Source organism: Acrocarpospora pleiomorpha (genome assembly GCF_009687885.1).
GTDB classification, from domain to species: domain Bacteria; phylum Actinomycetota; class Actinomycetes; order Streptosporangiales; family Streptosporangiaceae; genus Acrocarpospora; species Acrocarpospora pleiomorpha.
On sequence record NZ_BLAF01000036.1, the window covers coordinates 57,672 to 114,688 of the forward strand.

The window sequence follows — 57,017 nt, forward strand, 5'->3', positions numbered from 1 at the left end:
ATCGCCGGCAGGTTCATCGGGACCGGGAGCACCAGCGGCGAATCCGACCCCAGTGACGTGTCGAACAACGCCATCCCCTGCTCGGGGGTGATCAGCAGGAGCCCCGTGGTGGTCATCCGCTGCACGTCTGCCTGCGTCATGCCCCCGGTCATCCCGGTGGCCTCCGCCCACAGCCCCCACGCCAGGGACAGGCCCGGCAGTCCTTGGGCCCTGCGGGTAGCCATCAGCGCGTCCAGCCACACGTTGGCCGCCGCGTAGTTGCCCTGACCGGCGTTGCCCATCACCCCGGCCAGTGAGGAGAACACGACGAAGTCGGCCAGATCAAGATCTGCGGTGAGTTCGTGCAGGTTCCAGGCGGCGTCCACCTTCGGCCGCAGCACCGCGTCCAGCCGCTCCGGCGTCAGCGACGTGATGGTCCCGTCCGCCAGCACCCCCGCCGTATGGATCACCGCGGTCAGCGGATGCTCGGCGCCGATCCCGGCCAGCAGACCGGCCGTCGCTTCCCGGTCGGCCACATCGCAGGCGGCGATGGTCACCTGCGCGCCTCGCGCGGTCAGTTCCCGCGCCAGCTCGCGTGCGCCGGCCGCTTCCAGGCCCCTCCTGCTGACCAGCAGCAGGTGCCGTACGCCGTGCTCGGCCACCAGATGCCGGGCCAGTTCCGCACCCAGAACGCCGGTCCCACCGGTGATCAGCACGGTGCCGTCCGGGTTCCAGCGCCGGGGCATGGTCAGGACGATTTTGCCGGTGTGGCGGGCCTGGCTCATGAACCGGAACGCCTCACGACCCCGGCGCACATCCCACGCCGTCACCGGCAACGGCCGCAGCTCACCGGCCGCGAACAACCCCGCCAGCTCGGTCAGGATCTCGTGCAACCGCTCCTGTCCGGCGTCTGTCACGTCGAACCACTGATAGACCAGTTCGGGGAACTGGTCCTGCTGGCGGATGTCCAGCTTGCCCAGCTCGATGAACCGGCCGCCCGGGCGCAGCAACCGCGCGGAAGCGTCGATGAAGTCGCCGGTCAGCGAGTTCAGGACCACATCGATCCCCCGCCCGCTGAACCGCTCCTCGAACTCCAAAGTCCGCGAGGAGGCGATGTGATCATCCGGGATGCCCAGCGAGCGCAGCGCGTCCCACTTGGCCGGGCTGGCCGTGGCGAACACCTCCACCCCCAGGCGCTGAGCCAGCTGAATCGCCGCCATACCGGTGCCTCCGGCACCCGCGTGCACCAGCAGCGACTCGCCCGGCCGCAACCCGGCCAGATCCATCAGCCCGTAATAGGACGTCAGGAACGCCACCGGAATCGTCGCCGCCTGCTCGAAGGAGACCCCGTCGGGGATCTTCACCAGAGCCGTGGCCTCGGCGACGACCATCGGGCCGAAGGCGCCCTCGGCCAGACCCATCACCCGGTCGCCCGCGCGCAGATCCTCCACCTCGGAGCCGACCTCCAGCACCACGCCGGCGGCCTCGCTGCCCATCAGGCTGACCATGTCCTGGAACCAGCCCAGCGCGTTCAACCCGTCCAGCAGGTCCCGGAAGTTGATTCCCGCGGCGTGCACCGCGACGCGCACCTGCCTGGCCCCCAGCGGTTCCGCCACCTTCGGGAAGGGAAGCAGCTCCAGCGCGTCCAGGCTGCCCTTGGCCTGACTGCCCAGCCGCCACGGCACCCCTGCCGGAGGCACCAAACCCGCCCCCGACACCAGCGACGCCAACCGCGACACCCGCGCCTCACCCGCACGCACCACCGCCTGCGACTCGTCCGAGGACAGAACCGCGAGCAGCACGTCGCGCAAAGCCGCGAGCGAGGACTCCTCACCATCCACATCGACCAGGACGAACCGGCCCGGATTCTCCGACTGCGCACTGCGGACAAGACCCCACACCGCCGCGGCCGCCAGATCGGCGACCGCCTCACCCTCACCCGCCGACACCGCATTCCGCGTCACGAACACCAACCGCGAATCGCCGAACCGCTCCTCGGCCAGCCAGCCCTGCAGGAGGCTCAGCACGTCAGCGGTCGCCTCATGCGCCGCCGCCACCGCGTCCGCCATCGGCTCGGTGACGACCTCGACCAGCACCGCTTCCGGCACCGGACCTGCCTCGGCCAGCGCCGGCAGATCACGATGAAGAGCGACCGAACCCCACGTCCCCGCAAGACCCAGCACGTCCGGCTCAGATCCGGCGAACCCGGCCACCGCCATCGACACCGGAACGGCTTCGGGGACCTCCGGCAGCGGAGTCCAGTCCAACCGGAACAGCCCGTCCCGCGTCGCCGGTGCCCCACCCGCGGCGACCTGATCAGGTGAGAACGCACGGAGCACCAGCGAGCTCACGGACAGCACCGGCTCTCCGGCGGCGTCCACCGCGCTCAGCGACACCGTGTCTTCGCCCACCTTGGCCAGCCGGACGCGCAACAGCGCCGCTCCGGTGGCGTACAGGCTCACCTCCTGCCAGGAGAACGGCAACCGCGTACCCGCCGCGACGTCCAGCCCGGCGAAGGTCGACGCGTGCAACGCCGCGTCCAGCAAAGCCGGATGCACCCCGAACGCACCCGCGTCCGACTGCGCCTGCTCGGGCAGTGCGACCTCGGCGAACACCTCGCCGCCCGCGCCCCACCAGGCCGCCCGCAACCCCTGGAACACCGGGCCGTAGACGAGCGAACTCTCGGCCATCCGCTCGTAGAAGCCGTCCAGCTCGATCGCGGTCGCGCCGGCCGGCGGCCACACCGCCGCATCGAACGGCACGGCCGGGGAGGCGGCGGTCGTCCGGGGTCCGGTGGCCAGCGTGCCGGTGGCGTGCCGTACCCACTTCACCTCGTCGTCCGCGTCGGCGGGCCGGGCGTAGATGTTCACGCTTCGCCTGCCGGTCTCCTCTGGCGGACCCACCGCGATCTGGACCGCGACCGCGTCGTTCTCGCCCAGCACCAGCGGCGCGACCAGGGTCAGCTCCTCGACCACGTCGCAGCCGACCTGGTCACCCGCCCGGACCGCCAGCTCAAGGAATCCGGTGCCGGGGAAGAACACCATCCCCGCCACCAGGTGATCGGCCAGCCAAGGATGCGACTTCACCGACAGGCGGCCGGTCAGCAGCACGCCGTCCGAGTCGGCCAGACTCACAGCGGCACCCAGCAGCGGGTGCCTGGTCGCGGACAGGCCCAGAACACGGGCGTCACCGCTCTGCTGGGCGGCGCTCGGCCAGAACCGCTGGTGCTGGAAGGCATAGGTCGGCAGATCGACCCGGCGACCGCCCGGCAGCAGTGCCCGCCAGTCCACCGTCACGCCGCGTACGAACAGCTCGGCGGCCGAGACCAGCACCCGGTCCAGCCCGCCCTCCTCCCGGCGCAAAGTTCCGGCGATCACCGCGTCCACCGCGGCCTCGTCCACGCATTCGCCGATGCCGATCGTCAGCACCGGATGCGGGCTCACCTCCACGAACACGCGGTGGCGCTGCTCCAGCAGTTCCCCGATCGCCGGGGCGAAGTCGACCGTGTTGCGCAGGTTGTCACACCAGTAGGCCGCGTCGAGTTCCGGCCCCTTCAGCCACTGGCCGGTCACGGTCGACAGCATCGGCACCCGCGCCGGCTGCGGCACCACCCCGGTCAGGACCTGGGCCAGTTCCGCACCGATCAGATCGACCTGAGCCGAATGCGACGCATAGTCCACCGCGATACGGCGAACCCGCACCCCCTCACCCGACCATCGCTCCACCAAGTCTTCAACGGCCCGCAGTTCACCGGCCACCACCACCGAGCGAGGGCCGTTGATCGCCGCGACCGACACCCGCCCATCCCAGACGGCCAGCCGCTCACGCACCTGCTCGACCGGCAACGCCACCGACGCCATCGCGCCAAGCCCAGCCAACCGCTCCCCAATCAGACGGCTGCGCAACGCCACCACCCGGGCACCGTCATCCAACGACAGACCACCCGCCACCACCGCAGCCGCGATCTCACCCTGCGAGTGACCGACCACCGCGCCGGGACGGACCCCCAGCGACTCCCACACCGCCGCCAGCGACACCATCACCGCGAACGACACCGGCTGGACCACATCCACCCGATCCAGCGAGGGAGCGTCCTCGGCCTGGCGGATCACATCCAGCAGCGACCAGTCCACGAACGGCTCCAACGCCGCCGCGCACTCCGCCATCCGACCGGCGAAGACCGGCGACTCCTCAAGCAGGGCAGCACCCATACCGACCCACTGCGCCCCCTGACCCGGGAACACCCACACCGACTTCCCGACGACATCGGCCACACCCGAAACCACGCCACCAGCCGCAGGCTCACCCGAGGCAACCGCGCCCAAGCCCGCCACCAGCTCGCCGCGATCCCCGCCGACCACCACCGCACGGTGCTCGAACACCGACCGCGACACCACCAGCGAGGACCCCACATCCACCGGGTCCAGATCGCCGGCCTCCACCTGCGCCGCCAGACGACGCGCCTGACCACGCAACGCCTCCGGAGTCTTCGCCGAGACCACCCACGGCACGACACCCGGCGCCCGGTCCTGCGGAGTCTCCTCCCCTTCCGGTGTTTCCGGTGCTTGTTCGAGGATTATGTGCGCGTTGGTGCCGCTGATCCCGAACGAGGACACACCGGCCCGGCGCGGGTGACCGTTCTGCTGCCACTCCACCGGCTCGGTCAGCAGTTCCACCGCACCGGCCGACCAGTCCACGTGCGAGGACGGTTCCGTCACGTGAAGCGTCTTGGGCAGCACACCATGCTGGAGGGCCAGGACCATCTTGATCACACCGGCCACGCCCGCAGCCGCCTGCGTGTGGCCGAGATTCGACTTGATCGACCCAAGAAGCAGCGGCCGGCCCTCCTCCCGATCCTGGCCATAGGTGGCCAGCAGCGCCTGCGCCTCGATCGGGTCGCCCAGCGTCGTCCCCGTACCGTGGCCTTCGACCGCGTCCACCTCGGACGGCGAGAGCCCGGCACCGGCCAGCGCCTGCCGGATCACCCGCTGCTGCGAAGGACCGTTCGGAGCGGTCAACCCGTTGGACGCGCCGTCCTGGTTGATCGCCGAACTACGCATCACCGCCAATACCGGGTGACCGTTGCGCCGCGCGTCCGACAACCGCTCCAGCACCAGCATGCCCACACCCTCGGACCAGCTGGTGCCGTCCGCGGTGTCGGAGAACGCCTTGGACCGGCCGTCGGGCGCCATTCCGCCCTGCGCGCTGAAACCAACGAAGACCATGGGCGACGTCATCACCGTCACACCACCGGCCAGCGCCAGGCTGCACTCGCCCGACCGCAGCGCCTGCGCCGCCATGTGCATCGAGACCAGGGATGACGAGCAGGCGGTGTCCACCGTCACCGCCGGGCCCTCCAACCCCAGCGTGTACGAGAGACGGCCGGACAACACGCTGGCGGCCAGACCGGTGACGCCATGGCCTTGGAGATCCGCCTGAGCGTGTATGACCAGACTCATGTAGTCCTGGCCGTTGGTGCCCACGAACACACCGGTGTGGCTGCCCTTCAGCGAGACCGGGTCGATCCCGGCCCGCTCGATCGCCTCCCAGGACGTCTCCAGCAGCACCCGCTGCTGCGGATCCATCGCCAGCGCCTCACGCGGCGAAATGCCGAAGAACCCGGCGTCGAACTCCGCCGCGTCCGCCAGGAACCCACCCTGGTCGATCGCGCCACCCAGCCCTGCCGACCCCTCCAGATCCCAGCCCCGATCGGCCGGGGACGGCGAGATCGCGTCCTCACCCTCGATCAGTAACCGCCACAAACCCTCAGGAGAACTGACCCCGGCCGGAAAGCGGCACGCCATCGACACGATGGCGATCGGCTCGCGCTTACCCGACTCCACCTCTTCGAGCCGCCGACGGGTCTCGTGCAGATCGGCGGCGATCGACTTGAGGTAGTCAACGAGCTTCAGGTCTTCCGACATGGGCGAAGCCCTCCAGAGTACTCGCGCATGAGCCGCGCGATCACAGATCTTTGAGGCGGCCCAGCTCGCTTTCGATGAAGCCGAGAATGTCCTTGGTACTCGCCGATTCGAGCACTTCGGCGACTGTGATTTCACTAGTCTCCGTGCCGGTCTCGCTCACCGTCGCCAGCAGGTGGCGCAGCCGGGTGACGATGCCGTTTCTCGCGACCTCGTTCAGCGCGTGGCCGGAAAGCGCCGTCTCGAAGCGGTTGAGATCGGCCAGCAAGGACAGTTCCGTGGCCTTGTTCTCCCCGGGCGCGATTTCCGCCAGGAGATGTTCGGCGAGGCTCGCGGGGGTGGGGTAGTCGAAGATGACGGTGGCCTGCAGCCGCAGTCCCGTCACCGCGTTCAGCCGGTTGCGCAGCTCCACCGTGGTGAGGGAATCGAAGCCCAGTTCGCGGAACTCCCGTCCCGGCTGGATCGCCTCTGCCGACTCGTGTGCCAGGACCAGTGCCGCCTGCGTGCGCACCAGCTCCGTCACCAGCCGCACCTGCTCGGCCTCGTCCAGTTCCGCCAGGCGGCGGACCAGCTCTTCCCCTCCGCCCGCGGAGGTGGAGGCCGCGGCGCGGCGGCCGACGCGGACCAAGCCGCGCATCAGGTGCGGGACCTCGCCCATCGCTCGCAGTACCGGCAGGTCCAGCCGCACGGGTACCACCATCGCCCGGGCCGAGGCGGTGGCCGCTTCGAACGCGGCGAGACCGTGCTCGGCCGACAGCGGCGGCATACCCGGGCGGGCGAGCCGCCGCATCTCGGTGCCGCTCAACGTGCCGGTCATGCCGCTGTCCTGAGCCCACGAACCCCAGGCCAGCGACAACCCGGCCAGCCCCCGCGCGCGGCGCAGCTGGGCCAGGGCGTCCAGGAACGCGTTCGCCGCCGCGTAGTTGCCCTGGCCAGGCGCGCCGACGACACCCGCGAGCGCGGAGAAGACCACGAACCCGGCCAGGTCCATGTCCTGGGTGAGCTCGTGCAGGTGCCAGGCCGCGTCCACCTTCGGCCGCAACACGATCTCCAGCCGCTCCGCCGACAGCGACGGAATGGTCCCATCGGCCAGCACACCGGCGGTGTGAATGATCGCGGTCAGCGGATGTCCGGCATCGATCCCGGCCAGCAGGTCCGCGACCTGGTCCCGGTCGGCCAGGTCACAGGTGGCGATCTCGACCTCGGCGCCGTGCGCGATCAGCTCAGCCTGCAGGTCCACCGCGCCCGGAGCATCCAGGCCCCTACGGCTGGCCAGCAACAGGTGCCGAACACCGCGTTCGACCACCACATGCCGGGCGAACAGCGCACCCAGACCACCGGTCCCGCCAGTGATCAACACTGTGCCGTCCGGAGCCCACGGACGGGCACCGTCCGGGGCCGAGTCGATATCGGAAATGTCAGGGCTATCGGGCAGTACCCGCGCCAGCCGCGGCACCAGCATCTCACCCTCGCGCACCGCCACCTGCGGCTCGCCCGACGCCAGGACCCCGGCCAGCACCGGTGCGGAGATCTCGTGCTCGTCCGCATCGACCAGCACGAACTGGTCCGGGTTCTCCGACTGGGCGCTACGGACCAGACCCCACACCGCGGAAGCCGGCAGATCCGCGACCGTCTCACCGTCACCCGCGGCGATCGCACCCCGGGTGAGGAACACCAGCCGCGAATCGGCGAACCGCTCATCGGCCAGCCACTGCTGCACGACCCCCAGCACCTGGGTGGTCAGCATGTGCGCCGAATCCACCGCTCCAGCCGCCGGATCCGAGGCCACCTCCATCACCACCACGGGTGGTACCGCATCCGCCGTGGCCGCTCCCAAGTCGTCCAATCCGAACACCGCCACGTCGCCGGTCTCCCCGGTCTCCGGCGTACCCGCCACGGCCTTCCACTCGACCCCGAACAGCGATTCCCAGCCGATGCCGCGGTCCGACACGGCCAGTTCTCCGGCGGATACCGGCCGCAGCCCCACCGACCGCGCCGACACCACCGGCGCACCCGCCGCGTCCACCGCCGCCAGCTCCACCGAGTCGGCGGCGGTACGGGCCAGCCGGACCCGCAACACCGACGCTCCCCCGGCCTCCAGGGACACCCCGGCCCACGAGAACGGCACCAGGCCACCTTCGGAATCGTCAAGACCAGCGAAGATCACCGCGTGCAGCGCGGCGTCCAGCAGAGCCGGATGCAACCCGAACGCACCCACCTCGGACTGCGCCTGCTCGGGCAGCGCCACCTCGGCGAAGATCTCACCATCGCGCTGCCAGGCCGCCCGCAGCCCCTGGAACACCGGACCGTATTCCAGTCCTTGGTCTGCCAGCTCGTCGTAGAAGCCGTCCAGTTCGACGGCGGTCGCGCCGGTCGGCGGCCAAACCGCCGCATCGAACGACCCTGCTGCCGGAGAACCGGTCGCGAGCGTGCCGGCGGCGTGCCGCACCCACGGCACATCCTCCCCGGCCTGCGCCGAGCGGGCGTAGATGTTCACGCTCCGGTGGCCCGACTCCTCCGGCGCGGCCACCGACACCTGCACCGCGACCGCCTCGCCCTCGCCCAGCACCAGCGGCGCGACCAGCGTCAGCTCCTCGACCACATCGCAGCCGACCTGGTCACCCGCCCGGACCGCCAGCTCAAGGAACCCGGTGCCGGGGAAGACCACCGTCCCGGCCACCGCGTGATCGGCCAGCCACGGATGCGTTCGCAGCGAGATACGTCCCGTCAGCACCATCCCATCGGAGTCGGCCAACCCGACCGCCGCGCTCAGCAGCGGGTGATCCGCGGCGGCCAGACCCGCCGCCGCCACGTTCCCTCCGCCGGAACCGGCGCTGTCGGGCCAGTACCTGCGGTGCTCGAAGGCGTAGGTGGGCAGATCGACCCGGCCTCCCCTCGGGAGCACCGCCCGCCAGTCCACCGGCACCCCGTGGACGTGCAGCCGGGCCAGCGCCGTCATCACCGCCGTGTGCTCGTCTCGATCCTTGCGCAGCACCGGCACGAGCACGTTGTCGAACTCAGCGGCAAGGGTGTCCTGGGCCATCGCGGTCAGGACGCCGTCGGGGCCCAGCTCCAGATAGGCCCGTATGCCCTGAGTCTCCAGCGTGCGGACACCGTCGGCGAAGCGGACCGCGCCACGGACCTGGTCCACCCAGTAGCCCGGCGAGCACACCTGCTCGGTCGTGGCCGCCTGGCCGGTCAGGGTCGACACGATCGGAGTTCGCGGCGGGTTGTAGGCGAGCCTGCTCGCCAGCGTGCGGAAGTCCTCCAGCATCGGGTCCATCAGCGGCGAGTGGAAGGCGTGCGAGACCCGCAGCCGCCGCGTCCTGACGCCCTGGGATTCCAGCGCGGCGACGACCTCAAGCACCGCCTCCTCGACACCGGAGACCACCAGCGAGGCAGGACCGTTGACCGCCGCGACCGACACCTCATCCGAACGCCCGGCCAGCAGCTCAGCGACCTGATCCTCCGACGCCTGGATCGCGACCATCGCCCCACCGGGCGGGAGCGCCTGCATCAACCGCGCCCGGGCCGCCACCAGCGCGCACGCATCGCTCAGTGAGAGCACCCCGGCCACGTGAGCGGCCGTGATCTCCCCGATCGAGTGCCCTGCCAGCACATCCGGCCGGACCCCCCACGATTCGACCAGCCGGAACAGCGCGGTCTCCACCGCGAACAGCGCCGGCTGCGCCCATCCGGTCTGGTCCAGCGCATCGGCTTCGGGCGTGCCCGGCTCGGCGAACAGGACCTCGCGCAACGAACGACCCAGCCCGATCGGCTCAAGCGAAGGCTCCAGCTCGGCGATCACCTCGTCCAACGCCTCCGCGAACACCGGGAACCGGTCATACAACTCCCGGCCCATCCCCGCCCGCTGACTGCCCTGACCGGTGAACAGCACCGCCAGCTGCGGCTCCGCCGCCACCCCGCGCACCACACCCGCACCCGGCAGGTCCTCCGCCAGCGCGCCCAGCCCGGCCAGCAGACCATCACGGTCCCCGGCCAGCACCACCGCACGATGCTCGAACGCCGACCGCGTCGTGGCCAGCGCGAACGCCGCATCGGCCAGCGCCACCTCGCCGCGCTCCCGCACATGCGAGACCAGCCGCCCGGCCTGCGCCCGCAACGCCTGATCCGTCTTGGCCGAGACCAGCACCGGCACCACACCAGCGGGCGGCGCCTGATCCTCCACATCCGGACCGGCCGGAACCTCCGGCCCCTCCTCCAAGATCACATGGGCGTTGGTGCCACTGATCCCGAACGAGGAGACACCCGCCCGGCGCGGACGGCCGGTCCGCGGCCATTCGGCGGGCTCGGTCAGCAGCTCCACCGCGCCCGAGGTCCAGTCCACGTGCGAGGACGGCTCGTCCACGTGCAGGGTCTTGGGCAGCATCCCGTGCCGCATGGCCATGACCATCTTGATCACACCGGCGACACCCGCAGCCGCCTGCGTGTGACCGATGTTGGACTTGATCGCGCCCAACAGCAGCGGGCGGTCCTCCTGCCTGTCCTTGCCGTAGGTCGCCAGCAGGGCCTGGGCCTCGATCGGGTCGCCCAGCGCGGTTCCCGTGCCGTGTGCCTCGACCGCGTCCACCTCGGACGGCGACACTCCGGCGTTGGCCAGCGCCTGCCGGATCACCCGCTGCTGCGAAGGACCGTTCGGCGCGGTCAGGCCGTTGGACGCGCCGTCTTGGTTGATCGCCGAACCACGGACGATCGCCAGGACCTGATGCCCGTTGCGGCGGGCGTCCGACAGCCGCTCCAGGACCACCATGCCCACGCCCTCGGAATAGCTGGTGCCGTCCGCCGTATCGGCGAAGGCCTTGCACCGGCCGTCCTGCGCCAGCCCGCCCTGGGCGCTGAAACCGATGATCCCCAGCGGCGAGGCCATCACCGTCGCGCCACCGGTCAGCGCCAGATCGCACTCGCCCGAGCGCAGCGCCTGCACCCCGAGGTGCATCGCCACCAGCGACGAAGAACACGCGGTGTCCACCGTCACCGCCGGGCCCTCAAGACCCAGCGTGTACGAGAGACGGCCGGACAACACGCTGGCCGACAGACCGGTGACGCCATGGCCTTGGACATCCGCCTGAGCGCCCACGATCAAGCTTGAGTAGTCCTGGCCGTTGGTGCCGACGAACACCCCGGTGGAGCTGCCCTTCAGCGAGACCGGGTCGATCCCGGCCCGCTCGACGGCCTCCCAGACACCTTCCAGCAGCAACCGCTGCTGCGGGTCCATCGCCAGCGCCTCACGCGGCGAGATCCCGAAGAACCCGGCGTCGAACCCGGCCACATCAGGCAAGAACCCGCCCTGATCGGTCGCGCTGCTGCCCCGGCTGTCCGACCCGAACAGCATCTCCATGTCCCAGCCGCGATCGGTGGGGAAGGGGGTGATCGCGTCCTCGCCTTCGGACAGCAGCCGCCACAGCTCTTCCGGCGAGTTCACCTCGCCGGGGAACCGGCAGCTCATGCCCACAATCACGATGGGATCGCCCGCGACTCCCGCCTTCTGCGCGGCCACCACACCCGAGGCCACGGCCTGGTCCTGGCGACCCAGCAACTCCGACACCAGGAATCGGGCCAGCACGGCCGGCGTCGGATAGTCGAACACCAGCGTGGCCGGCAGCCGCAGCCCCGTCGCCGTGTTCAACCGGTTGCGCAACTCCACGGCGGTGAGGGAGTCGAAGCCCAGCTCGCGGAACTCCCGCCGCGCCTGGACCGCGTCCGCCGACGCGTGCCCCAGCACCACCGCGGCCTGAGCGCGCACCAGCTCGACCACCAGCCGCACCTGCTCGTTCTCGCCCAGCCCGGCCAGCCGCCGTACCAGCTCCGCGTCTCCGGCCACCGGGGTGGAGACCGCCGATCGGCGGCCTGCGCGCACCAGGCCCCGCATCAGATGCGGCACCTCAGGGAACGTGCGCAGCACCGACAGATCCAGCCGCACCGGCACCACCGCCGCCTGGCCCGACGTGGCAGCCGACTCGAACGCCGCGAGTCCTTGCTCGGCCGACAGCGGCGGCATGCCCGCCCGCGCTATGCGGCGCAGCTCGATCGCACCGAGGCCGCCGGTCATTCCGGTCTCCTGCGCCCACAAGCTCCAGGCCAGCGACAACCCGGGCAGCCCCTGCGCCCGGCGCAGCTGGACCAGCGAGTCGAGGAACGCGTTCGCCGCCGCGTAGTTGCCCTGCCCGGCGTTGCCCATCACCCCGGCCAGCGAGGAGAACAGCACGAACGCCGCGAGGTCCAGGTCCTGGGTCAGCTCGTGCAGATGCCAGGCGGCGTCCACCTTCGGCCGCAGCACCGCGTCCAGCCGCTCCGGCGTCAGCGAGGGAATCGTGCCGTCATCCAGCACACCGGCGGTGTGAATCACCGCGGTCAGCGGATGCTCGGCCGGCACCTGCTCCAGCAGGGCAGCCACGTGGTCCCGGTCGGCCACATCGCAGGACGCGATCGTGACCTCGACGCCGTGCGCGATCAGCTCGGCCCGCAGCTCCGCCGCACCCGGAGCCTCCAGGCCCCGGCGGCTGACCAGCAGCAGATGCCGTACGTCGCGTTCGGCCACCACATGCCGGGCGAACAGCGCGCCCAGACCACCGGTCCCACCAGTGATCAGCACCGTGCCGTCCGGATCCCACGGCCGTTCGGCCTCGGGGCCGCGCACGACCCGTGCGAGCCGGGCCACCCGCACCTCATCACCGCGCACCGCCACCTGCGGCTCGTCCGACGCCAGCACTCCGGCCAGCAGCGGTACGGAGATCTCCTGATCGTCCACATCGACCAGGACGAACCGGCCCGGATTCTCCGACTGGGCGCTACGGACAAGACCTCGAGCCGCGGCCACCACCGGATCCGGCGCCGCTTCGCCCTCGGTCGCGACCGCGCCCCGAGTAAGGAACCCCAGACGCGAGTCGGCCAACCGCTCATCGGCCAGCCACCGCTGCACCAGATCCAGCACGCGGGTGGTCAGCGCATGCGCCGACTCCACCACTCCTGCGGCCGGATCCGAGACCAGCTCCGTCAACACCACGCCCGGGACCGGACCCGACTCCAGCAGGGCCGAGAGATCCTCGTGGACCGAAAGTCCGCTCGACTCTCCGGCCGGGTTGTCGCCGGCTGCGTTGTCGCCGGCTGCCCGCAACGCCGCTGCGGCGCCCAGCGTGTCCCGGCCGAGCAGCCCCACCGTTGCCGGCGCCCCAGCGGCCTCCGGCGCACCGGCCATGGGGGCCCACTCCACCCGGAACAACGCGTCCCGCCCGGCGTCACGACCATCGAGAGCAAGCTGCTCGGTGGAGATCGGTCGCAGGACCACCGACCGGGCCGACACCACCGGCTCCCCGGCCGCGTCGACCGCGCTCAGTGACACCGCGTCGCCGTCCGCCCTGGCCAGCCGTACCCGCAGCATCGACGCGCCGCCCGCGTGCAGGCACACCTCACCCCAGGAGAACGGTGCCCGGACAGCCTCGGAATCGTCCAGCCCGGTGATCGGCACCACATGCAGGACCGCGTCCAGCAACGCCGGGTGCAACCCGAACGAATCCGCTCCGCCGACGTGCTCCGGCAAGCTCAGCTCGGCGAAGATCTCACCGTCAGCACCCTGCCAGGCCGCCCGCAGACCCTGGAACGCCGGACCGTATGCCAGCCCTCGGGTGGCCAGCTCATCGTAAAGGCCATCCAGTTCGATGGCGGTCGTCCCGGCTGGGGGCCACATCGCCGTATCGAACGGCGCGGATTCCGGAGTACCGGTCGCGAGCGTGCCGGTGGCGTGCAGCACCCACGGCATATCATCGGCCGCGTCCGCCGACCGGGCGTAAACGCTCAGGCTTCGGCGGCCCTGCTCCTGCGTGGCATCGGCCCATACCTGGACAGCGACGGCCTCGCCCTCGCCCAGCGCCAGCGGCGCGACCAGCGTCAGCTCCTCCACCACATCGCAGCCGACCTGGTCACCCGCCCGGACCGCCAGCTCCACGAACACGCTGCCCGGCACCACCGCGGAACCCGCCACCACGTAATCGGCGAGCCACGGCTGGGCGCTCAGCGACAACCTCCCGGTCAGCACCACCCCGTCGGAGTTGGCCAGCGGCATCGCCGCGCCCAGCAGCGGGTGCCTCGTCGCGGACAGGCCCAGAACACGGGCATCACCGCTCTGCTTGGCGTTCGGCCAGAACCGCTGGTGCTGGAAGGCGTAGGTCGGCAGATCGACCCTGCGCCCACCGGTCAGTACCGCCTGCCAGTCCACCGCCACGCCGCGCACGAACAGCTCGGCCGCCGAGACCAGGAGGCGGTCCAGCCCGCCTTCATCCCGGCGCAAGGTCCCAGCGATCACCGCGTCCACCGCGGCCTCGTCCACGCACTCGCCGATGCCGATCGTCAGCACGGGGTGCGGACTCACCTCCACGAACGCCCGGTACCGCTGCTCCAGCAACTGCCCGATCGCCGGGGCGAAGCTGACCGTGTTGCGCAGGTTGTCACACCAGTACGCCGCGTCGAGTTCCGGCCCTTCCAGCCACTGGCCGGTCACCGTCGACAACATCGGCACCCGCACCGCACGCGGAGCCACCTCCGCCAGGACCTGGGCCAGTTCCGCACCGATCAGATCGACCTGAGCCGAATGCGAGGCATAGTCCACGGCGATACGCCGGACCCGCACCTCCTCAGCGGCAAGCCGCTCAACCAGTTCCTCGACCGCGACGACCTCACCGGCCACCACCACCGAACTGGGGCCGTTGATGGCCGCGACCGACACCCGGCCGTCCCAGACGGCCAGCCGTTCACGCACCTGCTCGACCGGCAACGCCACCGACGCCATCGCGCCAAGCCCCGCCAGCCGGTCGGCGATCAGACGGCTGCGCAACGCCACTATCCGGGCACCGTCCTGCAACGAGAGGCCACCCGCGACCACCGCGGCCGCGATCTCGCCCTGAGAGTGGCCGACCACGGCGTCGGGGCGAAGCCCCAGTGACTCCCAGAGCGCCGCCAGCGACACCATCACCGCGAACGACACCGGCTGGACCACATCCACCCGATCCAGCCCCGGAGCGTCCTCGGTCTGCCGGATCACGTCCAGCAGCAACCAGTCCACGAACGGCTCCAGCGCCGCCGCGCACTCCGCCATCCGACCGGCGAAGACCGGCGACTCCTCAAGCAGCCGCCTGCCCATGCCCACCCACTGCGCTCCCTGACCCGGGAACACCCACGCCGACTTGCCATCGACGTCGGTCACTCCCGCGATCACCCGAGCCGCCGACTCACCGGCCTCGACCACGGACAGGCCCGCCAGCAGTTCCTCGCGGTCGTGGCCGACCACCACCGCGCGGTGCTCGAACGCCGACCGCGACACCACCAGCGAGAACGCCGTGTCGACCGGGTCCAGATCGCCGGCCTCCACGTGCGCCGCCAGACGACGGGCCTGGCCACGCAACGACTCCTCGGTCTTCGCCGAAACCACCCACGGCACGACACCCGGCACCTGTTCCACCGGCTCCGAGACAGAAGCCTCCGGCCCCTGCTCCAAGATCACGTGCGCGTTGGTGCCGCTGATCCCGAAGGAGGACACGCCCGCCCGGCGCGGACGACCGTTCTCCTGCCACTCCACCGGCTCGGTCAGCAGCTCCACCGCGCCGGAGGCCCAGTCCACGTGCGACGACGGCGCATCCACGTGCAACGTCTGAGGCAGCACCCCGTGCCGCATCGCCAGGACCATCTTGATCACACCGGCCACACCCGCGGCCGCCTGCGTGTGACCGAGGTTCGACTTCACCGAACCCAGCAGCAGCGGCCGACCCTCCTCCCGATCCTGCCCATAGGTGGCCAGCAGCGCCTGCGCCTCGATCGGGTCACCCAGCGTCGTACCCGTGCCGTGCGCCTCGACCGCGTCCACGTCCGCGGCGGACAATCCCGCGACGGCCAGCGCCCGGCGGATCACCCGCTGCTGCGAAGGACCGTTCGGAGCGGTCAGCCCGTTCGACGCGCCGTCCTGGTTGACGGCGGAGCCACGCACGACCGCGAGCACATGGTGGCCGTTGCGGCGGGCGTCAGACAGCCGCTCCAGCATCACCAGGCCGACGCCCTCGGACCAGCCGGTGCCGTCCGCGGTGTCGGAGAACGCCTTGCACCGCCCATCGCCGGCCAGCCCGCCCTGCGCGCTGAAGTCGATGAACACGCCCGGCGTGGCCATCACGCTCACGCCGCCGGCCAGCGCCAGATCGCATTCGCCCGAGCGCAGCGCCTGCGCCGCCATGTGCATCGCCACCAGCGACGAAGAACACGCGGTGTCCACCGTCACCGCCGGACCCTCAAGACCCAGCGCGTACGCGACACGGCCGGTGAGGATGCTTCCGGCGCTACCGGTGCTGACGAAGGTCATCACATCCGGCGAGAACTCAGCGCTCATCCCGTAGTCGTGGAAGATCGCCCCGGCCCACACACCGGTACGGCTGCCTCGCAGCGAGACCGGGTCGATCCCCGCCCGCTCGATCGCCTCCCATGACGTCTCCAGCAGCACCCGCTGCTGCGGATCCATCGCCAGCGCCTCACGCGGCGAAATACCGAAGAAGCCAGGATCGAATTCGGCCGCGTCCACGAGGAACCCGCCCTGGAAGCCCAGCTCGCCCTGCACCTGCCAGCCCCGGTCCCTGGGCACCGGGGAGATGGTGTCCCGGCCGTCGGCGACCAGCCGCCACAGATCCTCCGGAGAGCTCACCCCGCCGGGGAAACGGCAGGCCATCGAGACGATGGCGATCTGGTCGTCCGCCACCGCGGTGGCGACCACCGGCAGAATCGCGTCGCCGTGCAGGCCGAGCAGTTCACTGAGCAGGTACTCGCCGAGTGCGGTGGGGGTGGGGTAGTCGAAGACGAGGGTGGAGGGCAGGCGCAGCCCGGTGGCGTCGTTGAGCCGGTTGCGCAGTTCGAGCGCGGTCAGCGAGTCGAAGCCCAGCTCACGGAACTCCCGCCGGACATCCACCCCCTCCACGGAGGAATGCCCGAGGACTGCGGCGGCCTGCGCCCGGACCAGGTCGACCAGCAGCTGGATCCGCTGCGGGTGGGCCAGAGCGGCCAGCTGCCGGGACAGCGCCTCGCCCGCGCCACCGCCTCCGGCCGCCGACAGCGCGGCGGCCGTACGGCGAGTGCCCCGGACCAGCCCGCGCAGCAACGGCGGCACCAGCTGAGCGGGCATCGCCGACAGGTTCATCCGCACCGGGACCACGAGCGGTGAATCCGAGCCGATGGCCGCGTCGAACAGCGCCAGCCCCTGCTCGGTGCTGATCGGTGGAATCCCGGCGGTGGCCATCCGCTGCACGCTGGCCTGCGACATGCCCCCGGTCATCCCGGTGGCCTGCGCCCACAGTCCCCAGGTGAGCGACAGCCCCGGCAGCCCCTGTACCCGGCGCTGCGCCATCAGCCCGTCCAGCCAGGCGTTGGCCGCCGCGTAGTTGCCCTGCCCCGCGTTGCCTATCAGCCCGGCCAGCGAGGAGAACACCACGAACTCGGCCAGGTCCAGGCCCTGGGTCAGCTCGTGCAGGTGCCAGGCCGCATCGACCTTCGGCCGCAGCACCGCATCCACTCGCTCCGGTGTCAGCGAGGCGATCGTCCCGTCATCCACGATTCCAGCCGCGTGAATCACCGCTGTCAGCGGATGCTCGGCGTCGATCCCGGCCAGCAGGCCGGCCACCGCGTCCCGGTCGGCCATGTCGCAGGCGCTGACGGTGACCCGGGCGCCCTGATCGCTCAGCTCCTGGTGAAGCTCTGTCACACCGGGGGCGTCGGGGCCTCGGCGGCTGGCCAGCAGCAGATGCCGCACCCCGTGCTCGGCCACCAGGTGCCGGGCCACCTCCGCACCCAGGCCACTGGTGCCGCCGGTGACCAGCACGGTGCCTTCCGGGTTCCACCGGCGTGGCATGGTCAGCACGATCTTGCCGGTGTGCCGGGCCTGGCTCATGTACCGGAACGCCTCACGGCCCCGGCGCACATCCCACGCCGTGAACGGCAACGGCCGCAACTCACCGGCCGCGATCAGCTCCATCACCTCGGCCAGGATCTGCTGCAGCCGCTCGGCGCCGGCGTCCAGCATATCGAACCAGTGGTACGTCAGCCCGGGGAACTGCGCCTGGTCGCGGATGTCCAGCTTGCCCATCTCGATGAACCGGCCGCCCGGACGGAGCAGTCGCGCCGAGGCGTCGATGGGCTCCCCGGTCAGCGAGTTGAGCACCACATCGATCCCCCGCTCACCGCGGACCGCGCGGAACTGCTCCTCGAACTCCAAGGTCCGCGACGAGGCGATGTGATCGTCTGGGATGCCCATCGAACGCAGCACGTCCCACTTGGCCGGGCTGGCCGTGGCATACACCTCGACCCCCAGCCGCTGGGCCAGCTGGATGGCCGCCATGCCCACACCGCCCGTACCGGCGTGCACCAGCAGCGACTCGCCCGGCCGCAACCCGGCCAGATCCATCAGCCCGTAGTAGGCGGTCAGGAACGTCACCGGAATCGTCGCCGCCTGCTCGAAGGAAACCCCGTCAGGGATCTTGGACAGGACCGGGGAGCTGGTGACCACCGGGCCGAACGCGCCCTCGGTCAGACAGGCCACCCGGTCCCCCGGGCGCAGGTCCTCCACTTCGGAGCCGACCTCCAGCACCACGCCGGCGGCCTCGCCGCCCATCAGGCCGACCTTGTCCTGGAACCAGCCCAGCGCGTGCAGCGCGTCCAGCAGGTCACGGAAGTTGACTCCGGCCGCGTGCACCGCCACCCGCACCTGCCCGGCCGCCAACGGCTCAGCCGTTCCCGTTCCCGGGTAGGTGATGAGTTCCAGCGCGTCCAGGCTGCCCTTGGCCCTGCTCCCCAGCCGCCAGTCCGTACCGGACGGAGGCAGCAGACCCGCGCCCGACGCCAGCGACGCCAGTCGCGGCGCCCGCACCGCGCCGTCGCGCACCGCCACCTGCGGCTCGCCGGAAGCCAGCACCCCGCCCAGCAGCCCGCTCAGCGCACCGAGCCGCACCGACTCCTCGTCCACGTCGACCAGCACGAACCGGCCGGGGTTCTCCGCCTGCGCGCTGCGCACCATCCCCCAGACCGCGGAAGCCGCCAGATCGGTGGCCTCCTCGCCCTCGTCCGTCGCGACCGCACCCCGGGTGAGGAACACCAGTCGCGACTCGGCGAACCGCTCCTCGGCCAGCCAGCTCTGCAACAGGCCCAGCACCTCACGGGTCACCTGATGCGCCGAGTCCACCGCGTCCACACCCGGCGTGGTCTCGATCCCGGCCAGCACCACACCTGGCACCGGCCCCGCCTCGGCCAGGGCCGGCAGATCACGGTGAACCGCGACCGACTCCCACGTTGCCGCGAGGCCCAGCGCGTCCGGCTCGGACGCCGCGAAGCCGACCACAGCCGCCGGCACCGGATCGGCCACCGGGACATCGGAGAGCGCGGTCCATTCCAGCCGGAACAGCCCGTCGCGCTCCGCCGCCTGGACATCACCCGCAGCGGCGATCTGGCCGGGCGAGAACGGGCGCAGCACCAGCGAGCGCGCCGACAGCACCGGCTCCCCCGCGGCGTCCACCGCCGTCAGCGTGGCCGAGTCGGCGGCGGTCCGGCTCAGCCGCACGCGCAGCATCGCCGCCCCGGTGGCGTGCAGGCTCACCTCACTCCACGAGAACGGCAGCCGGCCGCCTTCGGAATCGTCAAGACCGGCGAAGGTCACCGCGTGCAACGCCGCGTCCAGCAGCGCCGGATGCACCCCGAACGAACCCGCGCTCGACTGCGCCTGCTCGGGCAGGACGACCTCGCCGAACACCGCACCGTCGGCACCGCGCCAGGCCGCCCGCAGCCCCTGGAACACCGGGCCGTACTCGAACCCGCCCGAAGCCAGTCCCTCGTACAGCCCGTCCAGCTCGAGCTCGGTCGCCCCCTGCGGAGGCCAGACCGCCGCGTCGAACGGCACGGCAGTGGACGCGCCGGTCGCGAGCGTGCCGGTGGCGTGCCGCGTCCACGGCACATCGTCGGCGGCTTGCGCCGACCGGGCGTAGACGCTCACGCTCCGATGGCCGGTCTCCTGGGCGGCGCCCACCCACACCTGCACCGCGACGGCATCGGTCTCGGTCAGCACCAGCGGCGCGGTCAGGGTCAGCTCCTCCACCAGATCACATCCGACCTGGTCACCCGCACGGATCGCCAGTTCCAGGAATCCGGTACCCGGGAAGATCACCGTGCCGGCCACCGCGTGATCGGCCAGCCACGGATGCGACGAGAGCGACAGACGGCCGGTCAGCAGCACCCCGTCGGAGTCGGCCAGACCCACGGCGGCGCCCAGCAGCGGATGATCCGTCACCGCCAGCCCCGCCGCAGCCACATTCCCCACCCGGGAAGCCGCCCCCGCGGGCCAGTACCGCTCGTGCTGGAAGGCATAGGTCGGCAGGTCGACCCGGCGCCCGCGCGGGAGCACCGCCTGCCAGTCCACCGGTACGCCGTGCACGTGCAGCTGAGCCAGCGCCTCGATGGCGGCCTCGCGCTCGTCCCGGTCCCGGCGCAGCACCGGCACCAGCACGCTATCGATCTCAGCGGCAAGGGTGTCCTGTGCCATCGCGGTCAGGACGCCGTCGGGGCCCAGCTCCAGATACGCCCGTACGCCCTGAGTCTCCAGCGTGCGGACGCCGTCGGCGAAGCGGACCGCGCCACGGACCTGATCCACCCAGTAATCCGGCGAGCACACCTGCTCGGCCGTGGCCGCCTGCCCGGTCAGGGTGGACACGATCGGAGTTCGCGGCGGGTTGTAGGTGAGCCTGCTCGCCAGCGTGCGGAAGTCCTCCAGCATCGGGTCCATCAGGGGCGAGTGGAACGCGTGCGACACCCGCAGCCGCTTGGTGCGCACCCCGCGCTTCGCCAGCGCGGCGGCGACCTCAAGGACCGGCTGCTCGGCCCCGGAGATCACCATCGAGGCCGGGCCGTTCACCGCCGCGATCGACACGTGGTCTTCGCGCCCGGCCAGGAGCTCGGCGACCTCCTCCTCGGAGGTCTGCACCGCCACCATCGCACCACCGGCAGGAAGCGCCTGCATCAACCGTGCCCGGGCCGCCACCAGCGCACACGCGTCGGCCAGCGACAGCACCCCGGCCACGTGAGCCGCGGTGATCTCCCCGATCGAGTGCCCGGCCAGCACCTCCGGCCGGATACCCCACGAGGACACCAGCCGGAACAGCGCGGTCTCCACCGCGAACAGCGCCGGCTGCGCCCACCCGGTCTGATCCAGCGCCTCCGCCTCGGCCGTACCCGGCTCGGCGAACAGCACCTCCCGCAGCGAATCGTCGAGCAGCGGGTCCAGCTCGGCGATCGCCTCGTCCAGCGCCCGCGCGAAGACCGGGAAGCGGTCGTACAGCTCCCGGCCCATGCCCGCCCGCTGGCTGCCCTGACCGGTGAACAGCACCGCGAGCCGCGGCTCCGCCGCCACTCCGCGCACCACACCCGCCCCCGGCAGGTCCTCGGCCAGCGCGCCCAGCCCGGCCAGCAGGCCATCACGGTCCCCGGCCAGCACCACCGCACGATGCTCGAACGCCGGACGGGTCGTGGCCAGCGCGAACGCCGTATCGGCAAGCGCCACCTCACGATGGTGCTCCACATGCGAGGCCAGCCGCCCGGCCTGCGCCCGCAACACCCCTGCGGTACGGGCCGACACCAGCACCGGCAGCACACCTGCGACCGGCGCATCGTCCCGCGCCACCGTTCCGGCCTCGATCCGCGGAGCCGCCGGCCCCTGCTCGAGGATGATATGGGCGTTGGTGCCGCTGATCCCGAAGGAGGAGACACCCGCCCGGCGCGGACGGCCGGTCCGCGGCCATTCGGCGGGCTCGGTCAGCAGTTCCACCGCGCCCGAGGTCCAGTCCACGTGTGAGGACGGCTCGTCCACGTGCAGCGTCTTGGGCAGCATGCCGTGACGTAGCGCCAGCACCATCTTGATCACACCGGCGACGCCCGCGGCGGCCTGGGTGTGACCGAAGTTCGACTTGATCGCGCCCACCAGCAGCGGCCGGCCCTCCGGCCGGTCCTTGCCGTAGGTCGCCAGCAGAGCCTGCGCCTCGATCGGGTCACCCAGCGTGGTACCGGTGCCGTGCGCCTCCACCGCGTCCACCTCGGACGGCGACAGCCCCGAAACGGCCAGCGCCTGGCGGATCACCCGCTGCTGCGACGGGCCGTTCGGCGCGGTCAGGCCGTTGGACGCGCCGTCCTGGTTGATCGCCGACCCACGCAGCACCGCCAGCACCTCATGCCCGTTGCGGCGGGCGTCCGACAGCCGCTCCAGGACCAGTACGCCCATGCCCTCCGACCAAGTCGTACCGTCGGCGGTGTCGGAGAACGCCTTGCACCGCCCATCAGGCGCCAACCCGCCCTGCGCGCTGAACCCGATGAACCCGATCGGGGTGGTCATCACCGTGGCGCCCCCGGCCAGCGCCAGACTGCACTCACCCGAGCGCAGCGCCTGCGCCGCCATGTGCATCGCCACCAGCGACGAAGAGCAGGCGGTGTCCACCGTCACCGCGGGGCCCTCCAACCCCAGGGTGTAGGACAGGCGGCCGGAGAGCACGCTGGCCGACATACCGGTGATGGCATGGCCTTCCACGTCTGCCGCGGCGTTCATCATCAGGCTCATGTAGTCCTGACCGTTGGTGCCCACGAACACCCCGGTGGAGCTGCCCTTCAGCGAGACCGGGTCGATCCCGGCCCGCTCGACCGCCTCCCACACCCCTTCCAGCAGCAGCCGCTGCTGCGGGTCCATCGCCAGCGCCTCACGCGGCGAGATCCCGAAGAATCCCGCGTCGAACCCGGCCACATCCGCCAGGAACCCGCCCTGGATGTCCAGACCCGTCCCGGACACCGACGCCAGATCCCAGCCACGATCGGACGGGACCGGCGAGATCGCGTCCTCGCCCTCGGACAGCAGCCGCCACAGACCCTCCGGAGAGTCCACCCCGCCGGGGAACCGGCAGCTCATCCCGACGATCACCACCGGATCATCCGCCACCGACGCCCTCGGCCCGGCTACCGCACCCGACCCGACGGCTTGGTCCTGCCGGCCCAGCAGCTCCGACACCAGGAACTCCGCCAGCACGATCGGCGTCGGGTAGTCGAACACCAGCGTGGCCGGCAGTTGCAGCCCCGTCGCGATGTTCAACCGGTTGCGCAACTCCACTGCGGTGAGGGAGTCGAAGCCCAGCTCACGGAACTCCCGCCGTACCTGGACAGTCTCCGGCGACGGGTGGCCCAGCACCACCGCCGCCTGCGCCCGCACCAGCTCCACCACCAGCCGGACCTGCTCGGTCTCACCCAGCCCGGCCAGCCGCCGTACCAGCTCCGTGTCCCCGCCCACCGGGGTGGAGACCGCCGATCGGCGGCCCACCCGGACCAGGCCGCGCATGAGATGCGGCACCTGGCCAAGCGTCCGCAGGACCGGCAGATCCAGCCGTGCCGCGACTACCGCCGGTTGCCCTGAAGTGGCGGCCGCGTCGAACGCCGCCAGCCCCTGCTCAGCCGACAACGCCGGCATGCCCGCCCGCGCTATCCGGCGCAGTTCGATCGCGCCCAGACCACCGGTCATCCCGGTTTCCTGCGCCCACAAGCCCCAGGCCAGCGACAACCCGGGCAGCCCCTGCGCCCGGCGCGACTGGGCCAGCGCGTCGAGGAACGCGTTCGCCGCCGCATAGTTGCCCTGACCGGCGTTGCCCGTCACCCCGGCCATCGAGGAGAACACCACGAACCCGGCCAGGTCGCTGCTCCGCGTGAGTTCGTGCAGGTGCCAGGCCGCGTCCACCTTCGGACGCAGCACGCTGTCCAGCCGCTCGGAGGTCAGTGACGGGATCGTCCCGTCGGCCAGCACACCAGCGGTGTGAATCACCGCGGTCAGCGGATGTCCGGCATCGACCTGCGCCAGCAGCGCCGCCACCGCGTCCCGGTCGGCCATGTCGCACGCCGCGATCGTGACCTCAACGCCGTGCGCGATCAGCTCGGCCTGCAGCTCCACCGCGCCCGGAGCCTCCAGGCCCCTTCTGCTGACCAGTAGCAAGTGTCGTACGTCACGCTCGGCCACCACATGGCGAGCGAACAGCGCGCCCAGACCACCGGTCCCACCAGTGATCAACACCGTGCCGTCCGGATCCCACGGCCGCTCCACCGTCTCCGCAGGCGCCATCCGCGCCAGACGCGGAACCCGCACCTCACCCCCGCGCACCGCCACCTGCGGCTCACCGCAGGCCAGCACCCCGGCCAGCATCGAGTCAGACAGCTCACCATCGACATCGGCCAGCACGAACCGGCCCGGATTCTCCGACTGAGCACTCCGGACGAGACCGTGAGCCGCCGCCACCACCGGATCCGGCGCCGCCTCACCAGCATCGGCCGCGACCGCGCCCCGGGTGAGGAACACCAGCTGCGAATCGGCGAATCGCTCATCGGCCAACCACCGCTGGAGCAGATCCAGAACACGAGCGGTCAGCTCATGCGCCGACTCCACCACCCCGACCGCCGGATCCGAGACCAGCTCCGTCAACACCACGCCAGGGACCGGACCCGACTCCAGCAGGGACGAGAGATCCTCGTGGACCGACACCGAAAGCCCGCCCGACCCTCCGGCCGCGTTCTCCCTGGCCGCATTGTCCCCGACCGCGTTGTCCCCGACCGCGTTGTCGCCGACCGTGTTGTCGCCGACCGCCCGGAACGCCGCAGCGGCACCCAGCGTGTCCCGGCCGAGCAGCCCCACCGATACCGGCGCCGCAGCGGCCTCCGGCGCACCGGCCATGGCGGCCCACTCCACCCGGAACAACGCGTCCCGGCCGACGTTACGACCGTCCAGAGCAAGCTGCTCGGTGGAGACCGGCCGCAGGACCACCGACCCGGCCGACAGCACCGGCGCACCCGTCGCGTCCACCGCGACCAGCGACACCGCGTCGCCGCCCATCCCGGCCAGACGTACCCGCAGCATCGACGCGCCGCCCGCGTGCAGGCACACTCCGCCCCAGGAGAGCGGCGACCAGGCGCTTCCCGCCGTGTTCAGCCCGGCGAAAGGCACCGCGTGCAATGCCGCGTCCAGCAGCGCCGGGTGCAACCCGAACTCCCCTGCGCCGCTGACCTGCTCCGGCAGGCTCAGCTCGGCGAACACCTCGCCGTCAGAACCGCGCCAGGCCGCCCGCAGACCCTGGAACGCCGGACCGTATGCGATGCCCTCCTCCGCCAGTTCCTCGTACAGCCCGCCCAGCTCGATCGCGCTCGCGCCGGCCGGGGGCCACACCGCCGCATCGAACGACTCGGCAGGCGAAGGCGCGAGGCCCGTGGTGAGAGTGCCCGTGGTGAGAGTGCCCGTGGCATGGAGCACCCACTGCCCATCGTCGTCTCCGTCCGCCAGACGCGTGTGCACGCTCAGACTCCGGCGGCCCTCTTGTGGCGCGCCCACCGACACCTGCACCACTACCGCGTCGTGCTCGGCGAGAGCCAGCGGCGCGGCCAGCGTCAGCTCCTCGACCACATCGCAGCCGACCTGGTCACCCGCCCGGACCGCCAGTTCCACGAACACGCTGCCCGGCACCACGACCGAGCCCGCCACCACGTGATCGGCCAGCCACGGCTGCGTACTCACCGACAACCGGCCGGTCAGCACCATTCCATCGGTATCGGCCAGGCCCACGGCCGCCCCCAGCAGAGGGTGCCTTGTCGCGGACAAACCCAGAACACGGGCATCACCGCTCTGCCGGGCGGCGTTCGGCCAGAACCGCTGGTGCTGGAAGGCGTAGGTCGGCAGATCGACCCGGCGACCGCCAGCCAGCACGGCCCGCCAGTCCACGGCTACACCGCGCACGAACAGCTCAGCGGCCGAGACCAGGACCCGGTCCAGCCCACCCTCGTCGCGGCGCAGCGTCCCGGTGATCACCGCATCTGCTGCGGCCTCGTCCACGCATTCGCCGATGCCGATTGTCAGCACCGGGTGCGGGCTCACCTCCACGAACGCCCGGTACCGCTGCTCCAGCAACTGCCCGATCGCCGGGGCGAAGCTGACCGTGTTGCGCAGGTTGTCACACCAGTACGCCGCGTCGAGTTCCGGCCCTTCCAGCCACTGGCCGGTCACGGTCGACAGCATCGGCACCCGCACCGCACGCCCTGTCACCTCCGCCAGGACCTGGGCCAGTTCCGCACCGATCAGATCAACCTGAGCCGAATGCGAGGCATAGTCCACCGCGATCCGACGAACCCGCACCCCGTCCTCGGTCAGACGCTCGACCAGCTCCTCGACGGCCTGCACCTCACCGGCCACCACCACCGAGCGAGGGCCGTTGACCGCCGCGACCGACACCCGTCCGTCCCAGACGGCCAGCCGCTCGCGTACCTGCTCGACCGGCAACGCCACCGAGGCCATCGCGCCGAGCCCGGCCAGCCGGTCGGCAATCAGGCGGCTGCGCAGGGCCACGACTCGTGCGCCGTCCTGCAGGGACAGGGCACCCGCGACCACCGCAGCGGCGATCTCGCCCTGAGAGTGGCCGATCACGGCGTCGGGGCGGACTCCTAGGGACTCCCAGACGGCGGCCAAGGAGACCATCACCGCGAACGACACCGGCTGGACCACATCCACCCGATCCAGCCCCGGAGCACCCTCGGTCTGCCGGATCACATCCAGCAGCGACCAGTCCACGAACGGCTCCAACGCCGCCGCGCACTCCGCCATCCGACCAGCGAAGACCGGCGACTCCTCAAGCAGCCGCCCGCCCATACCCACCCACTGAGCCCCCTGACCCGGGAACACCCACACCGACTTCCCGACGACATCGGCCACACCCGTGACCAGGTGAGCCGCCGACTCACCGGCCTCGACCACGGACAGGCCCGCCAGCAGTTCCTCGCGGTCGCGGCCGACCACCACCGCGCGGTGCTCGAACACCGACCGCGACACCACCAACGACGACCCCACATCCACCGGGTCCAGATCGTCGGCCTCCACCTGCGCCGCCAGACGACGCGCCTGACCACGCAACGCCTCCGGAGTCTTCGCCGAGATCACCCACGGCACCACGCCACCGGCCGACCCGGCGGGCTCTTCCACCTCCGGCCGCGTAGCACCTTCCGGTCCTTGCTCCAAGATCACGTGGGCGTTGGTGCCGCTGATCCCGAACGAGGACACACCGGCCCGGCGCGGGTGACCGTTCCGCTGCCACTCCACCGGCTCGGTCAGCAGTTCCACCGCGCCCGAGGCCCAGTCCACGTGCGAGGACGGCGCGTCCACGTGCAGCGTCTTGGGCAGCACGCCATGCCGCATGGCCATGACCATCTTGATCACACCCGCCACACCGGCAGCCGCCTGCGTGTGACCGAGGTTCGACTTGATCGAGCCGAGCAGCAGCGGCCGGCCCTCCGGCCGGTCCTGCCCGTAGGTCGCCAGCAGCGCCTGCGCCTCGATCGGGTCGCCCAGCGTCGTACCGGTACCGTGCGCCTCCACCGCGTCCACTCCAGCGGGAGACAGCCCGGCACCTGCCAGTGCCTGCCGGATCACCCGCTGCTGCGAAGGACCGTTCGGCGCGGTCAACCCGTTGGAAGCGCCGTCCTGGTTGACCGCCGAGCCACGGACGATCGCCAGCACCTGGTGACCGTTGCGCCGAGCGTCCGACAGACGCTCCAGCACCACCATGCCCACGCCCTCGGAATAGCTGGTGCCGTCCGCCGCGTCAGCGAAAGACTTGCTCCGGCCATCGGGCGACAGGCCTCCTTGGGTGCTGAAGTCGATGAACGCCAACGGGGTGGCCATGACGGTCGCGCCACCGGCCAGCGCCAGATCGCATTCGCCCGAGCGCAGTGCCTGCGTCGCCATGTGCATCGCGACCAGTGACGACGAGCAGGCGGTGTCCACCGTCACCGCCGGGCCCTCCAGCCCCAGCGTGTACGAAATCCGGCCAGTCGCGACACTCGCGGCGGTACCGGTGCCGACGAAGCCCATCACCTCTGGCGGGAACTGGGCGTTCATCCCGTAGTCGTGGTAGAAGATGCCGGCGAACACCCCGGTACGACTGCCCCGCAGTGAGGTCGGGTCCATGCCCGCCTGCTCGATCGCCTCCCAGGACGTCTCCAGCAGGATCCGCTGCTGCGGATCCATCGCCAGCGCCTCACGCGGCGAAATGCCGAAGAAGCCCGGGTCGAACTGCGCGGCGCCCTCCAGGAAGCCACCCTCGCGCACGTAACTGGTGCCCCGATGCTCGGTATCCGGGTTGAACAAGGCCCCCAGATCCCAACCCCGCGTGGTCGGGAACTCGGAGATCCCGTCCCCGCCCTCGGCCACCAACCGCCACAGATCCTCCGGAGAATGGACCTCACCCGGGAAATGGCACGCCATACCCACGATCACGATCGGATCGTCGCTCAACGGCAGGGCGGGCGCGGGAATGATCGCGTCAGCGTGCTCGCCGAGCAGTTCGGCCAGCAGGAACTCCGCCAGCACGGTCGGCGTCGGGTAGTCGAACACCAGCGTCGCCGGCAACCGCAAACCCGTCACGCCGTTCAGCCGGTTACGCAGCTCCACCGCGGTGAGGCTGTCGAAGCCCAGCTCACGGAACTCCCTCCGTACCTCCACCGTCTCGGGCGAAACATGGCCCAGCACCATGGCCACCTCGGTGCGCACCAGATCCAGCAGAACCTCGGCACGCTCGGCCGCCCCCAGCGGAGCCAGCCGATTCAGCAACGTCGCCGCCACCACCGAACCGGACGCCGCCGACCGCCGGCCACTCCGCACCAGCCCCCGCAACAACGGGGAGACCTCGCCTTGGGCGCGCAGCACCGCCAGCTCCAGCCGGAGCGGGATCACCACCGGCCGCGTCACCAGGCAGGCCGCGTCGAACAGCGCCAGGCCCTGTTCCACCGACAGCGGCGGCATGCCCGTCCGGGCGATCCGCCGCATGTCGGCCTCGCTCAGCGCGCTGGTCATGCCGGTGTCCTGGGTCCAGGCACCCCAGGCCAGGGACAGCGCGGGCAGCCCTTCGGCCCGGCGCGACTGGGCCAAGGCGTTCAGGAACGTGTTCGCCGCCGCGTAGTTGCCCTGCCCGGGTGCTCCCATGACACCCGACAAGGACGAGTACAGGATGAACGCCGCCAGGTCCACGCCCCTGGTCAGCTCGTGCAGATGCCAGGCCGCGTCCACCTTCGGACGCAACACCCTGCCCAGCCGCTCCGGCGTCAGCGACGAGATCGTCGCGTCCTCCAGGACACCGGCGGTGTGCACGACCGCGGTCAGCGGATGAGCGGCGTCGACGTCGGCCAGCAGGGCCGCCACCTGGTCCCGATCCGCCATGTCGCAGGCGGCGATGGTCACGTGCGCGCCGTGCGCGGCCAGCTCCCGCTCCAGCTCGGCTGCCCCGGCCGCTTCCAGGCCACGGCGGCTGGTCAGCAGCAGGTGCCGTACGCCCCGCTCGGTCACCAGATGCCGGGCCAGACTGCCCCCCAGACCACCGGTGCCACCAGTGATCAGAACTGTCCCGTCCGGATCCCACGGCCGTTCCGGCTCCTCGGCCGGTGTCACCCGGGCCAGACGAGGCACCCGTACCGCGCCTTCACGCACCGCCGCCTGCGGCTCACCGGAGGCCAGCACCGCGGCCAGCGACGAGGAGGACAGCTCCGCGTCGACATCGACCAGCACGAACCGGCCTGGATCCTCCCACTGCGCCGAACGCACCAGGCCCCACACCGCCGCAGCCGCCAGATCGGTGACCGCTTCACTCTCACTCGCGGCCACCGCGCCCCGCGTCACGAACACCAGCCGCGAAGCCCTGAACCGCTCGTCGGCCAACCACCGCTGGAGCAGGTCGAGGATGTGGGCGACCAGCTCGTGCGTCGCCTCCGCCACGTTCTCGGCGTCGGCCGACTCGACGGTGACCATGACCACGTCGGGTGCTGAGTCCAGTGCGGCGAGTTCTCCGGTCAGCTCGACCACGCTCGGGACGGTCTCCGTACCCACCGCCTCCGGCAGCGCGGTCCAGTCCAGCCCGAACAGCGAATCGCGCTCTACGCCGCCACCGCCCGCACCGGCGAACTGCTCGGGGGTGAACGGACGCACGACCAACGAGCGCGCCGACAACACCGGCGCTCCGGCCCGATCGGCCGCCGACAGCGACACGGACTCGTCACCGGACTTGGTCAGCCGGACGCGCAGCAGCGCGGCACCACTCGCGTGCAGGCACACCTCTTGCCAGGAGAAGGGCAGCAGGCCACCCTCCACCACATTCAACCCGGCGAAGCTGACCGCGTGCAGCGCCGCGTCCAGCAACGCCGGATGCACTCCGAACGCGCCCGCGTTCGACGCCGCCTGCTCGGGAAGGGCGACTTCGGCGAAGATCTCACCGCCGGGGCCGCTCCAGGCCGCCCGCAGTCCTCGGAACACCGGGCCGTAGCCCAGCCCTCGGGAGGCCAGTTCGTCATACAGTCCATCCAGCTCGATCGCGGTCGCGTCGGCCGGGGGCCACACCTCCGCGTCGAACGGCACCGCGGCCCGGCCACCCGTGGCGAGCGTCCCGGTGGCGTGCCGCACCCACTGCACCTCGTCGTCGGCCTGCGCCGGCCGGGAGTAGACGCTCAGGGTCCGGCGGCCGGTCTCCTCCGGCGCACCCACCGCGATCTGGACCGCGACCGCCTCGTCCTCGGCCAGCACCAGCGGCGCGGCCAGGGTCAGCTCCTCGACCACATCGCAGCCGACCTGGTCACCCGCCCGGACCGCCAGCTCAAGGAACCCGGTGCCGGGGAAGAACACCATCCCTGCCACGGTGTGGTCGGCCAGCCAGGGATGCGTGGCGAGCGACAGACGGCCGGTCAGCACCACTCCGTCGGAGTCGGCCAGGCCCACCGCCGCGCCCAGGAGAGGATGCTTCGTCGCCGCCAGGCCCGCCGCCGTCACGTTCCCCGCACCGGCGCTCGCACTGCCGTCAGGCCAGAACCACTGGTGCTGGAAGGCATAGGTCGGCAGATCGACCCTGCGCCCACCCGGCAGCAGTGCCCGCCAGTCCACCGTCACACCGCGCACGAACAGCTCGGCGGCCGAGACCAGCACCCGGTCCAGCCCGCCCTCCTCCCGGCGCAACGTTCCGGCGATCACCGCGTCCACCGCGGCCTCGTCCACGCACTCGCCGATGCCGATCGTCAGCACCGGATGCGGGCTCACCTCCACGAACACGCGGTGGCGCTGCTCCAGCAGTTCCCCGATCGCCGGAGCGAAGGCCACCGTGTTGCGCAGGTTGTCACACCAGTACGCCGCGTCGAGTTCCGGTCCCTCCAGCCACTGGCCGGTCACGGTTGACAGCATTGGTATCCGTACCGAACGCGGAGTCACCTCCGCCAGGACCTGGGCCAGCTCCCCACCGATCAGATCGACCTGGGCCGAGTGCGAGGCGTAGTCCACCGCGATACGCCGGACCCGCACCTCCTCAGCGGTCAGTCGCTCGACCAGTTCCTCAATGGCCGCGACCTCACCGGCCACCACCACCGAGCGAGGGCCGTTGATGGCCGCGACCGAGATCCGCCCGTCCCAGACGGCCAGCCGCTCACGCACCTGCTCGACCGGCAACGGCACAGACGCCATCGCCCCGAGCCCGGCCAGCCGGTCGGCGATCAAGCGGCTGCGCAGCGCCACTATCCGGGCGCCGTCTTGTAGAGACAGGCCGCCCGCGACCACCGCGGCCGCGATCTCGCCCTGCGAGTGACCGACCACGGCGTCGGGGCGGACGCCCAGGGATTCCCAGACCGCAGCCAGGGAGACCATCATCGCGAAGGACACCGGCTGGACCACATCCACCCGATCCAGCGACGGGGCGTCTTCGGTCTGGCGGATCACGTCCAGCAGCGACCAGTCCACGAACGGTTCAAGCGCCGCCGCGCACTCCGCCATCCGGCCCGCGAAGACCGGCGACTCCTCAAGCAGCCGCCCGCCCATACCCGCCCACTGCGCCCCCTGACCCGGGAACACCCACACCGACTTACCGGCGATGTCGGCCACACCCGAGACCACGCCCGTCGCCGACTCACCGGCACCGACCGCCGACAGGCCCGACAGCAGGCCGCCACGATCACGCCCGACCACCACCGCACGATGCTCGAACACCGACCGCGACACCACCAGCGAGGACCCCACATCCACCGGGTCCAGCTCGCCGGCCTCCACCTGCGCCGCCAGACGACGCGCCTGACCACGCAACGCCTCCGGAGTCTTCGCCGAGACCACCCACGGCACGACACCCGGCGCCTGTTCCACCGGCTCCGTTACAGGAGCCTCCGGCCCCTGCTCCAAGATCACGTGCGCGTTGGTGCCGCTGATCCCGAAGGAGGAGACACCGGCCCGGCGCGGGTGACCGTTCTGCTGCCACTCCACCGGCTCGGTCAGCAGCTCCACCGCGCCAGAGGCCCAGTCCACATGCGAGGACGGCGCATCGACGTGCAACGTCTTGGGCAGCACCCCGTGCCGCATGGCCAGCACCATCTTGATCACACCGGCGACACCGGCGGCGGCCTGGGTGTGACCGATGTTCGACTTGATCGACCCCAGCAGCAGCGGACGATCCTCGTCCCGATCCCGGCCATAGGTCGCCAGCAGCGCCTGCGCCTCGATCGGGTCACCCAGCGTCGTACCGGTGCCGTGCCCTTCAACCGCGTCCACATCAGCGGGCGCGAGCCCCGCCCCGGCCAGGGCCTTGCGGATCACCCGCCGCTGCGAAGGACCGTTCGGAGCGGTCAGGCCGTTGGACGCGCCGTCCTGGTTGACCGCGGAACCCCGGACGATCGCCAGGACCTGGTGACCGTTACGGCGCGCGTCCGACAGACGCTCCAGCACCAGCATGCCGACGCCCTCGGACCAGCCCGCGCCGTCGGCCGCGTCGGAGTAGGACTTGCACCTGCCGTCAGGGGCCAGGCCGCCCTGCCCCGTGAAGTCGATGAACGGCCCAGGAGTGGCCATCACCGTCACACCACCGGCCAGCGCGAGCGAGCAGTCACCGCCGCGCAGCGCCTGCGCCGCGAGGTGCATCGCCACCAGCGACGACGAGCACGCGGTGTCCACCGTCACCGCCGGGCCCTCCAGACCCAGGGTGTAGGAGAGCCGGCCGGTGGCGACGCTGCCGGCGGTGCCGGTGCCCATGAAGCCCATCACGTCGGCGGGGAAGGCCGTGCTGTTCGCGTAGTCGTGGTACATGACACCGGCGAACACGCCCGTGTGGCTGCCCCGCAGCGAGACCGGGTCGATCCCGGTCCGCTCGATCGCCTCCCAGGTCACCTCAAGCAGCAGCCGCTGCTGCGGGTCCATCGCCAGCGCCTCACGCGGCGAGATGCCGAAGAACCCGGGGTCGAACTCGCCGGCCTCGTGCAGGAAGCCACCCGCCTGGACGTACTTGACGGCTTGGCCCTCGGCTTGAGAGAGCGCGTCACGGTGCCAGCCGCGTGTCGTCGGGAAGGGGGAGATGGCGTCCGCGCCCTCGGTGACCAGCCGCCACAGGTCCTCGGGAGAGTTGACCCCGCCCGGATAGCGGCACGCCATGCCCACGATCACGATCGGGTCATCCGCCACCGGCAGGATGGCCGTGGGGATGATCGCGTCGGCGTCCTCACCGAGCAGCTCGGCCAGCAGGAACTCCGCGAGCAGCGTCGGCGTCGGGTAGTCGAACACCAGCGTCGCAGGCAACCGCAGGCCGGTCGCGCCGTTCAGCCGGTTACGCAGCTCCACGGCCGTGAGCGAGTCGAAGCCCAGCTCGCGGAACTCCCGCCGCACCTCCACCGTGCCGGGGGAGACGTGCCCGAGCACGACGGCCACCTCGGTGCGCACCAGATCCAGCAGGACCTCGGCGCGCTCGGCCACTCCCAGCGGAGCCAGCCGCTGCAGCAACGTCGCGGCCACCACAGAACCGGACGCCGCCGACCGCCTCCCTCCCCGCACCAGCCCGCGCAGCAGCGCCGGGATCTCGCCCTGCGTCCGCAGTGCCGACGGCTCAAGCCGGACCGGGATGAGCAACGCGTGCTCCAGCGTGGTGGCGGCCTCGAACAACGCCAGACCTTGTTCTGGCGACAGCGGCGGCATGCCCGCCCGTGCCATTCTGCGCATTTCGGCGTCGTCGAGTGTGCCGGTCATCCCGGCGTCCTGGCTCCACGCGCCCCAGGCCAGCGAGAGCGCGGGCAGTCCCGCCGCCCGCCGCTGCTGGGCCAGCGCGTCCAGGAAGACGTTGGCCGCCGCGTAGTTGCCCTGACCGGCGTTGCCCATCACCCCGGCCAGCGAGGAGAACAGCACGAACGCCGCGAGGTCCAGGCCCTGGGTGAGCTCGTGCAGGTGCCAGGCGGCGTCCACCTTGGGACGCAGCACCGCGTCCAGCCGCTCCGGCGTCAGCGAGGGAATCGTGCCGTCATCCAGCACACCGGCGGTGTGAATGACCGCGGTCAGCGGATGCCCGGCATCGATCCCGGCCAGCAGGGCCGCCGCCTGATCCCGATCCGCCAGGTCGCACGCCGCGATCTCGACCTCGACGCCGTGCGCGATCAGCTCGGCCCGCAGTTCCACCGCGCCCGGAGCGTCCAGACCACGGCGGCTGGCCAGCAGCAGACGCCGTACCCCACGCTCGGCCACCACATGCCGCGCGAACAGCGCACCCAGACCACCGGTCCCGCCAGTGATCAACACTGTGCCGTCCGGAGCCCACGGACGGGCACCGTCCTCATCGAGGACATCGCCAGGATCAGCGGCGCGTGTCACCCGCGCCAGCCGCGGCACCCGTACGCCATCTTCACGTACCGCTACCTGCGGCTCGCCCGACGCCGACGCGGCGGCCAGCACTCCCGGCAGGGCCGGCAGCGACTGCCCGGCCATGTCGACCAGTGCGAACCGGCCTGGTTCCTCCCACTGCGCGGACCGCACCAGTCCCCACACAGCGGCGGCCGCCAGGTCCGTCACGGTTTCGCTCTCGCTCGCCGCGACGGCACCCCTGGTCACGAACACCAGCCTGGAGCGGAGACAGCGGTCATCGGCCAGCCAGGCACGCAGCAGGTCCAGCGCCGCGGCGGTCAACTCGTGAACCGACGCGACCACGTCGCCGTGCTCCGCGGAGCCGACCGTAACGGTCACCACCTCTGGCACCGTCTCCAGCGCCGCCAGGTCCGATGCCGGAGTCAAGGTCAGCTCGACCGAATCGAAATCGACGGCGGCCGGCCCGTCGGGCAACGCCGTCCAGGCCAGCTGGAACAGCGAGTCCCTGAGCGGGTCGCGACCACCGCCAAAGGCAGCCTGGTCGGCCGTGACCGGACGCAGCACCAGTGACCGCGCTGAGAGCACCGGTTCCCCTGCGGCGTCCACCGCGATCACCGAGACCGTGTCGCCTCCGGTCCTGTCCAGCCGGACACGCAGCACCGACGCGCCACCGGCGTGCAGGCACACCTCACCCCAGGAGAACGGCAACCGGCCGTCGGCATCGTCAAGACCGGCGAAGGTCACGGCGTGCAGCGCCGCGTCCAGCAGCGCCGGATGCATTCCGAACGAAGCCGCGTTCGACTGCGCCTGCTCGGGCAGGACGACGTCGGCGAACACCTCGCCGTCAGCACCTCGCCAGGCGGCCCGCAGTCCCTGGAACACCGGCCCGTAGTGGAAGCCGCCCGCAGCGAGCCGGTCGTACAGGTCGTCCACCTGGATGGGGGTGGCGTCCTGCGGGGGCCACACGGCCGTGTCGAAGGCGGCGGCGCCGGGCCCGGTCACGGCCAGCACACCGGTGGCATGCCGTACCCATGGTTCCTCGTCGGCGGCTTCGGCCGGACGGGCGTAGATGCTCAGGTTGCGGCGGCCGGACTCGGCCGCCGAGGCCACCCACACCTGCACCGCGACGGCGTCCCGCTCGCCGAGCACCAGGGGCGTGGTCAGGGTCAGCTCCTCGACCATGTCGCAGCCGACCTGGTCACCCGCCCTGATCGCCAGCTCGAGGAACCCGGTGCCCGGGAAGATGACCGTGCCGCCGACAGCGTGGTCGGCCAGCCACGGATGCGACCGCAGCGACAACCGCCCGGTCAGCAGCACTCCCGCCGAGTCGGCCAGCCCGACCGCGACACCCAGCAGTGGGTGCCTTGCGGCGGCCAGCCCCGCGGCCGCCACGTTCCCTGCCTGGGTGGCGCTGCCGTCGGACCAGAAACGCTGCCGCTGGAACGTGTACGTCGGCATGTCGATCCGGCGCCCGCCCTGGAGCACCGCCTGCCAGTCCACCGGCACCCCACGCACGTGCAGCTGGGCCAGCGCCGCCATGATCGCGGTCTGCTCGTCCCGATCCTTGCGCAGAACCGGCACCAGCACCGAATCGGCGAGTTCGACCAGGATGTCCTCAGCCATCGCGGTCAGCACGCCGTCAGGACCGAGCTCCAGGTAGGCGGTCACTCCCTGCCGGTGCAGCACCCGCACGGCGTCGGCGAAGCGCACCGCGCTCCGCACCTGCCCCACCCAGTAGCCGGGTGAGCACAGCTGCTCGGCCGTGGCCTGCTCTCCGGTCAGGGTGGACACGATCGGGATTCGCGGGGGGTTGTAGGTCAGCGTCCCGGCCAGGGTGCGGAAGTCCGCCAGCATCGGGTCCATCAACGGCGAATGGAACGCGTGCGAGACCCGCAACCGCCGCGTCTTGACGCCCTGAGACTCCAGCGCAGCCGCCATCTCAAGGACCGAATCCTCAACCCCGGAGATCACCACCGAGGCCGGACCGTTCACCGCGGCGACCGATACCTCGGCCTCACGCCCGGCCAGCAGGCCGGCGACCGCATCCTCGGACGCCTGCACCGCCACCATCGCCCCACCGGCAGGAAGCGCCTGCATCAGCCGTGCCCGAGCCGCGACCAGCGCACACGCGTCCCGAAGCGACAGCACCCCGGCCACATGCGCCGCAGTGATCTCCCCGATCGAGTGCCCGGCCAGCACCTCCGGCCGCACACCCCAGGATTCGACCAGCCGGAACAGCGCGGTCTCCACCGCGAACAGCGCCGGCTGCGCCCATCCGGTCTGATCCAGCGCCTCCGTACCCGGCTCGGCGAACAGCACCTCACGCAGCGAACCGTCGAGAAGCGGGTCAAGCTCCGCGATCACCGCGTCCAAGGCCTCGGCGAACACCGGGAACCGGTCGTACAGCTCCCGGCCCATCCCCGCCCGCTGGCTCCCCTGACCGGTGAACAACACCGCCGGCTTCGGCTCGGCCGCGGCCAGCCCGTGCAGCACACCCGCGCTCGGGCGGTCTTCGGCCAGTGCCCGCAGGCCGGCGACCGCGCCCGCGAGGTCGGCGGCCACCACGGCCGCCCTGTACTCGAACGCCGAGCGCGTGGTGGCCTGCGAGAACGCCACATCGGCCAGCCACAGCTCTGGCTCGCCCTCCACGTACGAGGCAAGCTGCCCGGCCTGCGCGCGCATCGCCTCCGCCGACCGGCCGGAAACCATAACCGGCACGACTCCGGCTGGCGAACGGCCCTCGAATTCCTGGTCTTCGGCGTCCGGTGCTTCGACCCGCTCGATGATCAGGTGTGCGTTGGTGCCGCTGATCCCGAACGACGACACCGCCGCACGGCGAGGGTGACCGTTCTTCGGCCACTCGGCCGGCTCGGTCAGCAGCTCCACCGCACCGGAGGCCCAGTCCACGTGCGAGGACGGCTCGTCCACGTGCAGCGTCTTGGGCAGCATCCCGTGCCGCATGGCCATGACCATCTTGATCACACCGGCCACACCCGCGGCGGCCTGGGTGTGCCCGATGTTCGACTTGATCGACCCCAGCAGCAGCGGACGGTCCTCCGGCCTGCCCTGCCCGTAGGTCGCCAAAAGCGCCTGCGCCTCGATCGGGTCACCCAGCGCCGTACCCGTGCCGTGGCCCTCCACCACGTCGACATCAGCGGGAGCCAGCCCCGCGCCGGCCAGCGCCTGGCGGATCACCCGCTGCTGCGAAGGACCGTTCGGTGCCGTAAGACCGTTCGACGCACCGTCCTGGTTGACCGCCGACCCGCGCATGACAGCCAGCACCTGGTGACCGTTGCGCCGCGCGTCCGACAGCCGCTCCAGCACCACCAAGCCCACACCTTCGGACCAACTGGTGCCGTCGGCGGCATCCGAATAGGACTTACACCGCCCGTCGGCGGCCAGCCCGCCCTGGGCGCTGAACTCCATGATCCCCATCGGCGAGGCGACCACGGTCACACCGCCCGCCAGCGCCAGCGAGCACTCACCCGAGCGCAGCGCCTGCGCCGCGAGGTGCATCGCCACCAGCGAGGAGGAGCAGGCGGTGTCCACCGTCACCGCCGGGCCCTCAAGCCCCAAGGTGTAGGACAGCCGGCCCGAGAGCACGCTCCCCGACTGGCCCGTCACCATGAAGCCGCGGGCCTCATCTGACGGGATGTAGCCGGACGCGCCGGCGCCGACGTACACCCCGGTGTAGCTGCCGCGCAGCGACAGCGGGTCGATCCCGGCGCGCTCGACCGCCTCCCAGGTGGTCTCGAGCAGCACCCGCTGCTGCGGGTCCATGGCGAGCGCCTCACGCGGCGAGATCCCGAAGAAGCCGGCGTCGAACTCCGCGACGTCGGGCATGAACCCGCCCTGGAAGTCCAGTTCGCCGTTCACCTGCCAGCCCCGGTCGAGCGGCAGGGGGGAGACGGCGTCGCGCCCCTCCGTGACGAGCTGCCACAGATCCTCCGGAGAGTGCACTCCGCCGGGGTAGCGGCACGCCATGCCCACGATCACGATCGGATCGTCGGCCACCGACGCGATCGGCGTCGCGGCGATGACATCGCCGTGCTCACCCAGCAGTTCGGCCAGCAGGAACTCCGCCAGCACCACGGGGGTCGGGTAGTCGAACACCAGGGTGGCGGGCAGCCGCAGCCCGGTCGCGGCGTTCAGCCGGTTGCGCAGTTCCACCGCGGTGAGCGAGTCGAAGCCCAGTTCGCGGAACTCCCGGCGCACCTCCAGCATCTGCGGCGAGGTGTGCCCGAGCACCGTGGCCGCCTGGGCCCGGACCAGGTCGATCACCAGACGGCTCCGGTCGGCGGGGGCCAGTCCGGCCAGTTGCCGCAGCAGCGCCTGGTCGGCGCCCGATACCGGGGCCGCCGCCGTACGGCGTGTGCTCCGCACCAGCGAGCGGAGCAGCGGCGGGATCTCACCGAGCGCCTGCAACGCGGGCAGGTTGAGCCGGGCCGGCGCGACCACCGGCGTGTCGCAGCCCAGGGCCGCGTCGAAGAGTGCCAGGCCCTCGGCGAAGGAGAACAGGTGGAACCCCGCGGCCACCAGCCGGCGGAGGTCGGTCTCGCTGAGCTCGCCGGCCATGCCGGCGTCCGCCGCCCACGGACCCCACACCAGGGACAGGCCCGGCATGCCCTGGGCGCGGCGGTGCTGAGCCAGCGCGTCCAGGTAGGCGTTGGCCGCCGCGTAGCCGCCAAGACCCGGGCCGCCGACCAGCCCGGCCATCGAGGAGTACAGGACGAAGGCGGCCAGGTCGAGGTCCCGCGTCAGCTCGTGGAGGTGCCAGGCGCCATCGGCCTTGGGCCCGAACACGGTGGCCAGCCGGCGCTCGTCCAGCGACGGGATCATGCCGTCGTCGCGTACGCCCGCGGTGTGGACGACCGCGGTGAGCGGGTGCTCCGCGGGCACGCCGGCGAGCAGCTCCGCCACCTGATCCCGATCGGCCAGGTCGCAGGCGGCGATGGTGACCTCGGCGCCGTGGGCGATCAGTTCGGCCGCCAGTTCCACCGCGCCCGGAGCGTCCATGCCCCTGCGGCCGGCCAGCAGCAGATGCCGAACCCCGTGCTCGGCCACCAGATGCCGGGCCAGGCTGCTGCCCAGGCCGCCGGTGCCACCCGTGATCAGAACGGTGCCGTCGAGATCCAGCCGCGCGGCGTCTCCCCCTGGCGTCAGGCGGACCAGCCGGGGCACGCGGGCCACGTGGCCGCGAATCGCCACCTGGGGCTCGCCGCAGGCCAGCGCCTCAGGCAGCGCCGACAGCGCGGTCTCCCGCTCGTCCACATCGACCAGCAGGAAGCGGTCGGGGTTCTCGGCCTGCGCGACGCGGACCAGACCCCAGACGGCCGCCGCCGCCGGATCCGTAAACGCTTCGTCTTCCGTGCCGGCGACCGCGCCCCTGGTGACCAGCACCAGCCTGGATTCGGTGAACCGCTCATCCGCCAGCCACTGCCGCAGGAGTTCCAGGACCCGGCCGGTCACCTCCTGTGCCGCCGCCGCGCCGACCGCCATCACGGGCGAGGCGATCTCGACGGCCACGACGTCCGGCACCCGGTCCGGCGAGGAGAGGCCGGACGCGGCCCAGCGCAGCTCGTCCAGTCCGGACCGGTTCAGTTCGGACCAGTCCAGCTCGACGCAGTCCAGCCCGGCCATCGCGTCCGTCGGGGAGACGACCGTCGGCGCGACCGCCCACTCCAGCGCGAACAGCGCGTCCCGCTCCAGCCCTTGAGCGCCGGAGACGAGCATCTGGTCAGCGGACACCGGGCGGAACACCAGCGACTCCGCCGTCAGCACCGGCGCGCCCTCGGCGTCCACCGCCGCCAGCGACACCGAACCGCTCCCGGTCCTGGCCAGCCGTACCCGCAACGCCGATGCGCCGCCCGCGTGCAGGCACACGCCGACCCAGGAGAACAGCAGCCGCCCCTGGCCCGGCTCCACGAGGTCCATGAACGAGGCCGGCTGCAACGCCGCGTCGAGGAGGGCGGGATGCAGGCCGAACGAGCCGGCGTCGCCGACCTCCTCGGGCACCGCGACCTCGGCGAAGATCTCCCCGTCCCGCTGCCAGGCCGCCCGCAGTCCCTTGAAGGTCGGCCCGTATCGCACGCCGCCCTCGGCCAGGTCGTCGTACAGCCCGTCCAATGTGATCGGCGCCGCGCCCGCGGGCGGCCACACGGTCGTGTCGAACCGTGCCGTACGCGCGCCGACCGCCAGCACGCCGGCCGCGTGCCGCACCCAGGGCTGGTCCGGCGTGTCGGCCGGTCGGGCGTAGATGGCCAGGTTCCTGCGGCCTGTTTCGTCGGACGCGCTCACCACCACCTGGACGGCGACGGCGTCGTCCGTGCCGAGCACCAGCGGGGCCGCCAGGGTGAGCTCTTCCACCCGGTCGCAGCCGACCTGGTCACCGGCCCGGATCGCCAGCTCGAGGAACCCGGTGCCGGCGAACAGGGCCGTGCCGGCCACCGCGTGATCGGCCAGCCACGGGTGCGACCGCAGCGACATCAGGCCGGTGAGCAGCGCGCCGTCGGAGTCGGCGAGCCCGACGGCGGCGCCCAGCAGCGGATGCCCCGCCGCGGCGAGGCCGAGCCCTCGGGCGTCGGCGATCCGCATCCCGCTCGGCCAGAACCTGTGGTGCTGGAAGGCGTAGGTGGGCAGGTCGATCCGGCGTCCGCCGGACAGGACCGGCCGCCAGTCCACCGCCACGCCGCGGACGAACAGCTCGGCCGCCGAGATCAGGACCCGGTCCAGCCCGTCCTCGTCACGGCGCAAGGTCCCGGCGACCACCGCGGTCACGCCCGCCTGGTCCACCGCCTGTTCGATCCCCAGCGTCAGCAACGGATGCGGGCCAACCTCGACGAACGCCCGGTACCGCTCCTCCAGCAGCCGCTCGATCGCCGGCGCGAACTCCACGGTCCGCCGCACGTTCTCGTACCAGTAGCCGGCGTCCAGTTCGGTGCCGTCCAGCCATTGGCCGGTCGCCGTCGACAGCATCGGGATCCGCGCGGTACGGGGCGACACTTCCGCCAGATCCGCCAGCAGTTCGTCCCGGAGCGCGTCGACCTGCGGTGAGTGCGCGGCGAAGTCGGCGCCGGCCAGCTGCCAGCGCATCACCCCGTCGGCCGACAAGCGGCGCTCCAGCACCCGCATGGCCTCCGGGTCACCGGCCACGGTCACCACCCGGGGTCCGTTGACCGCCGCGATCGAGATCCGGTCCAGCAGATCAGCGGCGGCCAGTGCCGCGCGAACCTGCTCCGCCGGAGCCATCACCGACAGCATCACCCCGCGCCCGGCCAGCCGGTCGGCGATCAGGCGGCTGCGCAAGGCCACCACCCGGGCGCCGTCCTGGAGAGACAGGCCACCCGCGACCACCGCAGCGGCGATCTCGCCTTGAGAGTGGCCGACCACGGCGTCGGGGCGGACGCCCAGCGACTCCCATACCGCCGCCAAAGAGACCATCACCGCGAACGACACCGGCTGGACCACATCCACCCGATCCAGCCCGTCGGCCTGGCGAATCACGTCCAGCAACGACCAGTCCACGAACGGCTCCAACGCCGCCGCGCACTCCGCCATCCGACCCGCGAAGACCGGCGACTCCTCAAGGAGACGCCTGCCCATGCCGACCCACTGGGCTCCCTGGCCTGGGAACACCCACGCCGACTTCCCGTCGACGTCGGCCACACCCGCGACCACGCGGGCCGTCGGCTCACCGGCCTCGACCGCGGACAGGCCCGCCAGCAGTTCCTGACGGTTACGTCCGACCACCACCGCGCGGTGCTCGAACAATGCCCGCGACACCACCAGCGAGAACGCCGTATCGAGATCGCTGTGTGCGTCGAGGCGGGCGCTCAGCCGACGCGCCTGCGCCGACAACGCCTTACCCGTACGGCCCGAGATCACCCAGGGCACTACCCCGGCAGGCTCGGCGACCGCCGGTTCGGCGACCCCCTCCGGCCCTTGCTCCAGGATCATGTGGGCGTTGGTGCCGCTGATGCCGAACGACGACACGGCGGCCCTGCGCGGGTGATCGGTCTGCGGCCACTCCCGCTGCTCCGTCAGCACTTCGACCGCGCCGGAGTCCCAGTCCACGTGCGAGGACAGCGCGTCCACGTGCAGCGTCTCGGGCAGCACGCCATGCCGCATGGCCATGACCATCTTGATCACACCCGCCACGCCCGCGGCGGCCTGGGTGTGCCCGATGTTCGACTTGACCGACCCCAGCAGCAGCGGCTGATCGCGATCCTGCCCATAGGTGGCCAGCAGTGCCTGCGCCTCGATCGGGTCACCCAGCGTCGTACCCGTACCGTGCGCCTCGACCGCGTCCACCTCGGCGGGGGACAGACCCGCGACGGCGAGAGCCTTCCGGATCACCCGCCGTTGCGAGGGCCCGTTCGGCGCCGTCAGGCCGTTGGACGCCCCGTCCTGGTTGATCGCCGAACCGCGCACGATCGCCAGCACCTGATGCCCGTTGCGCTGAGCGTCCGACAGCCGCTCCAGCATCACCAGGCCGACGCCTTCGGACCACCCGATGCCGTCCGCCGAGTCGGAGAACGCCTTGCACCGGGCATCCGGCGCCAGCCCGCCCTGCTCCCCGAGCTCCCCGAACCCCGCGAGAGTCGATATGACGGTGACGCCGCCCGCCACCGCGAGCGAGCATTCCCCGTTGCGCAGGGCCTGGGCCGCCATGTGGATGGTCACCAGCGACGACGAGCACGCGGTGTCCACCGTCACCGCCGGGCCCTCAAGACCGAAGGTGTAGGAGATCCGGCCGGAGGCCACACTGGCCAGCATGCCGGTCATGATGTGGCCGCGGGACTCCTCCCCTGGCATGTAACCCGAGCCGACGGAACCGATGAAAACGCCGGTGTCGCTGCCCCGCAGCGAGTCCGCGTCGATGCCCGCGCGTTCGAGGACCTCCCAGGTCGTCTCCAGCAGCAGGCGCTGCTGCGGATCCATCGCCAGCGCCTCGCGCGGTGAGATCCGGAAGAACTCCGCGTCGAATTCGGGCGCGTCGAAGATGAACCCGCCCTTCAGGCCCAGATCGCTGAAGCTCTGCCAGCCGCGGTCGGTCGGGAGCGGGGTGATGGCGTCCTGGCCCTCGACGACCAGCCGCCACAGGTCCTCCGGAGAGTTGACCCCGCCCGGGAAGCGGCAGGCCATCGAGACGACGACGATGGGGTCGTCCGACGTCGAGGCCGTGGCCACCGGCAGCATGGCGTCGCCGTGCGCGCCGAGCACCTCGCTCAACAGGTGCTCGCCGAGCACGGTGGGGGTGGGGTAGTCGAAGACGACGGTGGAGGACAGGCGCAGCCCGGTGGCGGCGTTGAGCCGGTTGCGCAGCTCGATCGCGGTCAGCGAGTCGAAGCCCAGCTCGCGGAACTCACGGCGCCCCTGCACCGCCTCCAGCGAAGGATGCCCGAGGACGGCGGCGGCCTGCGCCCGGACCAGATCGACGACGAACCGGGCGCGGTCGGCCTGCGCCAGACCGGCCAGCTGCCGCAGCAGCACCCCTTCTCCGGCGGCGGGCGCCGACGCCGCGGTACGGCGGGTGCTCTTCACGAGCCCGCGCAGCAGCGGCGGCACCAGCTGAGCGGGCATCGCCGGCATGTTCAGCCGTACGGGGACCACGAGCGGGGAATCCGAGCCGATGGCCGTGTCGAACAGCGCCAGTCCGTGCTCGGTGGTGATGGGCGGCAGACCGGCGGCGGTCATCCGCTGGACGTCGGCCTGCGACATGCCCCCGGTCATTCCGGTGGCTTGTGCCCACAATCCCCAGGGAAGTGACAAGCCCGGCAGCCCTTGCGCCTGACGTCGGGCCATCAGCGCGTCCACCCAGGCGTTGGCCGCCGCGTAGTTGCCCTGACCGGCGCCGCCCAGCAGCCCGGCCAGCGAGGAGAACACCACGAACGCGGCCAGATCCATGTCCTGGGTCAGCTCGTGCAGATGCCAGGCGGCGTCCACCTTCGGCCGCAGCACCGACTCCAGCCGCTCCGGCGTCAGCGAGGCGATGGTTCCGTCATCGAGGACTCCGGCCGCGTGGATCACCGCGGTCAGCGGATGCTCGGCGCCGATCCCGGCCAGCAGGCCGGCCACCGCGTCCCGATCGGCCATGTCGCAGGCGGCGATGGTCACGTGCGCGCCTCGCGCGGTCAGTTCCCGCGCCAGCTCACGTGCGCCGGCCGCTTCCGGACCCCTTCGGCTGACCAGCAGCAGGTGCCGTACGTCGTGCTCGGCCACCAGATGCCGCGCGAACACCGCGCCCAGACCGCCCGTACCACCCGTGATCAACACCGTGCCCTCGGGGTTCCACCGCCGGGGCATCGTCAGGACGATCTTGCCGGTGTGCCGAGCCTGGCTCATGAACCGGAACGCCTCACGACCCCGCCGCACATCCCAGGCCGTGACCGGTAGCGGCCGCACTTCACCGGCCGCGAACAGTTCCATGAGCTCGGCCAGGATCTGGCGCAGCCGCTCGGGTCCGGCATCCAGGATGTCGAACCAGTGGTACGTCAGCCCGGGGAACTGGTCCTGGTCGCGGATGTCCAGTTTGCCCATCTCGATGAACCGGCCGCCCGGGCGCAGCAACCGCGCGGAAGCGTCGATGAAGTCGCCGGTCAGCGAGTTCAGGACCACATCGATCCCCCGCCCGCTGAACCGCTCCTCGAACTCCAGGGTCCGCGAGGACGCGATGTGATCATCCGGGATGCCCAGCGAGCGGAGGACGTCCCACTTGGCCGGGCTGGCCGTGGCGAACACCTCCACCCCCAGGCGCTGAGCCAGCTGAATCGCCGCCATACCGGTCCCCCCGGTGCCCGCGTGCACCAGCAGCGTCTCACCCGGCTGCAACCCGGCCAGATCCATCAGCCCGTAATAGGACGTCAGGAACGCCACCGGAATCGTCGCCGCCTGCTCGAAGGAGACTCCATCGGGGATCTTGGTCACCCCGCCGGCACCGGTGACCACCACTGGGCCGAAGCCGCCCTCGGTTATGCCGACCACCCGGTCACCCGGGCGCAGGTCGTCGACCTCGGGACCGACCTCCAGCACCACGCCGGCGGCCTCGCCGCCCATCAGGCCGACCTTGTCCTGGAACCAGCCCAGCGCGTTCAACCCGTCCAGCAGGTCACGGAAGTTCACCCCCGCCGCATGCACCGCGAGGCGCACCTGCCCGGCCTCCAACGGCCCGGCCGCCTGCGGGAAGGGGAGCAGCTCCAGCGCGTCCAGGCTGCCCTTGGCCCGGCTGCCCAGCCGCCACGGCACCCCACCACCCGGAGGCACCAGCCCCGCCCCCGACGCCAGCGGTGCCAGTCGCGGCACTCGCACCTCACCGTGCCGGACCGCCGCCTGCGGCTCGCCCGAGGCCATGAGCGCGGCCGATACCGCCGGCAGGGAGGACTCCTGGTCGTCCACGTCGACCAGGACGAACCGCCCCGGATTCTCCGACTGCGCCGACCGCACCAGACCCCACACCGCCGCCGCAGCCAGATCGGTGATCTCCTCACCCTCACCGGCCGTCACCGCGCCCCGCGTCACGAACACCAGTCGCGAGCTCTCCAGCCGCTCGTCGGCAAGCCACCCCTGCAGCAGGCCCAGCGCCGAAGCGGTCACTTCGTGCGCGCAGGTCACCGCGTCCGCGGCCGGATCGGTCACGATCCCGGCCAGCACCGCACCCGGAACCGGCCCCGCCTCGGCCAACGCCGACAGATCCGGATAGACCTCGACCTGATCCCTGGCAAGACCCAGCGTGTCCAGACCGACCACCACCACCGGCACCGGATCGGCCACCGGGGCATCGGAAAGCGCGGTCCATTCCAGCCGGAACAGCCCTTCCCCCAGCGTCGCCTGGCCGCCACCCGCGGCGGCGAGCTGGTCCGGCGAGAACGGCCGCAACACCAGCGACCGCGCCGACAGCACCGGCTCCCCAGCCGCGTCCACCGCCGTCAGCGTGACCGAGTCGGCAGCGGTCCGGACCAGCCGCACGCGCAGCATCGCCGCGCCTGCGGCCTGCAAGCTCACCCCACCCCAGGAGAACGGCAGCCTGCCGCCCTCGGAATCGTCAAGACCAGCGAAAGCCACCGCGTGCAACGCCGCATCCAGCAACGCCGGGTGCAACCCGAAACCGCCGGCGCTTGACTGCGTCTGCTCGGGCAGTGCGACCTCGGCGAACACCTCACCGCCGGCGCCGCGCCAGGCCGCTCGCAGCCCCTGGAACACCGGGCCGTATTCGAACCCGCTTGTGGAGAGCCCCTCGTAGAGGCCGTCGAGGTCGATCGCGGTCGCCCCCTGCGGGGGCCACACCGCCGCGTCGAACGGCGCAGCGGGGGACACGGCGGCCATGGTGGGAGTGCCGGCAGTCAGAGTGCCGGTGGCATGCCGTACCCACGGCACATCGGCGGCGGCCTCCGCCGACCGGGCGTACACGTTCACGCTCCGGTGGCCCGTCTCCTGCGCGGCGCCCACCCACACCTGTACCGCTACCGCGTCGTCCACACCCAGCACCAGTGGAGCGGTCAGGGTCAGCTCCTCGACCAGGTCACAGCCGACCTGGTCACCGGCCCGGATCGCCAACTCCAGCAACCCGGTGCCCGGGAAGATCACCGTGCCGGCCACCGCATGATCGGCCAGCCACGGATGCGACGACAGCGACAACCGGCCCGTCAGCAGCACCCCGTCGGAATCGGCCAGGCCCACCGCCGCGCCCAGCAGCGGATGACCCGCTGTCGCCAATCCCGCCGCGGCCACGTTCCCTATCCGGGAGCCTGCCCCGACGGGCCAGTACCACTGGTGCTTGAAGGCGTAGGTCGGCAGGTCGACCCGGCGTCCACCGGGTAGTACCGCCCGCCAGTCCACCGCCACACCGCGCACGAACAGTTCGGCCGCCGAGACCAGCACCCGGTCCAGGCCGCCCTCGTCCCGGCGCAGCGTCCCGGCGATCACCGCATCTGCTGCGGCCTCGTCCACGCATTCGCCGATGCCGACCGTCAACACCGGATGCGGGCTCACCTCGACAAACGCCCGATACCGCTGCTCCAGCAGCTGCCCGATCGCCGGGGCGAAGTCGACCGTGTTGCGCAGGTTGTCACACCAGTACGCCGCGTCGAGTTCCGGCCCTTCCAGCCACTGGCCGGTCACCGTCGACAGCATCGGCACCCGCACCGCACGCCCAGCCACCTCCGCCAGGACCTGGGCCAGTTCCGCACCGATCAGATCAACCTGAGCCGAATGCGAGGCATAGTCCACCGCGATACGACGAACCCGCACCCCGTCCTCGGTCAGACGCTCCACCAGCTCCTCGACGGCCTGCACCTCACCGGCCACCACCACTGAACGAGGGCCGTTGACCGCCGCGACCGACACTCGTCCGTCCCAGGCCGACAGCCGCTCCCACACCTGCTCGACGGGCAACGCCACCGACGCCATCGCGCCGAGCCCCGCCAGCCGGTCGGCGATCAGACGGCTGCGCAACGCCACCACCCGGGCGCCGTCCTGCAACGACAGACCACCCGCCACCACCGCAGCCGCGATCTCGCCCTGCGAATGCCCGACCACCGCGTCGGGACGGACTCCCAGCGACTCCCAGACGGCAGCCAAGGAGACCATCACCGCGAACGACACCGGCTGGACCACATCCACCCGATCCAGCCCGTCGGCCTGGCGGATCACGTCCAGCAACGACCAGTCCACCAACGGCTCCAACGCCGCCGCACACTCCGCCATCCGGCCCGCGAAGACCGGCGACTCCTCAAGCAGGGCAGCACCCATCCCCGCCCACTGGGCTCCCTGACCCGGGAACACCCACACCGACTTCCCGACGACATCGGCCACACCCGCGACCACGCGAGCCGCCGGCTCACCGGCCTCGACCGCCGACAGGCCCGACAGCAGCTCGCCGCGATCCCCTCCGACCACCACCGCACGGTGCTCGAACACCGACCGCGACACCACCAAAGAGGACCCCACATCCACCGGGTCCAGGTCGTCGGCCTCCACCTGCGCCGCCAGACGACGCGCCTGACCACGCAACGACTCCTCGGTCTTCGCGGACAGCATCCACGGCACCACACCACCGGCCGAACGGGCGGGCTCGCCCGCCTCCGCCGGTTCCACAACCTGTGGCCCCTGCTCCAAGATCACGTGGGCGTTGGTGCCGCTGATCCCGAACGACGACACCGCCGCCCGGCGCGGATGGCCGTTCTTGTGCCACTCCACCGGCTCGGTCAGCAGCTCCACCGCGCCAGAGGCCCAGTCCACGTGCGAGGACGGCGCATCGACATGCAACGTCTTGGGCAGCACCCCGTGCCGCATCGCCAGCACCATCTTGATCACACCGGCGACGCCCGCGGCGGCCTGCGTGTGACCGATGTTCGACTTGATCGACCCCAGCAGCAACGGACGGTCCTCGTCCCGATCCTGACCGTAGATGGCCAGCAGCGCCTGCGCCTCGATCGGGTCACCCAGCGTCGTCCCCGTACCGTGGCCTTCGACCGCGTCCACCTCGGACGGCGACAGACCGGCACCGGCCAGCGCCTGCCGGATCACCCGCTGCTGCGACGGACCGTTCGGCGCGGTCAGACCGTTGGACGCGCCGTCCTGGTTGACCGCCGAGCCACGGACGATCGCCAGGACCTGGTGCCCGTTGCGCTGAGCGTCCGACAACCGCTCCAGCACCAGGATGCCCACACCCTCGGACCAGCTCACCCCGTCGGCCGCGTCGGAGTAGGACTTGCACCGGCCGTCGCCGGCCAGCCCGCCCTGCGCGCTGAAATCGATGAACGGCCCGGGGTTGGCCATCACGGTCACGCCACCGGCCAGCGCGAGCGAGCAGTCACCGCCGCGCAGCGCCTGCGCTGCCAGGTGCATCGCCACCAGCGACGACGAGCAGGCGGTGTCCACCGTCACCGCCGGGCCCTCCAGCCCCAGCGTGTACGAAACCCGGCCGGTCGCGACGCTGCCCGTGCTACCGGTACCGACGAACCCCATCACTTCTGGCGGGAACGACACGCTGTTCGCGTAGTCGTGATACATCAGTCCGGCGAACACCCCGGTACGGCTGCCGCGCAACGAGACCGGGTCGATCCCCGCCCGCTCGATCGCCTCCCAGGACGTCTCCAGCAGCAACCGCTGCTGCGGATCCATCGCCAGCGCCTCATGGGGCGAGATCCCGAAGAACCCGGGGTCGAACTCCCCCGCCTCGTGCAGGAAGCCGGCTTCGCGCACATAGCTCGTGCCCCGGCGTTCCCGATCCGAGCTGTAGAAGGCTCCCAGATCCCAGCCGCGCGTGGTCGGGAAGGGCGAGATCCCGTCTCCACCCTCAGTCACCAACCGCCACAGATCCTCCGGCGAGGCGACCCCGCCCGGATAGCGGCAGGCCATGCCCACGATCACGATCGGGTCGTCGGCCACCGGCCGGGCCTCGGTGGGAACCACCATGTCGGCGTGCTCGCCGAGCAGCTCGGCCAGCAGGAATTCCGCCAGCAGCGTCGGGGTCGGGTAGTCGAACACCAGCGTGGCCGGCAACCGCAGCCCTGTCGTACCGTTCAGCCGGTTGCGAAGGTCCACCGAGGTCAGCGAGTCGAAGCCCAGCTCGCGGAACTCCCGCCGCACCTCCACCGTCTCCGGCGAGAGGTGCCCCAGCACCATGGCCACCTCGGTCCGTACCAGATCCACCAGGACCTCGGCGCGCTCGGCCGCCCCCAGCCGCGCCAGCCGCTGCAGCAGCGTGCTGGCCGTCGCCGACTTTCCGATGGCGGACCGGCGCCTTCCCCGCACCAGCTTCCGCAACAGTGGCGGTACTTCGCCCAGCGTGCGCAGCACCGCCAGATCCAGCCGGACGGGTGCCACGGCCGGTTCGCCGGAACGGAGCGCCGACTCGAACAAAGCGACGCCCTGTTCCGGTGCGAGAGGCGGAGTACCGGCACGGGCCAGCCGCGCCATCTCGCCATCGCTCAAGTCGCCGGTCATCCCGCTGTCCTGAGCCCACGCACCCCAGGCGAGCGACAGCCCGGGCAATCCGGCAGCCTGGCGGTGCTGGGTCAGCGCGTCGAGGAAGGAGTTGGCCGCGGCATAGTTGCCCTGGCCGGGAGCTCCGATCGTGCCCGCCGCCGACGAGAACACGACGAACTCGGCCAGATCAAGATCCGCGGTGAGTTCGTGCAGGTGCCAGGCGGCGTCCACCTTCGGCCGCAGTACCGACTCCAGCCGTTCCGGCGTCAGCGAGGCGATGGTCCCGTCGTCCAGCACACCCGCGGTGTGGATCACCGCGGTCAGCGGATGATCGGCGTCGACCTCGGACAGCAGGGCCGCCACCTGGTCCCGGTCGGTCACGTCACACGCCACGACCGTGACCTCGACACCGTGGGCGATCAGCTCGGCCCGCAGCTCCTCCGCGCCCGGAGCATCCAGGCCCCTCCGGCTGACCAGCAGCAGATGCCGTACGTCGCGCTCGGCCACCAGATGCCGCGCGAACAGCGCGCCCAGACCACCGGTCCCACCAGTGATCAACACCGCGCCGTCCGGATCCCACGGCCGTTCGACCTCGGCGCCGGGCACGACCCGCACCAGCCGGGCCACCCGCGCCTCACCACCGCGCACCGCCACCTGCGGCTCATCGGAGGCGAGCACCCCGGCCAGCACCGGCCCGGACAGCTCCCCATCGACATCCACCAGGACAAACCGCCCCGGATTCTCCGACTGCGCCGACCGCACCAACCCGCACGCGGCAGCCGCGGCCAGATCGGTGACGGCCTCACCCTCACCCACGGCCACCGCGCCCCGCGTCACGAACACCAGCCGTGAATCGCGATACCGCTCGTCGGCCAGCCATTCCTGCAACACGGTCAGAACGCGCGCGGTCAGCTCGTGCGTCGACTGCACCACCGCGCCGTCGCAGCTCATTTCGGTCACCACGGCACCCGGCGCCTGGTCCGCGTCCCCGAACACCGACGCGAGGTCGAACGTGTGGATGTCAACCGTCGGCGGGGCGGGTTCGGTGGACGGCGCCACCCGCGCCGACGGCAACGCCGTCCACTCCACCCTGAACAGGGGGTCCCGCTCGCTCCTGCGCTCATCCGCACCGGTGTCGCCCGTGATCGGGCGCAGGATGAGCGACCGCGCCGTAAGCACCGGCTCACCCGCCGCATCGGCCACCGCCAGCGAGACGGCATCGCCCTCGGTCCTGGCCAGCCGTACCCGCAGAGCCGACGCGCCACCGGCGTGCAGGCACACCTCACCCCAGGAGAACGGCAACCGGACGCCCTCGGCATCGTCAAGACCGGCGAAGGTCACCACGTGCAACGCCGCGTCCAGCAGAGCCGGATGTACGCCGAAGGAGCCGGCGTCCGACTCCAGCCGGCTCGGCAGGCTCACCTCGGCGAAGATCTCGTCATCACGCCGCCAGGCCGCCCGCAGGCCCCGGAACAGCGGCCCGTAACTCAGCCCGCCCTCGGCGAGTTGCTCGTACAGCCCGTCCAACTCGATCGCGGACGCGCCCTGCGGCGGCCAGACATCGGTGTCGAGTCGCTCCGCGGTCTGGCCGCCGGCGGCGAGGACGCCGACCGCGTGCCGTACCCACGGCTCGTCGTCGGCGGCCTCCGCCGACCGGGTGTAGATGCTCAGGTCACGTCTGCCGGACTCTTCCGCGCCCACCCACACCTGCACTGCCACGGCGTCGGTTTCGCCCAGGACGAGCGGCGCCGCCAGGGTGAGCTCCTCGACCAGGTCGCAGCCGACCTGGTCACCGGCCCGGATCGCCAGCTCCAGGAACGCGGTGCCGGGGAACAGCACCCGCCCGCCCACGACGTGATCGGCGAGCCAGGCCTGCGACCGCAGCGACAGCTGGCCGGTCAGCAGAACGCCGTCCGAAGCGGCCAGCGCCACAGCGGCGCCCAGCAAAGGATGCCCTGCCGCGGTCAGCCCCAGGTTTCGAGCGTCGCCCATGCGCTGGGTGCGGGGCCAGTACAACTCGTGCTGGAACGGGTAGGTGGGCAGGTCGACGCGGCGGCCGTGCGGGAGCACCGCCTGCCAGTCGACCGGCACCCCGTGCACGTGCAGTTCTGCCAGCGCCATCATGGACGCTGCCGACTCGTCGCGGTCCTTGCGCAATACCGGGACGAGCACGGCATCCGCATCGAGCGTGTCGCCGGCCATGGCGGTCAGGACGCCGTCAGGGCCCAGTTCCAGATACGCCCGTACGCCCTGGGCGTGCAGCGTGCGGACGCCGTCGGCGAACCTGACCGCGCCTCGGACCTGGTCCACCCAGTAATCCGGCGAGCACAGCTGCTCGTCCGTGGCCAGTTCGCCGGTCACGTTCGAGACCACGGGAATTTCCGGCGGACTGTAGGTCAGCGTCCGGGCCAGGGCGCGGAAGTCCGCCAGCATCGGGTCCATCAACGGCGAATGGAACGCATGCGAGACCCGCAACCGCCGTGTCCTGACCCCCCGTTCTTCCAGAACGGCCGCGACGCTAAGGACCGGGCCCTCAACCCCGGAGATCACCACGGCGTTCGGACCGTTCACCGCCGCGATCGACACCTCGCCCGCACGCTCCGCCAGCAGCGCGGCGACCTCCTCCTCCGAGGCCTGGACCGCGACCATCGCCCCACCCGCGGGCAGCGCCTGCATCAACCGCGCCCGGCCCGCCACCAGCGCACACGCGTCGCTCAGAGACAGCACCCCGGCCACGTGAGCGGCGGTGAGCTCCCCGATCGAATGACCGGCCAGCACATCCGGCACCACACCCCAGGACTCCACCAGCCGGAACAGGGCCGTCTCCAGCGCGAACAGCGCCGGCTGCGCCCACCCCGTCCGATCCAGCAGCTCCGCCTCGGCGAACATGACGTCGCGCAGCGGCCTGTCGAGCAGCGGGTCCAGCTCCGCGATCACCGCGTCCAAAGCCTTGGCGAACACCGGGAAGCGCTCATACAACTCGCGGCCCATGCCCGCCCGCTGGCTGCCCTGGCCCGTGAACAGCACCGCCAGCTGTGGCTCCGCCCCGGCCACCGCGCGCACCACACCCGCACCCGGCAGGTCCTCGGCTAGCGCGTCCAGCCCGGCCAGCAGACCATCACGGTCCCCGGCCAGCACGACTGCTCGATGCTCGAACGCCGACCGCGTTGTGGCAAGCGCGAACGCGGTGTCGGCAAGCGCCACCTCGCGGTGGTCCTCCACATGCGAGGCCAGCCGCCCGGCCTGCGCCCGCAGTGCCTCCGCCGTGCGGCCCGACACCAGCACCGGTACCACACCAGCGGCCGGCGCCGGATCCTCTACACCTGGTTCCTCCGGCCCTTCCTCCAAGATCACATGCGCGTTCGTGCCGCTGATCCCGAACGACGACACGGCGGCCCGGCGCGGACGGCCGGCCCGCGGCCACTCCACCGGCTCGGTCAGCAGTTCCACCGCACCCGCCGACCAGTCCACATGCGAGGACGGCGCATCGACGTGCAGCGTCTTGGGCAGCACCTCATGCCGCATGGCCATGACCATCTTGATCACACCCGCCACGCCGGCGGCGGCCTGGGTGTGACCGATGTTCGACTTGATCGACCCCAGCAGCAGCGGGCGGCCCTCCGGCCGATCCTGCCCGTATGTCGCCAGCAGCGCCTGCGCCTCGATCGGGTCGCCCAGCGTCGTACCCGTACCGTGCCCCTCGACCACATCCACGTTGGCGGGCGTGAGCCCGGCGCCGGCCAGTGCCTGCCGGATCACCCGCTGCTGAGAAGGACCGTTCGGCGCGGTCAACCCGTTCGACGCGCCATCCTGGTTCACCGCGGAACCACGGACGACCGCCAGCACCTGATGCCCGTTGCGGCGCGCGTCCGACAGCCGCTCCAGCACCAGCATGCCGATGCCCTCAGCCCACCCCGTGCCGTCCGCCGCGTCGGCGAACGGCTTGCACCGCCCGTCGGCCGCGAGCCCGCCCTGGGCGCTGAAGTCGATGAACATGCCTGGCGTGGCCATCACGGTCACACCACCGGCCAGCGCCAGGCCGCACTCGCCCGAGCGCAGCGCCTGCGCCGCCAGATGCAACGCCACCAGGGAGGAGGAACACGCGGTGTCCACCGTCACCGCCGGGCCTTCCAGCCCCAGCGTGTACGAAATCCGGCCAGTCGCGACGCTCCCCGCGGTGCCGGTGCTGGCGAAGCTCCGCACTTCCGGCGGGAATTCAACACTCGGGCCGTAGTCGTGATACATCACACCGGCGAACACACCGGTACGGCTGCCCTTCAGCGAACCCGGATCGATCCCCGCCCGCTCGAAAGCCTCCCACGACACCTCCAGCAGCAACCGCTGCTGCGGATCCATCGCCAAAGCCTCACGCGGCGAAATACCGAAGAACCCCGGATCGAACTCCCCTGCCCCGTGCAGGAACCCGCCCTCACGCACATAACTACTGGTCCCCCGGCGCTCCCGATCCGCGTTGAACAGCCCGGCCAGATCCCAGCCGCGGGACGTCGGGAATTCACCGATCCCATCCCCGCCCTCGGCCACCAGACGCCACAAATCCTCCGGAGAGTTGACGTCACCCGGGAAGCGGCACGCCATCGACACAATCGCGATCGGATCGTGCCTGCCCGACTCGACCTCCTGGAGCCGTCGACGGGTCTCGCGCAAATCGGCGGCGACCGACTTAAGGTAGTCAACGAGCTTCCGGTCTTCCGACATCGGGGCTGACCTCCGAAGTGTTCCGAGGCCAGCCCAGAATCACAGGTCTCTGAGTTGGCCCAGTTCGCTCTCGATGATGCCGAGGATGTCCTCGGTACTCGCCGATTCGAGCATGTCGGCAACCGCGATTTCACTAGTCTCTGAACCGCTCGCGGTCACCTTCGCCAACAGCTGCCGCAGCCGCGTCTCGATACCGTTCCGCGTGATTTCGTCGAGCCCGTCCTCGGAAAGCATGTCCTCGAATCGGTCGAGGTCGGCCAGCAACGACGGCTTCTCGGCTGCGGTTTCCCCGGGAGCGATTTCCGCGAGGAGATGTTCGGCGAGGACAGCGGGCGTGGGGTAGTCGAAGATGAGGGTTGCGGGTAGGCGCAACCCGGTGGCGGCGTTGAGCCGGTTGCGCAGTTCGATCGCGGTCAGCGAGTCGAAGCCCAGCTCGCGGAACTCCCGCCGGACTTCCACCGCAGCGGGGTCGGAGTGTCCGAGGACGGCGGCGGCCTGAGCGCGTACCAGGTCGGCCAGCAGGCGGACCTGCTTGGGGTTGCTGAGACCGGTCAGCTGCCGGGACAGCGCCTCGCCCGCGCCACCGCCCGCCGCCGCCGACGCGGCTGTGCGGCGGGTGCCGCGTACCAGCCCGCGGAACAGCGGCGGCACCTGCCCTTGCGGCAGTGCGGACGGGTTCACCCGTACCGGAACGACGAATGGTGAATCCGAGCCGATGGCCGTGTCGAACAGGGCCAGCCCCTGCTCGGTGGTGATGGGCGGCAGCGCGGCAGCGGTCATCCGCTGCACGTCTGCCTGCGACAGGCTCCCGGTCATTCCGGTGGACTGCGCCCACATCCCCCACGCCAGGGACAACCCTGGCAGTCCCTGGGCCCGGCGGTGGGCCATCAATGCGTCCAGCCACACATTGGCCGCCGCGTAGTTGCCCTGACCGGCGTTGCCCGTCAGCCCGGACAGCGAGGAGAACACCACGAAGCCGGCCAGATCAAGATCTGCGGTGAGCTCGTGCAGATGCCAGGCGGCGTCCACCTTCGGCCGCAACACCACATCCAGCCGCTCCGGCGTCAGCGAGGTGATGATCCCGTCGTCCAGCACACCCGCCGTATGGATCACAGCGGTCAGCGGATGACCGGCATCAACTTGCGCCAGCAGCGCCGCCACCTGATCCCGGTCGGCCACATCACAGGCGGCGATGGTCACGTGCGCGCCCTGCGCGGCCAGGTCCTGCTCAAGCTCACGTGCGCCAGCCGCCTCCAAGCCCCTTCGGCTGGCCAGCAGCAGATGCCGCACGCCGTGCTCGGCCACCAGATGCCTGGCCAGCTCGGCACCCAGACCACCGGTGCCACCGGTGATCAGCACCGTACCGTCCGGGTCCCACCGGCGCGGCATCGTCAGCACGATCTTGCCGGTGTGCCGGGCCTGGCTCATGAACCGGAACGCCTCACGACCCCGGCGCACATCCCACGCCGTGACGGGTAGCGGCCGCAGCTCGCCGGTTGCGAACAGCCCTGCCAGCTCGGTCAGGATCTCCCGCAACCGCTCAGGTCCGGCGTCCATCACATCGAACCAGTGATACGTCAGCCCAGGGAACTGCTCCTGGTCACGGATGTCCAGCTTGCCCATCTCGATGAACCGGCCACCCGGACGCAACAGACGAACCGAAGCGTCGATGAACCCCCCGGTCAGCGAGTTGAGGACCACATCGATCCCCCGGTCACGGAACCGCTCCTCGAACTCCAGGGTCCGCGAGGACGCGATGTGATCAT

Annotated in this window: 3 protein-coding genes (1 of these 3 only partly in view); all 3 read right to left on the reverse strand. The window is 71.4% G+C overall.

The annotated features are described in order from the left end of the window. Nucleotides 1-5,903 carry the 5' end (the start) of a type I polyketide synthase gene (locus tag Aple_RS54755; RefSeq protein ID WP_246264853.1) on the reverse strand. The gene continues 17,158 nt to the left of window position 1, outside the view, so the window shows 5,903 of its 23,061 coding nt (coding positions 1-5,903); the start codon lies at nucleotides 5,901-5,903; the stop codon falls past the left edge of the window. A gap of 40 nt (nucleotides 5,904-5,943) precedes the next feature. Beyond that, nucleotides 5,944-55,251 (reverse strand): type I polyketide synthase, encoded by a 49,308-nt coding sequence (locus tag Aple_RS54760; protein WP_246264854.1) that lies wholly within the window; start codon nucleotides 55,249-55,251, stop codon nucleotides 5,944-5,946. A 39-nt stretch (nucleotides 55,252-55,290) separates the two neighbouring features. Further along, nucleotides 55,291-57,017, reverse strand: a 1,727-nt coding sequence (locus Aple_RS29025) for an SDR family NAD(P)-dependent oxidoreductase (protein WP_155347887.1), incomplete at its 5' end; no start/stop codon positions are given.

Bases quoted from the DNA above. Each gene is read 5' to 3' on its own strand.
- Aple_RS54760 (WP_246264854.1), bottom strand. From the start codon at position 55,251: ATGTCGGAAGACCGGAAGCTCGTTGACTACCTTAAGTCGGTCGCCGCC.